General features: G+C 38.9%; 49 protein-coding genes and 1 tRNA gene (2 of these 50 cut by a window edge). 29 read left to right on the top strand and 21 right to left on the bottom strand.

The window, feature by feature from the left end:
• From lpdA to DBX24_RS07730, 3 genes are all read right to left on the bottom strand, one after another.
• Positions 1-945: the 5' portion of a dihydrolipoyl dehydrogenase gene (gene lpdA, locus DBX24_RS07740; protein WP_160224490.1), read on the bottom strand. It extends 456 nt beyond the left edge of the window; 945 of the gene's 1,401 nt are visible here — the first part of the coding sequence; it begins with the start codon at positions 943-945; the stop codon falls past the left edge of the window.
• Between the two features lie 93 nt (positions 946-1,038).
• Entirely contained in the window at positions 1,039-2,121 is a 1,083-nt protein-coding gene (locus DBX24_RS07735; protein WP_160224725.1) for a glycosyltransferase, read from the bottom strand.
• Positions 2,122-2,125: 4 nt separating this feature from the next.
• Positions 2,126-2,350: a putative signal transducing protein gene (locus tag DBX24_RS07730; RefSeq protein WP_120489718.1), complete on the bottom strand. Its 225-nt coding sequence runs from the start codon at positions 2,348-2,350 to the stop codon at positions 2,126-2,128.
• A gap of 103 nt (positions 2,351-2,453) precedes the next feature.
• On the opposite strand from DBX24_RS07730, the gene DBX24_RS07725 reads away from it, so the two are divergent.
• The 9 genes from DBX24_RS07725 to DBX24_RS07685 all read left to right on the top strand — a co-directional run bounded on the left by DBX24_RS07725 (position 2,454) and on the right by DBX24_RS07685 (position 11,513).
• Positions 2,454-2,981 (top strand): C40 family peptidase, encoded by a 528-nt coding sequence (locus DBX24_RS07725; RefSeq protein WP_160224489.1) that lies wholly within the window; start codon positions 2,454-2,456, stop codon positions 2,979-2,981.
• Between the two features lie 52 nt (positions 2,982-3,033).
• On the top strand, positions 3,034-3,846 hold the full coding sequence (locus tag DBX24_RS07720; protein WP_160224488.1) for a 2,3,4,5-tetrahydropyridine-2,6-dicarboxylate N-succinyltransferase: 813 nt from the start codon (positions 3,034-3,036) through the stop codon (positions 3,844-3,846).
• A 232-nt stretch (positions 3,847-4,078) separates the two neighbouring features.
• On the top strand, positions 4,079-5,248 hold the full coding sequence (locus tag DBX24_RS07715) for a glycosyltransferase family 87 protein (protein ID WP_160224487.1): 1,170 nt from the start codon (positions 4,079-4,081) through the stop codon (positions 5,246-5,248).
• Positions 5,248-6,186 (top strand): glycosyltransferase family 2 protein, encoded by a 939-nt coding sequence (locus DBX24_RS07710; protein WP_160224486.1) that lies wholly within the window; start codon positions 5,248-5,250, stop codon positions 6,184-6,186. The genes DBX24_RS07715 and DBX24_RS07710 overlap by 1 nt, the downstream gene beginning before the upstream one ends.
• 318 nt (positions 6,187-6,504) lie before the next feature.
• Positions 6,505-7,203 carry a hypothetical protein gene (locus DBX24_RS07705; RefSeq protein ID WP_120489211.1) on the top strand — a complete coding sequence of 233 codons (699 nt, stop codon included), beginning with the start codon at positions 6,505-6,507 and terminating at the stop codon, positions 7,201-7,203.
• A gap of 102 nt (positions 7,204-7,305) precedes the next feature.
• Positions 7,306-8,094 carry a polysaccharide deacetylase family protein gene (locus tag DBX24_RS07700; RefSeq protein ID WP_120489212.1) on the top strand — a complete coding sequence of 263 codons (789 nt, stop codon included), beginning with the start codon at positions 7,306-7,308 and terminating at the stop codon, positions 8,092-8,094.
• A gap of 239 nt (positions 8,095-8,333) precedes the next feature.
• Positions 8,334-9,425 carry a glycosyltransferase family 4 protein gene (locus DBX24_RS07695; protein WP_160224485.1) on the top strand — a complete coding sequence of 364 codons (1,092 nt, stop codon included), beginning with the start codon at positions 8,334-8,336 and terminating at the stop codon, positions 9,423-9,425.
• A gap of 35 nt (positions 9,426-9,460) precedes the next feature.
• On the top strand, positions 9,461-10,498 hold the full coding sequence (locus DBX24_RS07690; RefSeq protein WP_260392807.1) for a WaaS/CpsH family glycosyltransferase: 1,038 nt from the start codon (positions 9,461-9,463) through the stop codon (positions 10,496-10,498).
• Positions 10,482-11,513, top strand: a complete 1,032-nt coding sequence (locus DBX24_RS07685; protein WP_245957190.1) for a glycosyltransferase — start codon at positions 10,482-10,484, stop codon at positions 11,511-11,513. The genes DBX24_RS07690 and DBX24_RS07685 overlap by 17 nt, the downstream gene beginning before the upstream one ends.
• Before the next feature lie 119 nt (positions 11,514-11,632).
• Here DBX24_RS07685 and DBX24_RS07680 read toward each other — a convergent pair whose 3' ends face one another.
• The 7 genes from DBX24_RS07680 to DBX24_RS07655 form a co-directional block, all read right to left on the bottom strand.
• Positions 11,633-12,238, bottom strand: coding sequence for an LURP-one-related/scramblase family protein (locus DBX24_RS07680; RefSeq protein ID WP_120489214.1), 606 nt, complete (start codon positions 12,236-12,238; stop codon positions 11,633-11,635).
• 49 nt (positions 12,239-12,287) lie between these two features.
• On the bottom strand, positions 12,288-12,974 hold the full coding sequence (locus tag DBX24_RS07675) for a leucine-rich repeat domain-containing protein (protein ID WP_160224484.1): 687 nt from the start codon (positions 12,972-12,974) through the stop codon (positions 12,288-12,290).
• 53 nt (positions 12,975-13,027) lie between these two features.
• Positions 13,028-14,479 carry a RagB/SusD family nutrient uptake outer membrane protein gene (locus DBX24_RS07670; protein ID WP_160224483.1) on the bottom strand — a complete coding sequence of 484 codons (1,452 nt, stop codon included), beginning with the start codon at positions 14,477-14,479 and terminating at the stop codon, positions 13,028-13,030.
• 17 nt (positions 14,480-14,496) lie between these two features.
• Positions 14,497-14,667, bottom strand: coding sequence for a hypothetical protein (locus DBX24_RS09445; protein ID WP_260392806.1), 171 nt, complete (start codon positions 14,665-14,667; stop codon positions 14,497-14,499).
• A complete protein-coding gene (locus DBX24_RS07665) occupies positions 14,660-17,290 on the bottom strand; it encodes a SusC/RagA family TonB-linked outer membrane protein (RefSeq protein ID WP_260392805.1) in 2,631 nt (876 codons plus the stop codon). Before DBX24_RS07665 ends, DBX24_RS09445 begins: the two co-directional genes overlap by 8 nt.
• Positions 17,291-17,736: 446 nt before the next feature.
• Complete coding sequence (gene tyrS / locus DBX24_RS07660; RefSeq protein ID WP_160224482.1) at positions 17,737-19,029, bottom strand: tyrosine--tRNA ligase; 1,293 nt, start codon at positions 19,027-19,029, stop codon at positions 17,737-17,739.
• A gap of 132 nt (positions 19,030-19,161) precedes the next feature.
• A complete protein-coding gene (locus tag DBX24_RS07655) occupies positions 19,162-19,878 on the bottom strand; it encodes a DUF4294 domain-containing protein (protein ID WP_160224481.1) in 717 nt (238 codons plus the stop codon).
• A 49-nt stretch (positions 19,879-19,927) separates the two neighbouring features.
• Between DBX24_RS07655 and DBX24_RS07650 the strand changes: the two genes are divergently transcribed.
• The 3 genes from DBX24_RS07650 to DBX24_RS07640 all read left to right on the top strand — a co-directional run bounded on the left by DBX24_RS07650 (position 19,928) and on the right by DBX24_RS07640 (position 23,208).
• Positions 19,928-21,004 (top strand): M42 family metallopeptidase, encoded by a 1,077-nt coding sequence (locus DBX24_RS07650; RefSeq protein WP_120489219.1) that lies wholly within the window; start codon positions 19,928-19,930, stop codon positions 21,002-21,004.
• Between the two features lie 63 nt (positions 21,005-21,067).
• Positions 21,068-21,622 (top strand): hypothetical protein, encoded by a 555-nt coding sequence (locus tag DBX24_RS07645; RefSeq protein WP_160224480.1) that lies wholly within the window; start codon positions 21,068-21,070, stop codon positions 21,620-21,622.
• Positions 21,623-21,816: 194 nt separating this feature from the next.
• Complete coding sequence (locus DBX24_RS07640; protein ID WP_120489221.1) at positions 21,817-23,208, top strand: type III PLP-dependent enzyme domain-containing protein; 1,392 nt, start codon at positions 21,817-21,819, stop codon at positions 23,206-23,208.
• 26 nt (positions 23,209-23,234) lie between these two features.
• Here DBX24_RS07640 and DBX24_RS07635 read toward each other — a convergent pair whose 3' ends face one another.
• The 3 genes from DBX24_RS07635 to DBX24_RS07625 all read right to left on the bottom strand — a co-directional run bounded on the left by DBX24_RS07635 (position 23,235) and on the right by DBX24_RS07625 (position 25,486).
• Entirely contained in the window at positions 23,235-23,651 is a 417-nt protein-coding gene (locus DBX24_RS07635) for an NUDIX domain-containing protein (protein ID WP_120489222.1), read from the bottom strand.
• A gap of 39 nt (positions 23,652-23,690) precedes the next feature.
• Positions 23,691-25,217: a phosphoethanolamine transferase family protein gene (locus DBX24_RS07630; protein WP_260392804.1), complete on the bottom strand. Its 1,527-nt coding sequence runs from the start codon at positions 25,215-25,217 to the stop codon at positions 23,691-23,693.
• Positions 25,218-25,339: 122 nt separating this feature from the next.
• Positions 25,340-25,486: a hypothetical protein gene (locus tag DBX24_RS07625; protein ID WP_160224479.1), complete on the bottom strand. Its 147-nt coding sequence runs from the start codon at positions 25,484-25,486 to the stop codon at positions 25,340-25,342.
• Between the two features lie 228 nt (positions 25,487-25,714).
• On the opposite strand from DBX24_RS07625, the gene DBX24_RS07620 reads away from it, so the two are divergent.
• The 10 genes from DBX24_RS07620 to DBX24_RS07575 all read left to right on the top strand — a co-directional run bounded on the left by DBX24_RS07620 (position 25,715) and on the right by DBX24_RS07575 (position 40,255).
• On the top strand, positions 25,715-26,353 hold the full coding sequence (locus DBX24_RS07620; RefSeq protein WP_160224478.1) for a DUF47 domain-containing protein: 639 nt from the start codon (positions 25,715-25,717) through the stop codon (positions 26,351-26,353).
• A 3-nt stretch (positions 26,354-26,356) separates the two neighbouring features.
• Positions 26,357-27,490 (top strand): inorganic phosphate transporter, encoded by a 1,134-nt coding sequence (locus tag DBX24_RS07615; RefSeq protein ID WP_160224477.1) that lies wholly within the window; start codon positions 26,357-26,359, stop codon positions 27,488-27,490.
• A 97-nt stretch (positions 27,491-27,587) separates the two neighbouring features.
• Positions 27,588-30,062 (top strand): FtsK/SpoIIIE family DNA translocase, encoded by a 2,475-nt coding sequence (locus tag DBX24_RS07610; RefSeq protein WP_160224476.1) that lies wholly within the window; start codon positions 27,588-27,590, stop codon positions 30,060-30,062.
• Positions 30,063-30,080: 18 nt separating this feature from the next.
• The gene (lolA1, locus tag DBX24_RS07605) at positions 30,081-30,716 is read left to right on the top strand and encodes an outer membrane lipoprotein periplasmic chaperone LolA1 (protein WP_160224475.1); all 636 of its coding nucleotides are present in this window, start codon (positions 30,081-30,083) and stop codon (positions 30,714-30,716) included.
• A gap of 20 nt (positions 30,717-30,736) precedes the next feature.
• Entirely contained in the window at positions 30,737-32,194 is a 1,458-nt protein-coding gene (locus DBX24_RS07600) for an LptF/LptG family permease (RefSeq protein WP_160224474.1), read from the top strand.
• Positions 32,195-32,637: 443 nt separating this feature from the next.
• On the top strand, positions 32,638-34,977 hold the full coding sequence (locus DBX24_RS07595; RefSeq protein WP_160224473.1) for an ATP-dependent helicase: 2,340 nt from the start codon (positions 32,638-32,640) through the stop codon (positions 34,975-34,977).
• A 28-nt stretch (positions 34,978-35,005) separates the two neighbouring features.
• A complete protein-coding gene (locus DBX24_RS07590; RefSeq protein WP_221411191.1) occupies positions 35,006-35,389 on the top strand; it encodes a hypothetical protein in 384 nt (127 codons plus the stop codon).
• A gap of 196 nt (positions 35,390-35,585) precedes the next feature.
• Positions 35,586-37,655: a TonB-dependent receptor gene (locus DBX24_RS07585; protein ID WP_120489231.1), complete on the top strand. Its 2,070-nt coding sequence runs from the start codon at positions 35,586-35,588 to the stop codon at positions 37,653-37,655.
• A 19-nt stretch (positions 37,656-37,674) separates the two neighbouring features.
• Entirely contained in the window at positions 37,675-38,685 is a 1,011-nt protein-coding gene (locus DBX24_RS07580; RefSeq protein WP_160224471.1) for a hypothetical protein, read from the top strand.
• Between the two features lie 217 nt (positions 38,686-38,902).
• A complete protein-coding gene (locus DBX24_RS07575; protein ID WP_160224470.1) occupies positions 38,903-40,255 on the top strand; it encodes a DEAD/DEAH box helicase in 1,353 nt (450 codons plus the stop codon).
• Between the two features lie 40 nt (positions 40,256-40,295).
• Here the strand turns inward: DBX24_RS07575 and DBX24_RS07570 are convergent, their stop codons facing one another.
• On the bottom strand, positions 40,296-41,162 hold the full coding sequence (locus tag DBX24_RS07570; RefSeq protein WP_120489234.1) for a sigma-70 family RNA polymerase sigma factor: 867 nt from the start codon (positions 41,160-41,162) through the stop codon (positions 40,296-40,298).
• A gap of 139 nt (positions 41,163-41,301) precedes the next feature.
• Positions 41,302-42,912, bottom strand: coding sequence for a gliding motility lipoprotein GldJ (gene gldJ, locus DBX24_RS07565; protein ID WP_120489235.1), 1,611 nt, complete (start codon positions 42,910-42,912; stop codon positions 41,302-41,304).
• Between the two features lie 373 nt (positions 42,913-43,285).
• Here gldJ and porU point away from each other — a divergent pair, with 373 nt between their 5' ends.
• Both porU and porV read left to right on the top strand, forming a co-directional pair.
• Positions 43,286-47,194, top strand: coding sequence for a type IX secretion system sortase PorU (porU, locus tag DBX24_RS07560; protein WP_160224469.1), 3,909 nt, complete (start codon positions 43,286-43,288; stop codon positions 47,192-47,194).
• Positions 47,195-47,224: 30 nt separating this feature from the next.
• Positions 47,225-48,346, top strand: a complete 1,122-nt coding sequence (gene porV / locus DBX24_RS07555; protein WP_160224468.1) for a type IX secretion system outer membrane channel protein PorV — start codon at positions 47,225-47,227, stop codon at positions 48,344-48,346.
• A 312-nt stretch (positions 48,347-48,658) separates the two neighbouring features.
• Here porV and DBX24_RS07550 read toward each other — a convergent pair whose 3' ends face one another.
• The 4 genes from DBX24_RS07550 to DBX24_RS07535 all read right to left on the bottom strand — a co-directional run bounded on the left by DBX24_RS07550 (position 48,659) and on the right by DBX24_RS07535 (position 52,872).
• Complete coding sequence (locus tag DBX24_RS07550) at positions 48,659-49,387, bottom strand: lysophospholipid acyltransferase family protein (RefSeq protein WP_160224467.1); 729 nt, start codon at positions 49,385-49,387, stop codon at positions 48,659-48,661.
• A 55-nt stretch (positions 49,388-49,442) separates the two neighbouring features.
• Positions 49,443-51,602: a polyribonucleotide nucleotidyltransferase gene (locus DBX24_RS07545; RefSeq protein WP_160224466.1), complete on the bottom strand. Its 2,160-nt coding sequence runs from the start codon at positions 51,600-51,602 to the stop codon at positions 49,443-49,445.
• 206 nt (positions 51,603-51,808) lie between these two features.
• Positions 51,809-52,228 (bottom strand): phosphohydrolase, encoded by a 420-nt coding sequence (locus tag DBX24_RS07540; protein WP_160224465.1) that lies wholly within the window; start codon positions 52,226-52,228, stop codon positions 51,809-51,811.
• 404 nt (positions 52,229-52,632) lie between these two features.
• Complete coding sequence (locus DBX24_RS07535; protein WP_120489242.1) at positions 52,633-52,872, bottom strand: DUF6088 family protein; 240 nt, start codon at positions 52,870-52,872, stop codon at positions 52,633-52,635.
• Between the two features lie 671 nt (positions 52,873-53,543).
• Here DBX24_RS07535 and DBX24_RS07530 point away from each other — a divergent pair.
• The 5 genes from DBX24_RS07530 (at position 53,544) to DBX24_RS07510 (ending at position 56,264) form a co-directional block, all read left to right on the top strand.
• Positions 53,544-53,972 carry a hypothetical protein gene (locus tag DBX24_RS07530; protein WP_160224464.1) on the top strand — a complete coding sequence of 143 codons (429 nt, stop codon included), beginning with the start codon at positions 53,544-53,546 and terminating at the stop codon, positions 53,970-53,972.
• A gap of 275 nt (positions 53,973-54,247) precedes the next feature.
• The gene (locus DBX24_RS07525) at positions 54,248-54,688 is read left to right on the top strand and encodes a hypothetical protein (RefSeq protein ID WP_160224463.1); all 441 of its coding nucleotides are present in this window, start codon (positions 54,248-54,250) and stop codon (positions 54,686-54,688) included.
• Positions 54,689-54,972: 284 nt separating this feature from the next.
• The gene (locus DBX24_RS07520; RefSeq protein ID WP_160224462.1) at positions 54,973-55,380 is read left to right on the top strand and encodes a hypothetical protein; all 408 of its coding nucleotides are present in this window, start codon (positions 54,973-54,975) and stop codon (positions 55,378-55,380) included.
• Positions 55,381-55,538: 158 nt separating this feature from the next.
• Positions 55,539-55,730, top strand: a complete 192-nt coding sequence (locus tag DBX24_RS07515; RefSeq protein ID WP_160224461.1) for a hypothetical protein — start codon at positions 55,539-55,541, stop codon at positions 55,728-55,730.
• Between the two features lie 138 nt (positions 55,731-55,868).
• Positions 55,869-56,264 carry a hypothetical protein gene (locus DBX24_RS07510; RefSeq protein ID WP_160224460.1) on the top strand — a complete coding sequence of 132 codons (396 nt, stop codon included), beginning with the start codon at positions 55,869-55,871 and terminating at the stop codon, positions 56,262-56,264.
• A 185-nt stretch (positions 56,265-56,449) separates the two neighbouring features.
• Here DBX24_RS07510 and DBX24_RS07505 read toward each other — a convergent pair.
• Positions 56,450-56,521 (bottom strand) — tRNA-Arg (locus DBX24_RS07505).
• Between the two features lie 22 nt (positions 56,522-56,543).
• Positions 56,544-57,671 carry the 3' portion of a TonB-dependent receptor gene (locus DBX24_RS07500; RefSeq protein ID WP_160224459.1) on the bottom strand. The gene runs 627 nt beyond the window's last position, so the window shows 1,128 of its 1,755 coding nt (coding positions 628-1,755); the start codon falls outside the window, past its right edge; the stop codon is at positions 56,544-56,546.

The raw sequence follows: 57,671 nt of genomic DNA, 5'->3' as shown, positions 1-57,671 counted from the left end.
TTTCACCACATCTCCTATTGCATAGATATTGGATACATTCGTCTGTAAATGGTCATTTACCTTTACTCTACCCCTCTCATCAAGCTCTACACCTGCATTTTCCAAGCCGAGGCCATCAGTATAAGGTCTCCTCCCCACAGATACCAGGCAATAATCTCCCTCAAAACTCACCTCTCCTTTCTTATTGGTTGCAGTGATTTTTACAGAGTCTCCATTTCTCTCCACAGCAGAAACTGCAGTAGAAAGCTCAAATTTCATTCCCTGCTTCTTCAATACTTTTTGAAGTTCTTTAGACAATGAGCCGTCCATACCTGGGATAATCTTATCCAAATACTCTATTACAGTAACCTCTGCTCCAAGCCTTAAATACACAGAACCAAGCTCTAAACCGATAACTCCCCCACCAATAACAAGGAGTTTTTTAGGTACTTTCTGTAGATTTAACGCCTCTGTGGAAGTAATAATCCTCTCCTTATCAATATTGATAAACGGCAATGATGACGGCTTAGACCCCGTAGCAATGATGATATACTTAGATTCAATGGTTTCGGTAGAACCGTCATTTTTAGTAATCTTTACCTTAGTAGCAGATTCAAAACTCCCCACCCCTTGGAAAACGGTTACCTTATTTTTATCCATAAGGTAATTAATTCCCTTGGTAGTAGTCTCTACCACTTCATTTTTACGAGCAATCATTCTCGGCAAATCTACCTTGGGTTCATTAATTAGAATCCCCAAATTTGCAAACTCGTGTTTAGCTTTTTCAAAATGTTCTGAACTGTCTAACAAAGCCTTAGATGGAATACAACCTACATTAAGGCAAGTACCTCCCAAAGTAGGATATTTCTCTATAATAGCAGTTTTAAAACCTAATTGTGCAGCACGAATCGCTGCTACATAACCACCCGGACCTGAACCAATAATGGTAACATCAAACTGTGACATTTTATTTATACTTTAATTTTTAAATTTCAATTGGGGCTAAGGTACAACTTTTAAACGAATCACAAGATTCTAATGCGAAAAAACTTAATAATATCATAAATTACCAAGTACCTCTTCATACTTACCGAGAATTATCTCTTTGGAAAATCGCATTCTGATGGATGCTTTAATCTTCTCTTTATCATAAATATCCTTTAGAACCTGCTTAATTCTCTCTGCAAATCTCTCATAATCTTCTATGCGATGTATCTCTCCATTTACCCCTGGCTGAATAATCTCTCGGATACCACCAGGACAGTCATTGGCAAGAGAATAAACCCCACAAGCTCCCGCTTCTAACAGTACATTCGGAAAACCTTCATATCGTGAGGAGAGGATAAACAAATCAGCATATTTAAAATACTGATAAGGGTTTGGCTGCCTTCCGTGGAAGAATACATTAGAAAGCCCAAGATGCTCCTTAAGCTGAGAAAGCTGCTCACGCTCCCTTCCATCGCCTAAAATATGCAGTCTGATAGGCTCATCACGGAGAAAAGAAAATATTCTAAGTAAATTATCAAAACCTTTGCGAGAAGAAAGGTTCCCAATAGCTAAAACATCTTTTACATCAAATTCTTCAGAGGCTAAAGCCTGCGGTTGGGAGGATATACTGAGCTGTTGGTCTATAAAATCAAAATCTACAGGATTATTAATCTTTACCATCTTCTCTTGCTTCACACCAAAATTCTCTTGAAGATCAGCTTGCATATCATCGCTCTGGCAGATAATCTTATGATAATTATTATAAAAACGATAGAACAGGCGAATCTCCTTTCGTTTCACATGTTCAGAGACTACATTAGTTTCCCTTGCTATGAATTTTACCTTAGGAAAGAGCCTAATAAAAAGGGAAAGATAAGCATTTACTTCTCCAAAGCCTGAGAATACAATATCGGGTTTTCGCTTCATTAATTCCCTAAGAATAAATGGAATGGAGTATCGTATTCGCTGAACACCTAGGTCTATCACCTCCACATCATCTCGTAATAATTGAAGATAACTACCTTCTTTACGAAGAAGCATTAGCTTAGGTACGAATTTATCTCTTGGAAGATGATTCGCAATAGTAGTAACAATCCTCTCTGCCCCACCTGTTTCCAAGTCAGGAAGTATAAATATAATATCTTTCTTCATCAATAGACTATCTCGCCTCTTTAATATAAGAGTCAATAACTTCAAAAGCCTTTTTTTCATCTAAAATACTCACCAAGACCCTTAGAGTATTTGCTGTAGGTGTTGTAGTAAAAGACAAGTACTTATCTTCAATAAAACATTCAATGCCAGCATTCTCTAATCTCGCTTTAATAAGCTGTACTTCGGCTGTACTTTCAGACTCAAAGACTGAAACTCTCGTTTTCCTTTCCATAATAGAAGATTTTTTATAATGTGCTAAGATAAGCATTCTAATAGAAAAAACGATTTGTAATCAATTTATTTTTCCCTAAATTTGAAGCCTTCAAACACTTATAATGAAACAACTTATCCTCACACTAAGCATCCTGATGCTTGTAACAAGCTGTTCGACGACTAAATCAGCCCGCGCAAGCTATAAACCACGCTATCAGTCAAGCACAACGAGAAATCTAACTTCTAAATTCAGTGGAAAGACTGAGAAACATATCAGGAAAGTTCTGAAAGACGCAGAAAAGTACTTAGGAACGCCGTACAGATTCGGTGGCACAACATCCTCAGGGTTTGATTGCTCAGGATTTACGCTCACGGTCTTTGCCGAGAATGATTATACCCTCCCCAGACGCTCCTCTGACCAATCCGAAATAGGGAGTTCTATCTCCGTCAATCATATCAAGCCTGGCGATTTATTATTCTTTGCCACCAGTGGAGGGAGTAGAGTTTCTCATGTAGGCATTGCTCATTCCATTGATGAAAGTGGGGAAATCAGGTTTATCCACGCATCCACCTCCAAAGGTGTCATCATCTCCTCTCTCAGTGAAAAGTACTGGAATAAAGCTTTCTTACACGCCAAGAGGATATTCTAAAACAAAGAAAATCAAACTAAAAAGAAAATACAATATAATAAAGTATAAATATATGACACTTCAAAAGAAGATAGAAGAAATTTGGGAAAACCGAGAGTTACTACAACAAGAAGAGAGCAAAGCAGCCATCCGAGAGGTCATAGCACTCCTCGATAGAGGCGAAATACGCGTCGCAGAGCCTGCATCAGAAGGTTGGAAGGTTAATGAATGGGTTAAAAAGGCTGTAATACTCTATTTCCCTATTCAACAAATGCAAACGATAGAAGTAGGATGCTTCGAGTTCCACGACAAAATCCCTCTAAAAACCGATTATGCTAATCAGGGTGTTAGAGTAGTCCCTCACGCTATTGCAAGACAGGGCGCATACCTTGCACCAGGCGTTATAATGATGCCATCATATGTAAATATCGGTGCTTATGTAGATTCTGGGACTATGGTAGATACTTGGGCAACTGTAGGAAGTTGCGCACAGATTGGTAAAAATGTCCATCTAAGCGGAGGTGTCGGTATCGGTGGTGTATTAGAGCCTCTCCAAGCTGCACCAGTGATTATAGAAGATGATGTATTCATCGGCTCTCGTTGCATTGTCGTAGAAGGCGTTATAGTAGAGCGCGAAGCTGTGTTAGGAGCCAATGTAGTACTTACATCATCCACCAAGATAATTGATGTAACAAGCGAAGAACCTGTAGAACTCAAAGGAAGAGTGCCATCACGCTCCGTAGTGATTCCAGGAAGCTATACAAAGAGTTTTCCAGCAGGAGAATATCAAGTACCTTGCGCTCTGATTATAGGAAAACGAAAAGAATCCACCGATAAAAAAACCTCCTTAAATGATGCTCTCCGAGAAAACAGTGTATCAGTCTAAGAAAAAGATATAAGGTTTAATCTAACAAGGTTAAACCTTATCTTATACATTAAAAACCTCACTCCAAAGACTAAAACAGAAAACTCTAAGAGCAAATAACAACATCCAAAGAGCAAAATAGAAGCACTGAAGAACAAACAATAAAATCCATAAATCAAAAATCAAAATCCAAAGAGTGAAAAACAAAATCCAACAAGCATAATAGATAATCCAAAGACTAAAACAGAATATAATGAAAGAGAAATACTCTAAAAATATTATAATAGCCTCTACCGTATGGATATCACTTACGCTCGCAAGTATCATCCAGAATATCCTTATTAAGAGTCAGTTTAACAATTACCTTATCTTCAAAGGCGTATTCTGGCATACCCTATCCGAGACTGGACTATACAAAGAATATCCCTCAGAGTACTTTGATGTTAATCATTACGGCATATTCTTTTCGTTGATTATCGCTCCATTTGCTTTATTACAGGATAAAATTGGCGCATCACTCTGGATTATCACAAATTCATTCCTACTCCTTTGGGCAATAATGAAGCTCCCACTCACAAAACAACAAATCTTTGGTATAATACTCATATCCACGCATGATTTGTATACTGCCGTATGTATGCAACAGTTTAACCCGAGTATTATTAGCTTGCTCATTGCTACATTTATCTTTATCGAAAAGGGGAAAAGCCATTGGGCAACCTTATTTATCGTTATCGGAACACTTACAAAGCTCTACGGAATTGTAGGATTAGCATTCTTTTTCTTTGCAAAGGATAAACTTCGCTTTATCTACTCTCTCATCATCTGGTTTATCTTACTCTTCTGCTTACCAATGCTTATCTCCTCACCAGAATTCGTCATTGAGCAATATAAAGGCTGGTTCTTAGTATTGCAAGAGAAAAACCAGCAGAATACAGATATTAGCTTTAACTTGCAGAACTTATCCCTACTCGGTTTCCTCCAGCGAACAGGTATATACAATAACAACGGGCTCGTTATCCTCTCTGGAATTATATTATTCCTCCTTCCCTATCTTAGATATAAGCAATTCAGTAGCTTAAAGTTTAGACTAATGGTCTTATCATCCATTAGCCTCTTCCTTTGTCTCTTCAGCACAGGAACGGAGAACAGCACCTATATTATCGCCTATGTAGGTATTGGCTTATGGCACACCGTCTCTCCATCAAAATATAAAATCTGGAACTTAATCCTCCTTATCCTGACAATACTAGCCTCTCTCTCTCCTACCGACCTCTTCAAACCGATTAAGGAGAACTATATCATTCACTATTCATTAAGAGCCATACCTCCTACACTCGTCTGGCTTACTCTTATATACGAAATGCTTACCCTAAACTATAAAGACGAGGAAATAAAATATAACCTAAAAACCATAGAATAATGCAAAAGAAACATATACAAATCATTATTCCTTGCTATAATGAAAGAGATAACATCAAAGTTCTCTATCAAGCCATTAAAACTGTATTTAATGAGAGCGAGCTAAAAGAAAAATACACTCATTCATTCATTTTCGTAGATGATGGAAGCTCCGATGGAAGTAAAACTCTCCTTCAAGAGCTTTCATCAGAGCATACCAACATCCACTTTCTCTCTTTCTCTCGCAATTTTGGGCATCAGCTGGCTGTAAAAGCAGGTCTTGACTATGCAACAGGCGACGCAGTCATCTCAATGGATGCCGATATGCAGCATCCTCCCCATCTCATCCCTACACTACTCCAAAAATGGGAAGAAGGAAACCAAGTAGTCGCTACACTACGCTCCTACCCTGCCGAAATATCAAAAAAGAAAGATAAAACATCAAAATATTTCTATAAACTCCTTAATCTTATCTCAGATGTAGAGATAAAAGAAGGCTCAGCAGACTTCCGACTCCTCGATAAATCCGTCGTAAGTATCATAAAATCAATGAAAGAAAGCGAACCATTCCTTCGGGGCATTGTACCTTGGGTAGGCTTTAATCAAATCTATATTCCCTACACTGCACAAGCCCGCCACTCTGGAGAAACAAAATATACATTAAAGAAAATGCTCAATCTTGCTCTCGCAGGAGCTACCGCATTCAGTGTAAAACCTCTATACTTCGCTGTATATCTCGGGTTTATCTTCTCACTACTCTCCCTACTCTATATACCTTATGTACTTTACGCTTTTCTAAGTGGCACCGAGATTTCAGGATGGGCATCACTGATTATGACAGTCGTTTTCTTCGGTGGAATACAGCTCTCTATACTTGGAATACTCGGGATATACCTCGCAAAAGTCTTTAAACAAACCAAAATACGCCCAGAATACATTATACAAGAGCATAATCTATAGTAAATACCGTACTATAGTATCAAACCATACAAGCCTCGTATTCAAATAGAAAAATAAAATATCAAACTACTAAAAAATGATATTAAACAAAACAAATTTATTATCGCTTTATACAAAACCCTTAATAAAGTAATAATAGAATCGCCCGAATTAGAATAATTATTCATTAAAAAACTCACCCCATCGAAGAGAGAAAATAAAAATATTAAAAAAAATCTTCATCAATTATTTGGAGTATAAATAAATAATATTAATTTTACCAAAAATTTTATCACATCATAAAAATCTTATTGTTTAATATAAAAAAATTAAAAAGTTATGTCTTACAAACTCAATTTAAGAAAAGAAAACTACGCTGCACTAGCAGATTTTATCGTAGTAAGTTTCGAGCGAGACCTCGCAGATTTCACCACTGCCTTTAAAACAATGGACGCAAGCTATCTGGCAAACTTTAAGCAGGCTATAGATGAAGTCCGCAAGGTTACATCAATCAGCGCAACCCGTATCCAGCAAAAGGAAACCACTAAACAGCTCTACCAAGAGGCTACAAAACTCAAAGATTTGCTCCTATTTCTTAAAAAATATGCCGATAGAGCCAAAATAGAGTCCTCAATGCTTACAAAAATTAGTAAACAACTCCGCGCAAAGAATATAGAACGCTCCGTATTGACTCTTAGAGAGTTTCTCCCTCATTTCGTAGCCAATAAAGATAAGCTCACAGATATGCCTGATGGCTTTCTAGACAAGCTAAACCTCTCAATAACAGAACTGGAAAGGCTCAATGTCCTCCAAAACTCATTAATGAACAAATCTAAGAATACAACTCACCAGGCAATGCCTGTATTTAAAAATCTCTATAATTATATAAGCGAAGTTGCTGATGCAGGAAAAATTATTTACAAAGGAACTCATAAAAAAGACGAATACACTATCTCTAAGATACTTATAAAAATGAATGCAGCCGATAGAAAGCGAGATAAATCCAGCATATCAAAAGATTTTCCGCCTCTACTATAGCATCTACTGTCCATAATAAATGCTCTGCACATTTATCTGTAAAATCTGTGCAGAGCAATATTGTATTTAAACTATAAAACTATTTATCAACCTTTTAAACCAATGATTTACCTCTCTTTTGATATCGAAGAATTTGATATGCCAAAAGAATATGGCTACGAAATAGACTTTGACCGACAAATATCAACCTCCCGAAAAGGCTTAATTGCCATTCTCGACCTTTTACAAAAGCACAAAGCAAAAGCAACATTCTTCTCTACCGTTGTATTTGCACAAAACTGCCCTGATCTTATTAACAGACTGCTTGCAGAAGGGCACGAGCTCGCTTCACATACCTATTATCACACTGATTTTGAAATCCCTCACCTCGAGCTTTCAAAAAAGACCCTCGAACAAGACTTCCACACCCCCATACTCGGGCTCCGTATGCCCAGAATGCGAGATATCCCTGCCGAAGAAGTTAAAAAAGCAGGATATTTCTATAACTCTTCAGTGAACCCTACCATCCTGCCTGGTAGATACAACAAAAGTCATATCCCTAAGAGGTTCTATAAAGAAAAAGACCTCTGGCAAATACCTACAGCCGTTAGCCTTCTCAGATTCCCTCTATTCTGGCTATCATTCCATAATTTCCCTCTCATAATCTACAATATCCTCCTTTCTCAGTGTATAAAAAGCACAGGATATGCCACCCTCTACTTCCATCCTTGGGAGTTCACCAACTTACACCATAAAGAATTCAACTTCCCACACTATGTCAAAAGAAATACAGGCGATAAAATGATTGCAAAATTTGAAAAACTCCTTATACACATTAATAAAAAAGGATGGAAAACAGCACTCTATCGAGATTTAATTAAAAACGAATCCTCAAAGCATAATATCCATTAAGCGAAACATACTATCTATTGAGTGAAGTTAAAAATCCAACAAACAAACTAAAAATCCTATCATATAAAATATAAACCACAAAGAGTATAATAGAAAACCCATAAAACGAAAAATAAAACCCTAAGAGAGAACTATAAAATCTTATAGATATAATAAAAATTCTAAGAAGTAAAATAAAATATCCAATAAGTGAAATAAAAAATCCAACAAAACACACATAATATAAACATAGAAAAACAATGAAAATAGCTTACGATGCAAAGAGATTCTTCCATAACACATCAGGTCTTGGCAATTATTCTCGGGATCTAATTCGTATAATGGCTCAGAACTACCCTGAAAATAAATATGTACTTCTCGCAAAAGATAAAAACAAACGCGGAGCAGATATTCTATCTCTCGATTCAGTAAGTTTCACTCCTATATCAAAAGGTCTCTTCAGTCGACAGCTCAATATGGGCATTGATGCACAAAATCTAAATGCCGATATATTCCACGGACTCTCTGGAGAACTTCCCCTGCGCTGGAACCAGAAAAAAATTAAAAAGATAGTTACTATCCACGACTTAATATTCGTTCGCTATCCAGCCCTCTACTCTTTCTTTGATAGAAAAATCCATTTCCAAAAGTTTAAATATGCTGCCAAAACGGCAGACCTCATTATCGCTATCTCAGAGCAGACACAAAAAGATATTATAGACTTCTTAAAGGTACCAGAGGATAAAATCCGAGTTGTGTATCAAGGTTGTCATCAAGCATTCAAGGAAAAACTTCCATCAGAATATTTAGCAAAGATAAAGGAGAAATTTTCCCTTCCAGAAAAGTTTTTACTAAATGTAGGGACAATTGAAGAGAGGAAAAACCTTCTTTCCGTCGTACAAGCACTCCACAAAACCGAGATACCACTCGTTGCGGTCGGACGACCTACCTCCTATTTCAAAAAAGTACAGCACGAAGCCCAAAGATTAAATATCAAACTCCTCCACTTACAACACATCACGATGAAAGAGTTAGCGGCAGTCTATCAGCTATCAAACCTATTCATTTATCCAAGCCTCTTTGAGGGCTTTGGCATACCTATTATCGAGGCTCTATACTCAAATATCCCCGTCATTACAAGCAATACAAGTAGTCTTCCAGAAGCTGGAGGGGAATATTCTACATACATTAATCCTCTCGATATAGAAGATATACGATCTAAAATTCTCTTTCTCTGGAATGATTCAGACTATCGAAAGATTAAAATAGAAAAAAACCTTGATTTTGTACAAAAATTTAATGATGACCAAATCTCCAGAGACCTAATATCAGTTTACCAAGAGCTTGTATAATTTATTCTATCTTTGCAATTACTCACACTAACACTATGAATGAAAAAAAAGAAAATATAAATACTCAACCCAGCTCTCATACCAAAACATCTGCTCTGTACAGTCCAAAAGGAAAGTTATTATTCGTAGCGCCTGACTATTACAGTTTTAATGAAGTTGTGCATACTGGGCTTATTAATTACTCAAACTACGAAGTACTTCACTTAAACTCAACAAAAAAGTATAAATACAAAAACTTCGGAGAGAGAGTCTATAATTTCTTCTCTAAATTATTCTTGGGTGTAAATATAAAACACAAGAAGACCAAAGACTATATAAAAAATACCATTGCAAATCAAACTTTTGATGTATTACTCATCAATAGACCAGACACAGTTCACCCATCTGATTTAGAATACATACTCTCCCGATGTGCATATTCTATTGCGATTTTTTGGGACAGTATAGAAAAAATTCCAAGTCAGGAAAAATACATCACAAAATTCGACAGATGCTGCAGCTTCGATAGCTCTGATTGCGAGAAATATAACCTCAAAAAGATAACGAACTTTTACTTTGCAGAAGATAACAGTATCGGTTCTCAAAATATGGTTTGCTACCTTGCAACCTATGATAAAAGAATTAGCGATACCTTAGCCATATTTGATTACTTTAGAAAGAAAGACATATCATCAAAAGGAAAAATCTATACTCACGACAGAGGTTTAATAAAGGAAAACATCCTGCCTCCGTTAGAGATAATTGATCACATTATCCCCTTTTACGAATCGTATAAATACTATTTAGACAGCAAGATTATTTTAGACATTGCTCATAACAATCAAGTCGGGCTATCATTCCGCCCATACGAAGCCTTAGGATTGAAGAAAAAACTCATAACGACGAATAAAAATATTATAAACTACGATTTTTATCATCCTAAAAATATTTTCATAATTGAAGACATTAATAATATAAACATTGATGATTCATTCTTCTATGAAGATTATGTGGAGATAGATAAGGATATCAAAAAGAAATACCATATTAAAAACTGGATTAAAAATATTTTATCCAATGATGAAAAGCACTAAGATATACTTTGTATGCCCCAAAAATAAGTTTGCAAGTGGCGGTATAAAGCAAATTTATAGACAGGTAGAAATACTGCAAAAGAACGGCTACCAAGCATTTGTTCTTCATAAAAAGAAAACAAAAGAAAAGTGGTTTCAATCAAGTGCAGTTATAAAGAGTAGTCCATTTTTATTCAAACTACTAAAATACTTTTTAAGTGGAAAAAAACTTAGTTTTTCAAAAAAAATAAAACTATCTCTGCTCAAAAGACAGAGTGAAACAATAGGTAAGAATGATATATTGGTCTTCCCAGAAATCTATGGAAATGCTATTTACTCTGTAGAGCCAGAAGTAAGGAAAATTATCTTTAATCAAAACTGCTATTATACTTTCAATACATCATCTATAAACAGGAATAATACCTGTGCTCAGGAGAGCATTCAGACAATTATCACAGTATCTGAAGACTCCAAAAACTACTTAGAATACGCCTTTCCAAAATCCGAAATCCATAGGATTAGACTGGGGATTAATCATCATATATTCAACTATTCTGATAAAAAGGAAAAGCAAATCTGCTTTATGCCGAGGAAACTTAGCGAAGATGTAACTCAAGTCATCAATATTTTAAGGCAAAGAGCAGCATCCAAAGGCTGGAAGCTGGTGAGCATAGACAATAAGTCTGAAAAAGAAGTAGCAGAAATAATGAAACAAAGTCTGATATTTTTGAGCTTCAACCATAGAGAAGGCTTCGGGCTACCACCTGCCGAAGCTATGGCGTGCGGATGCTTTGTTATCGGTTATCAAGGGCAGGGAGGTAAGGAATATTTAAAAGCGGAATTCAGCTACCCAATAGCCGAAGGAGATATTATCAGCTTTACAAAAAATATAGAAAGGCTAATGCATAAGTACGAAAGCGACCCTCAATCTATCCTAGAAAAGGGTAAAATGGCATCTGACTTTATCCTCGAAACTTACAGCCTAAAAAATGAAGAAGCTGATATTCTCAAAATCTGGGAGAAAATTCTGCAATAATTTTTTAAAGATAAAATGCCCTGTTAAATATATTTAACACCCCCATACTCAAATATAAAAAAAACAGAGACCTTAGTATCAGGTCTCTGTTTTTCTCTTTCAAAGAATGATAGTAATGATTACCCTCTTGATTTTTCAAGAAGCACCATCATTAGAAAAGATAGCACGATAAGGCTTTCATCTTCATCGGAAATATCTACTAATCTATCGAGCTGGAATCGTCTTCCAATAAAGGATGGCATTTTCTTAAGCCTGAATACTTCTTTCCCAGAGAGGTCTCGAGCCGTATACGAAGGGTTTAGAAAATATCCTGTGAACATTCCAATAATCGGAATCTCTCCTACAATACTATCCCAGACCTTCACCCAACCGTTATCCTCTGTTATTATGAATTTTTCCTGGTCATTCTCATCTACTATTTGGTAAGTAGCTTTCCAGAGAGATTTCACACCTTTTCTCACGAGCCTTCCATATTTTTTATTATCTGGCAGTCCCATAATATCATAGCAGGCATTGAAATCCATCCATCGGTCAGCCTTTATTCTAAAAAGCTCCGTGGTCTTTTTCTGATCACTGAAAATAACAACATCTTCTTTCAGTTTAAACATTTTCTGTCTCACATAAGCTACATAATTACCGTCTTTATCGGTAATGTTAAAGTCACTCGCAAGGGTCGTAAGCTTAAATTTAAAATTAAGCGGATAATTTAGGTTTTTTAAAATCATAATATAATTTTTTATTAGTTCAATATTGGATGATTAGTATTCCTACTCCCTAATGATAAATAGCTGTAGAAGGGAGTTTTTGTTTAAGCCAAGCTAATTCTGCTGTAGAAATTTCAACTCCATTAATGCTTAATGACAATAACTGAGGCAATTCTGCAAGTGGAGAAATATCTTCTATCGGGTTATCACTCAGGTTGAGCCAAAGAAGATTTTTAAGACCCGACAGAGGAGAAATATCCTTAATATGATTAGAATTGAGATCCAAATTTGTGATTTCTGAAAGTTCTGAAAGAGCTTCAAGGCTTTCTATCTGGTTAGAAGCAAGCTCTACTTCACTAAGCTCCTTCATCTGCGAAAGCGCTTTTATATCTCGTATTTTATTCTCTGAAAGGTTGAGCTCCCACATCCCTGTTACAGGTGAAAGGTAGTCTATATTTTCTATAGTATTTCCCAATAAATCTATCCACACAAGGCTTTTATGATACTTAAAATCGGGGATTTCTGATATTCTATTTTCTGGAAACTCACAATAATATTTAAGGCGAACCAATTGAAAGACTTCCTGTAAATCTTCTTCGGACTGAAAGCTCTCAGACGCATTTTCTATGATGAAACTATCATTAAACCCTTTCTTCACCTCATTTGGAAAGTAGATATGAGCCGTGAATATCTTCTTCCATATCGTTGGGAGATTCTTCCACCAGTTCCATTGCTCTTGTGTTTGTGTCGTGCTCATTTTACTTTTTACTTATTGAAAAGCTGCCTCGCGAGCACGAGACAGCTTTATTATTACTTCTTCCTTCTATCGTTTATATTATTTGGAATATTATCATTTGCATTAATTTCTGACTGTGGAATATCCAGATAGAATTTCTTATCATTCGGTTGAAGTGTGAGTGCCGTAGGATGGTTAGCATCTCTTGTAATCCCTCTTTGGAGTCGTTTAGCATCATACCACTCTACTCCCATCTCTGCATAGAGCTCTTTTCTTCTTTCTAAAAGAATCTCTTCTAAGAGTGCTGCTCCCGTATTGGAAGATTGTACTGCATTCGGGTATCTGTTTTTCTGCAATTGGAAAAGGAGTGCATGAGCTGTAGACTCATTTCCTAAATTATACTCTGCCTCTGCTTCTATGAGTATCATTTCTGCTGTACGGATAAGGGTTACATCTACAGCATCTGAGTAAGTAAACTTACTGGTTCTCTGTTTTGTAGTTCCATAGAAATTGTAATCATAGAAAAGTTTCCTAACATCTCCATCTGCAAATTGAGCCACAAAACTCTCATTTGCCCAAGCTGTATCGTACCAAGGGCTTGCAAGGAAGCTACTCGGAGCCGTTTTCCAAGTAACGGTTTGGTCAGGTTTCTGTATAATCCCTAAAATCCATTCTTTATTCTCAGTAGCAGAGTCAAAACCTAATGCATACGCATCCGCATCCAAAGCAGTGACTATATTAGAATTATAGGCGAGCTTAGCATAGTCTCTTGCCTTAGTCCAATAAGCAGCATTTTTAGTATTTCCTGCCATTACTTGGTATATTCTTGCAGCAATGGCATAAGCTACTTGCTTATTAAAGTAGGATTTATCTATTCTGTCATAGCTACCGTAGTCAATAGCTTTCTCTATATCAGAAACGATAAAGTCATACATTTCCTTTTGGCTACTCATCGGTAAGCCTTGGGTAGTATTCGCTTCTTTATAAATAGGAGGAGCAAAGAGGGAAGTATCGTAGGAATAAGTAGTCTGAAACTCCATACTCAGCTCAAAATAGAAAAGAGCCCGCATAGCTAATGCCTGAGCAAGAAGAGGTTTCTTCTCAACTTCTGTTATTGTTGTACTTTTAGAAATACCATTTACAAGAGCATTAGTCTGATTAATCAATTGATAAAAATAATCCCAGGTAAAAGTAGGGCGAGCATTAATAGCATCTATACCCGTATAATTATAATCTCGGGTAAAGAAGTCTGTACTGTTTAGAATAAAGTCATTCCCCTTTACTGTTCTCGCATAATAAACAGACGCTAGATTGGTATATGCCAAGTAGTAAGCATCATCATAGAAACTCGCTCTCATCAGCCTTAAAGTTCCAGTAATATGTGCCATAGCATTTTCCACTGTACTATATACAGTTTCCTCGATAACGGCATCTCTTGGCTGTGGTTCATTAAGATATTCTTCTCTACACGATTGCAGAGTCATCGCCACTGCTAATAGTCCTATAATATATTTCGTTATTTTCATTTCGATTAAATTTTAAATTAAAAACCAAGTGTAAATCCTGCAGAAATCGTCTTGAAAGACGGGGTTCTATCGTCGGTAGTACCAGAAACTCCCTGCTCTGGGTCTATACCTTTATGACTTTGCCAAGTCCAAAGGTTATCTGCCTGTACAAAGAATCTAAGGCTTTTTGCACCTATACCTTCAAGCATTTTTAATATCCTCTGACTGCTGTCTAACAGCTGCTAAACCAGACATTAACCCCGCATAAGTATAGTCATAAATATAACTACCAAAGCTAAAATTAAACAGGATATTCAAGTCTAAATTTTTATACTTAAAATAGTTGGTAAAACCACCCGTGAAGTCTGGTAGAGAAGACCCTTTATAGATTCTGTTCTCTTTCTTATTTGCTTCGTTGTAATCGGTAGTGGTTACTCTGTTACCGTTTGCATCATTAATATACCACTGAGCAAGACCTGTATCAGGATTTACACCTGCCCATTCTGGAAGGAAGAAATCGTATAAAGAGCGACCTTCTTCCCATCTCTTAGTTCCCGTTAGCAATTCTTTTTGTGGGAATTTTGTGATTTTATTTTTAACGAATGAAATATTAAAGTTTGAGTTCCAAGTAAAATTATCAGATTTCACATTTACCGTATTGAGGTTTGCTTCCCAGCCATAGTTTTTTAAACTTGCAATATTGGTTACTATGGATTTATTCCCTGTAGAGCCTGGTAACGGTTTCGCGTAAATCAAATCTACGGAGCTCTTTTCGAAGTATTCTACGCTACCATTTATCCTTCTTTTCAGAACAGCAAAATCAAGTCCTGCATTTACAGTTGCTGTTTTTTCCCAACGCAAATCTCTATCAGACACTCCTCCTAAAACTACCCCTGGATTTTCTCCCTGGTTATATCCTGCATTATAGAGTGTGATGTATGGGAAGTAAGAATCTGTCTGATTATTCCCCAATTCTCCATAAGATGCTCTCAGCTTAAGATTATTGATATTCTTAGAGTCTTTCAGGAAGTTTTCTTTGGAAATTACCCAAGATAAACCACCAGAATAGAACAAGCCCCATCGGGTATCTTTACTGAAACGGGTAGAACCATCGGTACGGAAAGAGCCTTCGAGGAAATACTTACCTCCATAGTTATAAGAGAGCCTTCCCAAATACGAAACCAATCTTTCACGATAGAAATTCCCTGTAATAGATTTCTTCACACTTGCACCATCGAGTACATCTACACCTGTTAAGAAACCAGTGGCTGTAGCAGAGAATGGCTCATAAGTATATTGATATACCTCGAATATCCCTTGCCCATTGAGGTTATGTTCTCCAAAAGATTGATTATAGTTCAAACTGTTGGTAAAGTTAATCGTCTGATTGATATTTCTCACCTGGGTAATACTTCCTTTACTTGTTGCAGCTACATATCCATATCGGTTGTTGCTGTAGCTGTAAGAGTCATAGATATAAAACTCATAACCGAGTTGAGATTTAAAGGTAAGATAAGGAGCAAGTGTAGCTTCCATATACCCATTTACGAGGGTATTGTACCTTCTTATAAGGGTTTTATCATATTTAAGATCTCCCAATATATTATCATTATTTCCTACAGTTGATGGTCTTTTAGAATTAATGCCTGTACCATTACCATAGTCAAGAATAGGATGTCCCTGTGCATCTCTTAGAGGCTGCCCATTTGCATCCATTTTATAGATTGGGTAGATGTTTGGCATTCTGTAAATCCAAGCCATACCACCTTCATATCCTGATTGAGTAGGAATATTTTCATTGGAAGCATTAAATGCGGTTCTGAGCCCTGCATTAAGCCAAGGTTTCAATTTGGAGTCCATATTCATCCTTACGCCTACTCTTTCAAAGTTTGATGACCTCACCATACCGTCCATTTTCAGGTAATCTGTTGCAAAGAAGTATCGTGTATTGGCACTACCACCACTCACATCAAAACGATGCTCCTGTTTAAATGCTGCTTTATTAAGTACAGCATCTTCCCAATTGGTATCCCATCGAAGACCTGCTCCATTTACCACATTACCATTTTCATCTATCGGTCGAGCTACATTATAAGGGTTATAGCCAAGAGTGGTTATTAAATTATCAGATGCGTACTGACCCGCCGCAGCACTGTTTCCTATGGTAAGATTACCCTGTGCATCATAAGTATAGAGCTGGCTGTTTCTAAGCGCCTGCCAAGTGTATTTCATAAAGTCTTCTGCACCGAGGAGCTTATGAAGTTTCACCCCCGGTGAGGATACCCCTACCAATGAAGTGAGATTAAACGAAGGTTTTGCATTGAGCCTCCCGTTTTTAGTTGTGATTACAATTACCCCATTCGCCGCTCTCGAACCATAAAGTGCAGATGATGCCGCATCTTTCAGCACTGTCATCGATTCTATCTGGTCTTGCGGTATGCTGCTCAGGTTACCGTTAAACGGCACTCCATCTAATATAATCAGCGGATAAGTACTCGCAGACATAGAGCCTACCCCGCGAATGTAGATAGATGGCGATGAACCTGGCTGACCGGAGGTATTATAAATATTAACCCCCGCTGTAGAGCCCTGCAATGCTGTACCAATATTGGTTGCTTGTTGCGTCTTAAGGGTCTTACTATCAACGGAGGATACTGCACCTACTATCGCTTCTTTCTTTTGTTTACCGTACGCTACTACTACTACTTCATCTATGCTCGTCACTTTCGTAGAGTCGGTTTTCTTCGTCTGTGCCATAATCATCGTCTGTCCTAAGAAAAACCAAACACCGGCACTCAATACTTTTATTCTCATATCTTTTTTATGTATCATACCTATAATTATAATATGGGTTTTGAATTCCCAAATATGTAAAAAAATATTGATAGCTCAAATTTTTAGCCTAAGTTTTTCCCATTTCATTTTAGGTTTAAATATAAAAACCTACAAATCAAATTAATAAAATTAATGCAATAAAACCTGATTAGCCCATATTTTTATTAAAAACCAATGAACCACCTATAAAATATACTATTTTAAATTTATTCAACAGTATTTATTTCCTACTCCAACTTCATTTTCAATAAATCTACACTAAAAACTATCGATTTATTTCTCCTTTTTCTATTTTAGCCATCAGTGAAGCAAAAAGTTGGAAACCCCATAGGAAATATAAACCTACCGATATAGTAAAAAAATAGAAAAACTCCTTCCCAAAACTTCCCTGAATAAGGAAAAATATTAAGAAGGAGTTTGATAACTATTAATTAAAATCGTAATTAGATTATTCTAATGATAAAATAATTTTTCTTTCCTTTTTGGAGGAGGAGATAGCTTCCCGCAATGAAATCCTCCTCTCGAGCTACAAATGAATCTGCCACCTTCTCTTTATTTACCGAGATGGAATTGCCTTTCAGCTCTCTTTGCGCTTCGCTTTTGGATTTGAGGAAGCCTGTTTTTTCGGAGAGCAGCTCTACGATGCCAGTGCCCAAGACCTCTTCGCGGCGGATTTCTTTCTGAGGTACGCCCTCGAAGATTTCAAGGAAAGTTCGTGGCGCCAATGTTTTTATTTCCTGAGAGGCAGCCCCTCCGAAGAGGATTTCTGATGCTTTTACGGCATTCTCCCAATCCGCTCGAGAATGCACAAGAGTGGTGATTTCCTGTGCGAGCTTTTTCTGTAAAACCCTGAGGTGCGGCGCCTGAGAATGCTCCTCTACGAGAGCAGAAATCTCATCTTTCGAGAGCATTGTAAAGATTTTAATGTAGCGCTCGGCATCGGCATCTGAGGTATTGAGCCAATACTGATAGAACTTATAGGGTGAGGTTTTCTCAGGGTCTAACCAGATATTCCCTCCCTCGCTTTTTCCGAACTTGGTGCCGTCTGCCTTCGTGATAAGCGGGCAGGTCATTGCATACGCCTTACCGCCAGAGATACGCCTAATCATCTCCGTACCCGTAGTGATATTCCCCCATTGGTCAGAGCCGCCCATCTGGAGCGTACACTGCTTTTCTTTGTAGAGATGGAGGAAATCATAGCCCTGAATCAATTGATAAGAAAACTCGGTGAAGGACATTCCATCGGTGTTTTCATTGGGGTCAAATCGTTTCTTTACGGAGTCTTTTGCCATCATATAATTTACAGTAATGTGCTTGCCCACATCACGGATGAAAGAGAGAAAGGAGAAGCCTTTCATCCAATCGTAATTATTAACGAGCTCGGCAGCATTAGGAGCATCACTATCAAAATCGAGAAACTTTGAGAGTTGTTTTTTAATGCCCATAATGTATTGTGCGAGCATTTCCTCAGTCAGGAGATTTCTCTCAGCCGACTTACCAGAGGGGTCGCCAATCATCCCCGTAGCACCACCCACAAGGGCATACGGCTTATGTCCGCAGTTCTGGAAGTGTTTTAGCATCATTATCCCAACCAAATGCCCAATATGCAATGAATCCGCAGTAGGGTCAAATCCTATATATGCCGAACGAAGCCCTTCCATAAGGTGTTCTTCAGTTTCAGGCATTATATCCTGAATCATCCCTCGCCAGCGCAGTTCTTCTACAAAGTTTTTCATTATATAATCCTATTTATTTTCAAAAATTAAGGGAACAAATGTAAGGATTAGCACAGACTTCGCAAAAATAAAAACCCCAGCAATAGGAAAGCCTACTGCTGGGAAAAATACAATTATATGGAAAATCGAAAACTAATTACCTCTTGCAATTTTAAAGTCCTGATAACCTTCGTAGGGCGTTAAATAACCGAAATTCCAACTGCTTTGGAGGAGGTTTTCTAAAAACTCATCTGCCCTGAATCTGTGCGGGTCATACGGCTCTTTTATGTATACATCTACTGCATTTCCTTTTACATTCCACCAGAAAGCGCTCCAGCCTCCTCTAAGCTCCTTTATAATTTCATATACGGTTTTTCCGGTTGCCCTGTGCATTAGCTTGGCAAAAATCTGCCCTTCGGAAGTGGTGAGTTCTCTTAGCTTGGTCTCGTACTGAGAAGCGAGCTCATTTTGCTTATTTCTTATATACTGCCTGCGTTCGCGACCTTTGTATTGTTCTAATTTGTGTTCTAAATCACGATATTGGTCAAGCGCTTCTAGAAAGAGTGGATACACCCTACTGAGTTTTTTATTGATAAAGAAATAATAATTTTTGTCGAGCTGATTATTAAATCTAGGCTTATTGAGAAGGACTAATTCATCTAAAACCACGACCGTTTCTCCATCTATTTCATAAATTTTAGCCTTTTGAGCTTCATCATAATAATAGCGGTTACCGTGCTCATCTACTTTTATCTTATCCTGTGGATACTGGCTTAGAGACTTCACCGTTACCGCTGTATTATCAACCTGAGAATAAGCCCAAATACTTATAAAAAGGAAGAAAATGCTCGTATATTTATTAATATTCATTACTTTTACGCCTTGAATTTTCCAACGACACAAAAACCATTCCTTTCTTATGAATACAAATGAAAAATCATTAGAATTTCTAAAAAACTATCTGAACACTGCCTCTCCTACAGGCTACGAACGCAATGGACAAAAAGTATGGATGGACTACATAAAACCCTATGTAGATACCATAGAAGTAGATCACTACGGTACCTGCTACGGGATTATAAACCCAAATGCAGACTTCAAAGTAGTGATAGAAGCACACGCAGATGAAATCTCTTGGTATGTGAATTATATCACAGATGATGGACTTATCTATGTAATACGAAACGGGGGCTCCGACCAAGCCATTGCTCCCTCCAAAGTGGTAAATATACACGGAGAAAAAGGAATCGTAAAAGGCGTTTTCGGCTGGCCAGCCATACACACACGAATAGGAAGCAAAGACGAACCCACCCCAAAAATTGAAAATATCTTTATAGACTGCGGTGCTTCTTCCAAAGAAGAAGTAGAAAGCCTCGGAATCTATGTGGGCTGTATGATAACCTACCCAGATGAGTTCTTTGAAATGAACGATAAATACTTCGTATGCCGTGCGCTGGACAACCGAATCGGTGGTTTTATGATAGCCGAAGTAGCCCGCCTGCTAAAAGAGAACAAAAAGAAACTCCCTTTCGGACTCTACATTACCAATTCCGTACAAGAAGAAGTGGGGCTATACGGTGCAGATATGATTGCCGACACCATAAAACCCAATATCGCCATCGTAACCGATGTAACCCACGATACTACCACACCGATGATTGACAAGAAAAAAGAAGGCGACCAAAAATGTGGCAACGGTCCTGTGGTATTCTTTGCGCCAAGTGTGCATCACAACATTCGGGAGCTGATTATAAACACCGCTAAGGAGAAAAACATTCCCTACCAAAGAGCCGCTGCAAGCCGCTCCACAGGTACAGACACCGATGCCTTTGCACACTCCAACGGCGGCGTACCCAGTGCCCTCATCTCACTCCCCCTAAGGTATATGCACACCACAGTAGAAATGGTCTCTAAAGAAGATGTTCAGAATGTAATCCAACTCATCTACGAAACCCTCCTTAAAATAAAACCCAAAATGAATTTAAAATACCATTAAAGGGGGGAGACATTGCCTCCTTTATTACTTAGAGGCTTTGCCTCTTTTTTTTAATAAATCACTATGAAAAAAATAGTATTCGCACCGAAGAAAAATCGCCAGATATGGATAGCATTTCTACTTGCCAATGCGGTGTATTTATTGATGATTGTAGTGAGCATCCCTCATCTGCAAATGCTTTCGCAGGGCTTGCCTATATTAGATATGAGACCAAAAGGCTATACACTAAACGAAGTACAAGCGCTATACACCGCCTTAGGAAGCGAGGGGTGCAGCTATTACCTCTTCCCTCAGCTCTTTCTCGATGCGTTTTACCCAGTGCTTTTTGCCTTAGCCTATACTTGGATTATCAGCAGGCTGTTGCAACAGCTCTCCGCAGAAAGCAAATGGCTAAAAATCCTAAGCTATCTACCGCTGCTCACCAGCTTTTTTGATTATTCTGAAAACCTCTGCACCTTTATCGGACTTAAAAGCTACGACGAACTCTCCCCAATGGTGGTTCAATTCGGGAGTATTTTCACGATGATGAAAAATATTTTTGGGATGATGACTTTCAGTGCGGTGATACTCCTCTTTATAGTCTGGATAATACGGAAACGACGCCTTTACTCCACTTAATTATTAAATAAAAAAGAGGCGATGCCTCCTAATAAAAGAAACGATACCTCTAAAAAAAAGGCAATGCCTCCTCCGCTGGGCGTGCTTTTATTTATAAAATGAAAAAAGAGGCAGTACCTCCCTCCTTGCTATCAATTTTTTTAGCAAATTTGCAGCCGATATTAAATGACCGACTTAATTACCTTAATTAGAAAATGAAAATAAAGTATTCTGAGCTTATCGACCAAACGCTCTACTTCCCTACAGAGGAGTTTAATGTAGAGGAAAACAACCTGAAATTTCACAACATCCCACTAATGGAGCTGGTGGAAAAGTTTGGTACGCCACTGAAGTTTAACTATATCCCCAAAATATCGCTGAACATACAGAAGACAAAAACTTGGTTTAAGGAAGCCTTCGAGCGAAATGAATACACAAAAAGCTACCGATACTGCTATTGTACCAAATCCAGCCACTTCAAATTTGTATTAGATGAAGCCTTGAAGAATGATATTTCTATTGAAACCTCATCGGCGTATGATATGGACATCGTGAAATCTCTGTATGAAGAAGGGAAGTTTGATAAAAATATGGAGGTTATCTGCAACGGATTTAAAACCGATGACTACCTCAATAAAATTGCCGATGCCATCAATCAGGGGTTTGAAAACATTATCCCAATCTTGGACAACTACCGAGAGCTGGAAAAGCTCACCGAAAGCATAGACACTACTTTTGATATCGGGATTCGTATCGCCTCTGAGGAAGAACCAAAATTTGAGTTCTATACCTCTCGATTGGGGATTGGTTACAAAGACATCATCCCCTACTACAGCCAAAAAATAGCCGACCACCCAAGTGCAAGGCTTAAAATGTTACATTTCTTCATCAATACGGGGATTAAAGACACGGCTTACTATTGGAACGAGCTCTACAAATGCCTGAGAGTCTACGCAAGGCTCAAAAAAGTAGCACCAGAAGTAGATTCCCTAAACATCGGAGGTGGGCTACCGATAAAAACATCGCTGAACTTTGACTACGATTATCAGTATATGATTAATGAAATCGTGTTTCAAATCAAAAAATTCTGCGAAGAAGAAGGCGTAGAAGAACCGAACATCTATACCGAATTCGGGAGCTTTACTGTAGGCGAAAGCGGGGGGCACCTCTATAAAATCATCGCTCAGAAAAGACAAAACGACAGGGAAAAGTGGAATATGATAGACTCCTCATTTATGACCACCCTACCCGATACTTGGGCCATCTCTCGGCACTTCATTATGCTCCCCCTGAACCGCTGGGAAGATACTTATGAAAGGGTATTCCTCGGTGGGCTTACCTGCGATTCGGATGATTATTATAACTCTGAACAGCACATTAACGCCATCTACCTCCCAACTTATAACGATACCAAGCCACTCTACATCGGGTTTTTCCATACGGGAGCGTACCAAGAGACGATTAGCGGCTATGGTGGAGTGCATCACTGCCTGATGCCTCAGCCCAAGCACATCCTTATAGATACCGATGAGGAGGGGAACTTTACCTATACCGTCTTCCGTGAAGAGCAAAAACCCGAAGAAGTTCTCAAACTTTTAGGATACTAAAACCAAAGCCGAGACCTTTCTCGGCTTTAGTATTCCCTCTCACTTACGAGTTTTTCATATACAATTTTATCAATCGGTAGGTCAAAAGGATTTCCATCGGCTATTGGGTGCCATACGACCTGCTCTATACACGGATCCATTACGAGCAAATCTTCATCGTTTTCCAGTTCTACTTTGTAATAAATGGTAAGGAGCTGCTCATTATCCTTAAACCTGGATACCAGAAAATCCTCCTGAGTATAGAAATGCTCTGCTGATTTTATGCTGAGATTAAGCTCTTCGGCGAGCTCTCTTTGGAGGCATTCGAGGGTACCTTCGCCAAATTCAAGTCCCCCACCTGGGAGTTTTGTAAGGTATTTACCTGCATATTCTTCATTTAAGATAAGGATTTTCTCGTCCTTTATACAGAGGGCATAGACTCGTATATTAAAACTATCTATCATTATTTAAAAATTTAGAGCAAATATACTAAGTTCAAGTTTCTATTTCAGGTTTTTGTAGTCTATGGTTTGGAGGTCGAGTTTGAGGTATTTACCTGCATTATTTATGGTTTTAGGATTTTTAACGCCCATAAGCTCGAGAACTTTTGGATAGACTACCGAAGTAGGGGTAGTTTCGGAGATGATTTCTCCTCTATTCTTTGTATGAACGGAAGCAGAGTACCAAATAAAGAGCGGCACTTGTACGGCTTCTTTATAATCACCGTGTTTATAGGTATCTTTTTCTTTAATCTGTCCGTGGTCGGAGAGATAAACGAGACTTGCATTTTGGTCTTTCAGCAGGTGGAAGATTTGCCCGATAATCTTATCGGTGTATCGTATGGAGTTGTCATAGCATTCATCTATTCCGCCTTGCCATACGGCTTCTTTTGGAGGATATTTATCACAGCAATAGGGGTGGCTCCCATTAATGTGGAGCACGATGAGTTTCTTTCTGTTTGCTCCTTGTTTTAAGATTTGTTTTAGAAGGGGGAGTAGGGCTTCATCATAGCCATTAATGTACTTCTTTTCCTTAGCAAAGCTGGCAATAGCAGTAATGCCCTGCGCCCCTCCCTGCGTGCTGTACCAGTAGGTAGCATAGCCGAGGTGGTTGGCTACATTCAGGATGTTATCGCTGAGCTGTTTCACCTCTCTTCCGTAGTGCTGTATATTGATATTACTAAGGGCGATAGGTACGGCGAGGTTCGTAATAGCCGCAGGTGCATACGCGTTTTGGTAGAGGAGCATATTGGCTTTCTCGGCGAGCTCGGCGGGGGTAGTATCTTTTTCGTAGCCGTAGAGCGACATATTCTGCCTCCTTTGCGACTCTCCTACGAGGACTACGATGGTCTCCACAGGCTCGGTATCTGTACGGCTAAGCTGATAATCTACCGTGGCATTTTTCACCTCTTCCAGTTCTTTTCTCAGGTTATTCGCTCTTAGAAAATCGGACAGATGATAGAAGGTATTTTTAATCATCACTCCCCCTCCCTTATTCTTAATATAGGTATGCTTGAGGGAATAAGCATAAGGCATCACGAGCCAGAGCAGGGAGAAGAACACAGCATATTTTCTGAATTTCGGTGAGAGGTTTTCCTTATCCTTTACCCCACTGCGGAAGAGCATCAGTAGGATGATGTAAAAAACCAAACTCGCTGAGATAGGATAGATTAAGGTGCGTACCATACTCAAACTTTCGGAGACATTGGTCTCTAAGATACTGATGGTCATCCCCACATTAAACCCCTGCTTATAGATAAAGAAGCACGATGCCGAGAGCATAAAATTAAGGCTGAGAAAAAGCAAAAGCACATAGCTCAACCCCCTTAAAACCTTAGTCTTGCTCAGTAAAAAAATACAGAACGAGAGGAAGGATAAAAACATTAGCTCATATTCTACTACCGATCTCAGGGCGCCTGTGGGCGGGGTATTGGGGTTCTCAAAATCCAGTAAATAAGGATAAGACGAAAGAAATCCTACGATGTATAAAACACTGGCTATAATGGCTAAAGCAATCGTTTTCCTGGTCATTTATCTTTTATTTTAATAGGTTTAATGCCGTTTTCTCGGGTAGAAGAATGGAAAACTTCCCCCTCAAACTGCGGGCAAAGATAATCATTTTAGCCATAGACTAAGGCGGAGAAAGGTTTTATTTAAAATCTCTTCCGCAGGTCTTGCGCAGTTCTGAAATGCTCATCGGAAGGCTTCCGTAGGTCTTGCGCAAACTGAAACGCATCTCGGAAGTACTTCCGTGCAATGGCGCAAACTGCGCAAGACCAAAGAACAAATGATTCCATCATTTTATTGAATATTTCGCAAAAAAGAAGACGAAAATATATCAAATCCTAAAATAAACAATTTCTGAGAACCTGCGAAAAGCGATAAACCCAATAAGAACTGTTTTTCAGCGGGATTGATACTTTAAACCCGCTTTAAATAAAGAGATGTTAGTAAAAATTAATCCCCATTTTTTCTGTATACGAAACTTATTTTACATATTTGTAGCCGAATTTTAATAAAAACAAATAATGGGACTAAGTAATATTTTCAAGGCTTTCCAACCCAAAGACAAGGTGTTCTTCGTACTTTTTGATAAAGTAGCCCAAAACCTCGTAGAGATGTCTAAATTCTTCCACGAAGGGATATTGGAATTTGACCAAAATAATGAGATTTTCCTCCAAAAAATCAGCGATTTTGAACATAAAAATGACGACCTCACGCATCAGATTTTCGTAGAGCTCGGGCAGAATTTCATCACACCGTTTGACAGGGAAGATATCTCTATGCTCAGCAATAGTATGGACGATATTGCCGACTATATGTATGCCTCCGCGAAGTACCTCTTCCTCTACAAAACCCCTGAGACGAAGGAATACGCGGAGTTTTCTTTGCTGATATACAAGGCGTGCCTGGAAATTCAGAACGCGGTAAAAAACCTTAAAGACTTCAAAAACCCCGCAGGAGTAAAGGAGTCTTGCATCAAAATAAACTCCTACGAGAACCTTGCCGATGATGTGCTGAGCAAAGCATTGGTAAACCTCTTTGAAACCAACGACCCTATACGGGTGATAAAAGTAAATTCGGTGCTGGACTACTTAGAAGGCGTAACCGACAAGGCGGAAGATGTAGCCAATATTTTGGAGAATATCATCATTAAATACGCATAGGAAATGGATTTACCCGTATTACTGGTCGTCATCATCGTTCTCGCCCTGTTGTTTGATTACATCAATGGCTTCCACGATGCAGCAAACTCAATCGCCACGGTGGTTTCTACCAAAGTTCTCTCGCCTTTCCAAGCCGTAGTATGGGCAGCACTTTGGAACTTCGCCGCCTTTTTCATCGCCTACTACATCATCGGTGAGTTTAAAATCGGAAATACGATTGCCAAGACGGTAAACGAAAATTTCATCACCCTTGAAGTGATTTTCAGTGGGCTTATCGCCGCGATATTCTGGAACTTGCTCACCTGGTGGTTTGGGATTCCTTCCTCTTCTTCGCACACGCTTATCGGTGGTTTTCTCGGTGCCGCACTTATGCACGCCTTTATTTTGGACTACAACGAGATAGTACAGGCACAGCCAGACCTTAACCTGTGGGACAGCATCTCTGCTACGATGGACAAAGTGAGCCAGCAGAGCGTAGTGAAGTACAGCAAAGTAATCCCAATCTTTCTGTTTATCTTTATGGCTCCCGTGCTGGGTGCTTTTATCTCGATTATCATTACTTCTATTATCATTTATATTTCAAAAAATTCAAACCCACACAAGGCGGAGAAAATTTTCAAAAAATGCCAGCTGGCTTCCTCTGCGCTGCTCAGCTTAGGGCACGGGCTAAACGACGCCCAAAAGGTAATGGGGATTATAGGTGCAGCGGTCATCTACCACCATTTGAACATTAATGATGTAGCCTATATCGATGCTCCCGACAGGTTTAAATACTTCGCCGAGCACTACACTTGGGTACCGATTACATCGTTTATCGCAATAGGACTCGGAACGATGAGCGGCGGATGGAAAATCGTAAAAACAATGGGTACGAAAATCACAAAAGTAACCCCGTTAGAGGGTGTAAGCTCCGAAACGGCGGGGTCTATCACCCTGTTCTTAACCGACCATTTTGGTATTCCAGTTTCTACTACGCATACTATCACTGGGTCTATTATAGGGGTGGGGCTCACTAAGAGGGTCTCCGCAGTGCAGTGGGGAATTACCGTAAGCCTCCTCTGGGCGTGGATTATGACGATACCCGTAAGCGCATTTATCGCTGGGCTTACCTACCTTCTCGGAAGAATGATTTTCTAAAACAATAGAACAAAGTCTCAAAGGCAAATAAGGATAAGAATTTCTCTTGTCCTTATTTTATTGCAACTAATTTTTATCTAAATTTGCCCATCAGATTATGGACAAAAACACGCAGAAAAACCAAACCAACACCTCAAAACAAGGTAAATTGCTCTCTAAACCAAGGATATTTTTTGGGATATCTTTTATCATATTTTCATTAATACTTGCGCTCTCTTTCATCTCTTATCTTAAAAACTGGAAAGCCGACCAAAGCCAAGCGGGTACTATGCTGGACAAGTCCATACAATCCTCCAACCTCTTTGGCAAAATGGGCGATTGGCTGGGGAATTTCTTCATCTTTCAAAGCATAGGAATTGCTGCCTTTATCATCGCTTTTCTGTTCTTCGTATTCGGGCTGATTATCCTCAAAAAGAAATACTTCAAACCTTGGAAAACCCTCGGGCATTCATTATTTTTCATCTGCTGGCTACCGATATTCACTGGAGCGATAAGCAAAGGACAAGGCGCAATAAGCGGCGTTTATGGCTATCAGATAATGGAATACCTCAATGCAATTATTGGGACTTTCGGGCTGTGGGTGGTGATTAGCAGTAGTATTTTGCTTTACTTTATTTTAGAATTTAACCTCCGCCCAGAAGCAATAAAAGCGAGATTTCATTCCATTAAAGACAAAGCGCAAAGCCTCCTCCCCTCCTTTGATGACGATGAAACCGAAGCAGAACCAATGGAGAACACAACCGATGACGATTTTGATAATATTACCGTAAGCAGCTCCACAGAGATTGAAATCAACACTCCACCAGAGATAAGTATAAGCCCTGAAATCAAGAGTGTAAAAGATTCACCTGCACCATTAGAAGAGAAAGCGAAGGACTCTACAGAGATAACTTTCAATTCGGAAGAGCTGATTCCAACTGCTCCTGCAAAGCCTCTGCCCTCACCTCACCCCCCCAAAAGCGAGCAGAATGATTTAGACTTTGAAATAGAAATAGCAAAACCCAAAGACGAAGACCTCACCGATATACAGCAGAAATCTAAACAATTAGTAGAAGAATACGGACTTTATGACCATAAATTAGAACTCCCAAACTTCCAATTTCCGAGCATTGATTTCTTGAAAAATTATGGTAATGAGGAAATCTCCATCAACAAAGAGGAGTTGGAAGAGAATAAAAACCGAATTGTAGGTCTCCTCCGAAACTTCAACATCGGGATTGCCCAGATAAAAGCAACGATTGGCCCTACCGTTACCCTCTACGAAATCGTTCCCGAAGCGGGCATCCGAGTATCTACCATTAAGAGATTACAAGATGATATCGCTTTAAATCTCTCGGCAGCAGGAATTCGTATCATAGCACCAATGCCTGGTAAAGGGACTATCGGGATAGAAGTTCCGAGACAAAAAACCTCTATGGTCTCTATGCGCAGTGTAATCGCCTCATCAAAGTTTGAAAACACTGATATGGAACTGCCTATCGTCTTTGGGAAAACCATTTCCAATGAAATCTTTATGGCAGACCTCGCCAAGATGCCACACCTCCTAATGGCAGGAGCTACTGGACAAGGAAAATCCGTAGGGATTAATGCCATACTCACCTCTCTGCTCTACAAAAAACATCCGAGCGAGCTTAAATTCGTAATGGTAGACCCAAAAAAAGTAGAACTCACCCTTTATTCCAAAATTGAAAGACACTATTTGGCAAAGCTCCCAGATGCAGAGGAAGCCATCATCACCGATACCAATAAAGTAATTAATACCCTCAACTCTCTCTGTATTGAGATGGATACTCGGTATGAGCTACTGAAATCCGCTTTCTGCCGAAATATAAAAGAGTATAATAAGAAATTCTCCGAACGCCAGCTGAACCCAGAGAACGGGCACAGATACCTGCCGTATATCGTCTTGGTAGTAGATGAATTTGCAGACCTTATAATGACCGCAGGAAAAGAAGTGGAGCACCCCATAGCCAGACTTGCGCAGCTCGCCAGAGCAGTGGGCATACACCTCATCGTAGCAACGCAAAGACCGTCAGTAAATGTTATCACAGGGATGATAAAAGCTAACTTCCCTGCTCGTGTGGCATTCAGGGTGATTTCAAGTGTGGATTCCCGAACGATTCTGGATTCGCCAGGGGCTGAGCAACTCGTAGGTAAAGGAGATATGCTCTTCTTCAATGGTAGCGAAATCCTAAGATTGCAATGCGCCTTTGTAGATACTCCAGAGGTAGAAAAAATTGCAGACTTCATCGGTGAGCAAAAAGGCTATCCCTCAGCATTCCTCCTTCCAGAATATACTTCTGAGGAAAATGGAAGCTCAGCAGGAGGCTTTGACCCAAATGAAAAAGATGCAATGTTTGAAGAAGCAGCAAGAATCATTGTCTCTACTCAGCAAGGCTCTACTTCTATGCTCCAAAGGCAACTGAAACTCGGGTACAACAGAGCAGGGCGGATTATGGATCAGCTGGAAGCATCAGGTATCGTAGGGAGCTTCAACGGTGCAAAGCCACGCGAAGTGCTCATCACCGATTTAAATACTCTGGAACAACATTTGGAGCAATTCAGAAAATAATTAAACAATTAAAACAAAATGAAAAAACTACTCAGACTTATCTGCATTATTACAAGTACTGCTTTCATCTATGCTCAGAAAGCAGATGCTAAATCTACCCAAATATTAGATGCCGTAGCTAAAAAATACAATGCAAATAAAAATACTTTCTTTAAATTCAGCTATGGGAGTGGGCAAAAAGGAAAAATAACCAAAACCGAAACAGGAACTTTCTACACTACCCCAACCCAACATAGGCTCAAAATAATGGGTATAGAGCAGATTTTTGACGGTAATAAAGTCTATAACATCAGCAGTGAAGACCAGGAAGTAACCATTGCAAAAGCCAATGGTAGCGAGATGATGTTCTCCCCTACCAACTACCTGAACTCCTATAAAAAGGAATATAACACTACCTACGCAGGCAAAAAGACCATAGAAGGTAAAAGCACCGAGCAGATAAAGCTAACACCGATTAAAAGCAATGGAATAAAGGAAGTGAATATCTATATAGATACCAAACAGAATCAAATTCTGAGGATAGACCAGACCTCTACCGATAATTCTTTTGCAAGGATTAGCATCCAAGAGTATAAGGCGAACCAAAACCTGAGCGCCGATACTTTCACCTTTAAAAAAGCAAATTACAAAAACTATATCATTACTGAGCTCTAAGGCTCCTCTTTCTGCCCTCTATGAAGATTCTCGATAGGTATATCATCAAGACTTTTTTCGGTCCTTTCCTTTTTATATTTAGCATTCTGGCATTCCTCTTCGTAGTGAATATCCTCTGGATACAGCTCAGCGAAATCGTGGGCAAAGGGCTTACCTATTTCGAAATTATGAAGTTTATGCTCTACGCTGGGGCTACCGTAGTGGCGATGGTGCTTCCGCTCACCATTCTTCTGGCGTCTATTATGGCATTTGGAGAGTTTGGTGAGCGCTACGAACTCGCTGCAATGAAGGCTGCGGGAATCTCTCTTGCACGGATTATGGCACCACTCTTCATCGTTAGCCTCATCCTTTCCGTCATATTATTTCTCTTTCAGAATAATATAAGCCCCTACTCTCAGCGCAAGGCCAAGAATATGATGTATAATATTACGACAGCTCGCCCTGCACTCAACTTTATCCCTGGGCATTTCATCAATCAAATCCCTGGGTATTCAATGAAGTTTGATAAAATCTATGGCGAAAACGGCGAGTATATCGAGGGAATTTTCATTCATAAAACCGCTGGGATGTATGACGACCAGCAGTCCATCATCGCTAAAAAAGGAGAGATTGTAAAGGCTAAGGAGAATAAAAATTACCTCAAACTCACCCTCTACAATGGGTATATCTTTGAAGATAAATTCAGAAATAAAACCGATTCCGAAAGGCTAAAACAGCCCAACCAGTCGATTAAGTTTGATACAATGGTATCCTATTTAGACATTACCGAGCTGGTAGATCAGGCTATGGAAAGGGAGCAGATTACCGAAGATTACAGGTTTAATTCCTACTTGGGCATTGATACCCTCATCGATAAAGGCAAGAAAAACGATGCCTCCACCTTTAAGGATTTGGGCACTACCCTCACCTCAAATGCAAATAACTATATAGAATACCTCGATAAAAAGGATTTTAAGGGCAAGAAAATAGAACCTCAATACAAGATAGATACCCTAAAAAAGGAGAAAAAAATAGAGGCGCTCCACGCAGCATATGACAAGATAAAATACCTGAAAGCTGAGCTTGCATTTAAGGAAGAACTCGCTATGGATGCAGTAAAAGAGCGAAATAAAATGATTCTCTACCAGCAGAGGATTCTCGCCTACTCCTGTACCTGTATTATTTTGTTTATGATTGGTGCCAGCCTCGGTTCTATCATTAGGAAAGGGGGGATGGGGCTCCCTGTCGTCATCTCCATTATCATTTACCTCATTCTACACACACTGAATATCTCCGTAGAAAACCTCACTTGGAAAGGTGAGCTAGACCCTTATGCTGCCGCGTGGATTCCTAATATCGTACTCTTTGGGTTCAGCATCTGGCTTTCCTACAAAGCACTGACGGACTCCCAAGTCTTCGATATCGAGAAGTACAAAGCCCTTATAAAACCCCTCATCAACCGCTTCTCAAAACCCAAAGAACACCGCCGATACCAATAGTTGGCTTCTAGCTTTTGGCTTCTGGCTATTAGCCAGCTACCCTTAGCAGGGCAGGCACAGCTACCAGCTGACACCGTAGCCGGTGAGGCAACCACAACTACCAGCTGACGGACTTAGCCACAGCGTGGCAGGCAATTCTATCCTATTCCCCTATGGGAATTTTAACATTTGGTACTAAGCTGCCCCGTCGTCATATGACGAGCCTTTCGCAAGGCAGGCAATTACCCCGTCGGCATATGACGACGCCTCCGAAAAGTAGTTATTTGTCCTGTCGGGGTATCCCGAACCCTTAGTAGGGTAGGCTTTTACCAATTAAAAAGACTGTCTTTATTGTAAGCTTTAGGCAGTAAGCCGTAAGCTGTTGGCTTTTAGTTAGTCTACTTATGGACTATTGCTTACTGCTTACCTCTGTAATATATTTGCAAATTAAAATTTCTTAGCAGATGGAAGACTACTTGAGAGGGCTTAATAAAAATCAATACGAAGCTGTAACTACCCTTAGTGGACCTCTAATGGTGCTGGCAGGGGCGGGGTCTGGGAAGACTCGTGTGCTCACAATGCGCATTGCCCACCTCATCACCAATGGGGTAGATCCTTTCAATATACTGGCGCTTACCTTTACCAATAAAGCTGCTCGAGAGATGAAAGATCGAATTGCCAAAGTAGTAGGCATTAGCGATGCTAAAAGCATTTGGATGGGAACCTTCCACTCAGTATTTGCAAGGATACTTAGAATAGAGGCTCATCACCTCGGCTTTCCATCCAACTTTACCATCTACGATACTCAGGACTCTCTCAATGTACTGAAAAAAGTCATCAAAGAAATGAATATAGATCCCGATTTCTATAAACCAAAGAAAGTACAGTCCAGAATATCCACCTATAAAAACAACCTCATTACAGTAAGGGCTTATTTCAATAATTCTGAGCTGATGGAAGCCGATGCACAAGCCAATATGAAACATATCGGTGAGATATATAAAAGGTATGTAGAGGCTTGTTTCAGAAATGGTGCTATGGACTTTGATGACCTCCTGCTCAGGACAAATGAATTGCTTACGAGGTTTCCCGAAGTACTCGCAAAGTATCAGGACAGGTTTCGATACATTCTCGTAGATGAGTACCAGGATACAAACCACTCGCAATACCTCATCGTAAAAGCTCTTGCCTCGAAGTTTGAAAACCTCTGCGTGGTGGGCGATGATGCCCAATCTATCTACTCCTTTCGAGGAGCAAATATTCAAAACATCCTCAACTTTAAAAAAGACTATCCCGATGCAATAACAGTATCTCTGGAGCAGAACTACCGATCTACACAAAATATAGTAGGAGCAGCAAATGCTATTATTTCCAAGAATATAGAGCAGTTCCCAAAAAATGTTTTTAGTGACAATGAAGTTGGTGATAAAATAAAAATATACCGCGCCCTCTCCGATGCTGATGAGGCAAACTTCGTAGCAACCAATATCTGGAACCTTCACAACCAAGAACAGAGACAGTATGGAGATTTCGCCATACTCTATAGAACCAACTCCCAAACCCGCGCTCTCGAAGATGCCCTGAGGAAGAAGAATATTCCCTATCGGGTATATGGCGGACTGTCTTTCTATCAAAGAAAAGAGGTGAAGGATTTAATAGCCTACCTCCGCCTTTTGGTGAATGAAAATGATAATGAGGCACTGCTAAGAATCATCAACTACCCAGGCAGAGGCATCGGAGAGACTACTCAGAATAAGCTCATCGTCTTTGCAGATTCTATTAATCAACCGCTCTCTCAAGTGCTGAACAAGCTCTCTCATTATGCTCCACAGCTCAAAATAAACAATACTACGCTAAATAAACTGGGAGATTTTTGGTCAATGATTCAAGCATTCCGAGTAATGCTAAAAACCGAAAATGCCTACACCGTAGCTATGGAAGTTGCCAAACGAAGCGGGCTCATCAAAACCCTGAAGGAAGACCAAACGCCAGAAGGCATCTCTCGAGTAGAAAATATCCAAGAGATAATGAATTCAATGCAAGGCTTCATAGACGAACAGCTTCAGTTAGAAGACGGCGATGCCTCGCTCTCCAATTTCTTGGAAAATATAGCCCTCTCTACCGATCAAGATAAAAAAGAAGACGATGATGAGGATAAAGTTTCCCTAATGACCATCCACCTCTCTAAAGGGTTGGAATTTCCTGTTGTGCATCTCGTAGGTTTAGAAGAAAATCTCTTTCCGAGTTTTCTCAGTACCTCTACACGGGAGGAATTAGAAGAAGAGCGCCGCCTATTCTATGTAGCCCTCACCAGAGCCGAGAAGCAGGCATTCTTCACCTACGCTATATCTCGTTTCCAGTGGGGAAAAATTACTGATTGCGAACCAAGCCGATTCATAAGCGAGGTAGATACTCGGTTTATAGACTTCATAAACCCCACTGTCGAGAGGAAAGTCATCAACCGCTCTGGCTTAAAATCTGATATTTTTGATGATACTCCACCCACTCCAAAAAGTTTTAAAAAGATTGAACCTAAGAAACCTCTTAACCTTAAAAAAGAAAGTCCTATGCCTGCGCCTAAGCGACTAAATCCTATTGCCAAAGCACAAATCAATAACCCATCAGGAGGCTCTACTCAAAATATTGAGGTAGGAGACCGAGTAAGGCACGACAGATTTGGCATAGGCGAAGTTCTCCTCCTTGACGGTACAGACCCTCAAAATATAAAAGCCAAAATCCTCTTCGAAGGAAATGATGAGAAAAACCTCCTCCTAAAATTTGCAAAACTTATAAAAATTAGCTAATAGCCAAAAGCCTACTGCTTACCACCTATTGACACTTAACAAAAAAATAAATACTTTTGCAGTCGTGTTATTCCCGAGAGAGCATATAAAACAAGTACAGAAGATACTGGCAATACTATTGCTAAGTATCTTTACATTTGCGAATTATGGAATAAACTATACTGATTTACATCATCATCACGAGGAGGAATTAGAGTATAAGTACGATCACCACAAAGGTGCATTTCAGGCAAAGGAAGACTGTATTATCTGTAATTTCCACTTCCTGCAATATACACCTTTACTCGCGGAGTATATTAACATAAAAAATCATACAGAGCACAAGTTTATTCCTGTGCCTGAATACTATTGTTCAAACTATTTCTCAGAATTTCAGTTTCTGATTCAGCAAAGGGGGCCTCCCATTGCATAAAATCTTTTGCACAACTATTCAATGCTTTAATATAATAAGCCTAAGTTGTGTTATTCCTTATTTTCAAAGTCTTACAATAATTATTAACCAGTAAATGACTTCCATTCTACGGCTAAAAGTTTCCCTATACAGAGGATAACTAAGAGCCTACAGCACTGTGAGCACTATCATTTCTCTCAGATGGAAGCTATATCTAATGAAAAACAATAAAGTCTTATTAGCAGGACTATTCCTTTGTAGTGGAATAGCTTATGCCCAGATTAAAACGAGGAATATCGATTCCATAACTATAAAAAAATCGCTTATTTTCCACAGACCCCACATCTATTCAGAGCTAAGTAAGAAAGATTTAGAGAAAAGCAGCGGTGATAACCTTGCTAATGCTCTGAAAAGTATCTCTGGCATTACAATGCTCCAAAACGGAGGTAATATTTCAAAACCTGTTATACAAGGATTAACCAATCAACGCATTGCGATAATGAATAATGATGTAAAAATTGAAAGCCAGCAGTGGGGGAATGACCATTCACCCGAGATAGACCCGTTCCTCGCCCATCATATAGAGGTCGTCAAGGGTGCAGAAGCCGTAAAATACGGTGCTAATGCCCTTGGTGGCGTAGTGCTCCTTAGAAGCGAAGCTTTACCTTACGATGGTAAGGCTATCGGTGGCAAGGCTCAGCTTACAGGCGAGTCCAACGGAGAAAAATGGGCGGGCAACCTGATGCTACAAGGGAATTTCAATAAGAAAAACCCTATTGCTTGGCGTATTCAGTCGAGTGGTAAGAGGGCGGGCAACTATCAAACTCCAGATTACTATGTAGAGAATACTGGAATTCGAGAGCTCAATTATTCTGCAAACATCGGATATCAGTTACCACACGAGAAATTCGAGATTTTCCACAGTTTCTTCTCTACTAAGCTCGGGATTTTCCAAGGTTCAAGAATTGGAAGTATGAGTGACTGGGATATCAGGTTAGAATACGGCAGACCACTCGATAAAGGAAGCTTTTCCTACGATATTAACCTCCCTAAACAAGAAGTAAAACACCAGATTACCAAGCTAAAAATAGAAAGCGACAGAAATTTTGGCAAGTTCAGCTTCATTTATGCCTATCAAAGAAACCATAGGCAGGAATACGACCTTCGGATAGGGCCCTTCGCCTCCAAACCTACCTTTGATGTCCAGCTAAGCACACATACAGCATCATTAGATTTTGAAAAGGAGCATAATGAATACTTCAAAAACTATATAGGCGTTACGGGCTCTAGGCAGGACAACTATAACATCCCTGGCAATGGTACCAACTCCATCTTGCCCAACTTCATCTCCAATAATTTTGGAGTTTACCTCTCCGAAAAGTTCAAGAAAGGCTCTTGGATATTAGATGCAGGCATTCGATATGACTATAAAACCTTTAATGCTGCCGGCTACAACCGCTATGGAGCTTACTACTCTGGTGAGCGAACTTTTAGCAATCTCAGTTATAACTTTGGAGTGAATAAAAGTTTCAGTCGCAGCCTCTCAATAACCTCAAACATCGGTTTAGCATGGCGCGCACCCGAAGCGATAGAGCTCTTCAGCAACGGAGTACATCACGGGAGTGCTTTCTATCTCTTAGGAGATGAAAAACTCAACCTTGAAAAAGGCATAAAATGGAGTTCTAAAATAGAATATGCTAACGAGAGGCTCTTTATTTCAGCAGATATCTTCCTACAAAAGATTAAAGGCTTTATCTACGAAATGCCCACAAAAGAACTCAAAGAAACTTGGAGCGGATACTTCCCTGTCTTTGCCTACAAGCAGTCTGATGCCCTTTTCAAGGGTGCAGACCTCAGTATAAAGCTCAAAGCGCTCTCTTGGTTAGAATATTCGGCAAAAGCCTCTGCTGTATATGCTGACAACCTTTCGGAGGACTATTATTTTCCCTCCATTTCACCAGAGAATCTCTCTCAGTCCTTAAATTTCAACTTATCGAAACTCACAGGACTAAGTGGTGCCTATATCAGTATAGAACATCTCTGGGCAAATAAACAAAAGAGGTTCAGTAAAGAGGCTGATCTCATCCCAGACTCTCCACCAGCATACCATTTACTCAACCTTTCGCTAGGCACAAATATCAGTATCAATACAAAAAATGATATGAGTATGTCCCTTACTGCAACCAATCTCCTGAATCATCTGTATAAGGATTATACGGACAATTTCAGATATTTTGTGCACGGCGTTGGCAGAAATATTCAGTTTCGAATTAATTATAATTTCTAAAATTTTAAACTATTATACAATGAAAAAAAACATTCAAAAAATCATCACATTCGCCCTCTCGGCGATCATCGCATTCAGCCTTATCTCTTGCAACAGAGACAATGAGCAGCCCGCTCCTCCTACAAACGAGCACGAAGAAAAAGGGCACGATAGCTGGGCAAAAGTAGAAATCATCGTACACGAAGGGCATCTTCATGGGAAGCTTTTTCACGGAAATGGACTTTTAATAGATGTCCCTATTCTTCCTAAAAAGCAATTCATTACCTATGAAATTGATAAAAACGGATACATCAAAACTACCCGTGAGGATATGAGGGTTACCCGCGACGGAAAAGATAAAAACGGAAAAGATAAATACAAATTCTACCGAGTAAAAAAAGACGATAACGCTCCAATAGTCGTTACCACAGGTGAACCGGACCTCAATGGTGAGCCAAGAGCAACCCGATACGCTATGGAAATCATCTATTACAACAGTAAAGGAGAGCGTATGAACAGCCAATTCCTCACCCCCGAGATGCTAGACATCCACCAACACTTTTTTACGGTTAAGCAATACTCTAATTGGGTTACTGGTGAGAACTTTGGTGATGGTAAAAAGTTTATTACAGACCTTTACAGCTACACCTATCGAGATACAGATCCAGAAAATGGAATGTTTAATGTTACAAAAGGTACTAAACTCACCAATGATCCTATAGGACTCAAAGGTTACTTCTTCTTCAAGAAAAATCTGGCTAAATTCAATATGACAGTACAACTCCGTCATCTTTATGTATCCAAATACAATCAGGATGGGACAACCTCTCCAGCCAATGAGCCCCATAAAAGGCTGCTAACTTCTGGAACTACTGATTTTCTTAAAGATATCCCTTTCATTGTAGTTGGATATAACGATGGTGAAGATCAATTCTTCAAAAGCCTAGCTAAATATTACAATATAACTCCTCAAAAGGTTGTGGAATATATCTTGGAAGCCGATCAAGCAGGAGAAACAGAAGGAGATCCTATCAACAGTTTCTATATGTAAACCTTTCATATTATTAACTATCAAAGGAAAACTGCAATGAAATTTATCATTGCAGTTTTTTATTTGTTTCACATAGCACAAAAGCATTTACTCCATTACTATAAAATAATACACACATCAGATACCCCCAATTTATCTACTTATCTCTTCCATAAATAACTTCCCCAGCACAACTAAAAAGGAAAAAACTATCTTTGCCCATATTTTTTTATTAGAAATGGTTATAACTTTTGCAGATTTCAATCTTTCAGATAAAATCTTAGACGCGCTTGCCGATCTCAACCTCTTTGAACCCACTTTAATCCAGCAGAAAACCTTCAGCCCCATACTTTCAGGGAGGGATGTGATGGGGATAGCCCAAACAGGCACTGGGAAAACCCTCGCCTACCTACTTCCAGTCCTCAAAAACTGGTCGTACAGCAAAAGTGGCAATCCAACGGTACTCATCCTCGTCCCGACCCGCGAGCTCGTCGTTCAGATCACCGAAATCCTCGATCGGCTCACCCAAAACCTCAGCACGAGGGTCATCGGCGTTTATGGGGGGAAGAATATCAATACTCAGAAGCTCCTTTTTAATGATGGATGCGACATCCTCGTCGGCACGCCAGGCAGAGTGATGGATCTGGCAATCGATAACGCCATTTCGCTCAAGGAAATCAAAAAACTTATCATCGATGAGTTCGATGAAATGCTCAATCTCGGCTTCCGACCACAGCTTACCCACATTTTTGAGATGATGAGGGCGAGAAGGCAGAACATCCTCTTCTCCGCGACTATGACCGAAGCCGTCGATGAAATGCTCCACGAGTATTTTGCCTCTCCCGTAGAGATTTCGCTGGCAAAATCAGGCACTCCGATTGAGAAAATCGAGCAAACGGGCATCAAAGTAGAGAACTTTAATACCAAAATCAACCTTCTGGAATACCTCCTCAGCACAAATCCAGAGATGAGCAAGGTTCTCATTTTCAATAACAATAAGAAAAATGCCGACTACCTCTTCACAAAGCTCAGCGAACGCTTTCCAAACACCTTTGATGTCATCCATTCCAATAAATCCCAGAATTATCGCCTCCGTGCAATGAAAAAATTTGAAGATGAAGAAATCCGAGGGCTTATTACAACCGATATAATGGCTCGCGGGCTCGATATATCAGACATCACCGATGTTATCAACTTCGAAGTCCCTGAAATCCCCGAGCAATACATCCACAGAATCGGTCGTACAGGTCGCGCCGATAAAAATGGAAGGGCTCTCACATTCATTACACAGAAAGAAGAGCTTCCCCTTCTCAGCATCGAGCTCTTGATGGATAAAGAACTCACCCTCCTCCCCTTCCCTGAAGATTTTGTAGCTATAAATCCTAAAAAAATAGCCTCCGAGAAAGAAGAGGTGAAGATGAAAAACCCTGTAAAACTCAAAATCAACGAAGGTGGAGGAGCCTTCCACGAAAAGAAAGCAAAAAACAAGAAAATCAACCTTGGAGGACCAAGCAAAAGAAAACCTCCAAAGAAATATGGAGCCAACAGAGCTCAGCAGAAAGCAAAATCCATCTCAAAGCGCAAGAAATAACACAAAAAAAAACAGCTGATAGTTCAGCTGTTTTCCTTTTCTATTTCCCGAGATAAGACTTCAGTATCTTACTCCTCGAATTATGTTTCAATCTCTTGATTGCTTTCTCCTTAATCTGTCTTACCCTCTCCCTCGTAAGGTCAAAAGTCTCTCCGATTTCCTCTAATGTCATCGGGTTTTTACCATTAAGCCCGAAATAGAGTCTTACCAAATCTGCCTCTCTTGGTGTTAAGGTTTGAAGCGCTCTCTCTATCTCTATTTGAAGGGATTCGAGCATCAAATCCTTATCAGGACTTGGCGACTCACCTGAGCGGAGCACATCATACAAATTAGAATCTTCCCCCTCCACAAGCGGAGCATCCATCGAAAGGTGTCTTCCACTGTTCTTCATCGATTCTTTAATATCATCTTCGCTCATATCGAGTACTTCTGCCAATTCCTCTGGCGAAGGCGGTCTTTCGTTCTCTTGTTCAAGTAGCGCATACGCCTTATTAATCTTATTAATAGAACCTATCTTATTCAGCGGAAGCCTTACAATCCTTGATTGCTCTGCCAATGCCTGCAAAATGGACTGACGAATCCACCAAACAGCATAAGAGATAAATTTAAATCCTCTGGTTTCATCATATCTTTTAGCCGCTTTCATCAAACCGAGATTCCCCTCATTAATAAGGTCTGGAAGAGAAAGTCCCTGATTTTGGTACTGCTTGGAAACAGAAACTACGAAACGCAAATTGGCTTTAATCAATTTTTCCAAAGCTACTCTATCTCCTGCACGGATTTTCTGAGCGAGTTCTACCTCTTCATCTGCAGTAATTAGCTCTACTTTACCAATCTCTTGGAGGTACTTATCAAGCGATGCTGTTTCCCTGTTGGTAACCTGTTTTGTAATTTTTAGTTGTCTCATCTTATATTTGGATAACCCTTTTTATGGACTACAATTACTTATACGAAAAAGCCTGAGAAAAGGTTACAAAAACTTTAATAAAAATAAGTCTTCCAAAAATTTGGAAGACTTATTCAATGTACTATGATGAAAATATAAATTATCTTTTTGTTCGTGGCTTATCAGAGTTCTTAGCATCTTGTGCCACACGGAAACCAATCCAGCCATAGCCTTTGGTTTCTTTTCGGAATCTTCTTTGTCCTGGGTCTAACCAATAAGCAGTATCTTTCCAAGAGCCTCCTTTTACTACACGAATTTCATCACTAATCTGAGATGTTCTCTTCACGCGATCTTTCTCCATAATAACATTTCCATTAGCGTCTATATGGAATCTTTTTCTTGGGGAGTTATACATATTATAACCCGCAGATACACTGTCTGCCCCTCTACCATAGCCTGCTTCTAAGGAAGACATAAAATCTCCATCTCTGAAGTTTCTATAATCCGCAACGGTTTGTCTCTCATACTGACCTGGAAGTCCTTTATAAATTAGCCTACCATCGGCTAAGGTATCATAAGCAATCTTATCCTGTAAAACGATTCGGCTTGTACCATCAGGATTTTTTACTACCTGCTTTGGAGCATTACCTCGGAAGTAGTTGAAGTCATTAGCCTCATCATCTATAATAGGTCTGTATACATCGGCAGTCCATTCTGCGACATTCCCATACATACCATAGATTCCTAAATCATTAGATTGATAATGTCTTACATCAGAAGTAATGGCAGAACCATCATTTTTCCAACCAGAAACTCCAGAGTAATCTCCTCTACCGTATTTAAAATTCTCGAGGAACATTCCTCTATTCCTGCCTTTTGCTCCTCTCAGATCCTCAATCTTGGCTCTTTTACCTAAGTAAAGGTTATATTCCCTGTCTTTCTGAAGTCCTAATGCTGCAAATTCCCATTCTACCTCAGTAGGAAGTCTGAATTTTTCTACAACACCAGCAGCTGCATTTCTATTAGCAGCAAGTAATCTTTGGCTGTTGGTATTGATTCCCGTAGTCTTCTGCAATCTTTGGGTATTGAGGTACGCCTGCATCTCTGGATCATTTGCCTTATACTTATCCAATGTAAATGCAGAAACTCCCATATTATTACTCTCATTAGAATAGAGATCCTTGGAAATAACTCCTTGGTTCATCAGCTCTTTCTCATTAGCTCTATCAGTAAGCCAATCACAATACCTTGATGCCTGAAGCCAAGAAACCCCTACAACAGGGTAATAATCATACTCAGGAGATCTGAAATAGGTCTCTGCAAGCTCGTTTCTGGAAAGCTGGTTTACCCAAACCGTAGTATCTGGAAGTGCTCCATTATAAATATCTCTAAAGCCAGGGTCAGCGGGTGGGAATACATATTTAAGCCAAGTAACATAAGAACGATAATCGTAATTTGTAGTCTCGGTCTCACCAATAAAGAAAGAACTTACCTGCATTCTTCTTGGAGTATTGTTCCAATCGTGCATTACATCGTCTTTAACGGCTCCCATAGTAAAGGTTCCCCCCTCTACATAGATCATTCCTGGCCAGCCTTTTTGCTTTTGTTGTTTGCCAGAGAAGAACCAACCTTCCTTTTCGTTTGGTTTCCAGCCCGACTGGCTTGTGAATTTTTTAGTACCTCCCCCTTTTTTAGTGCTATTGCCTCCACAACTTACAAGAAGTAAGGCAGAACCAAGTACCAAAAAAGAAATATTTTTTATTCTTTTCATAATCTTTGATATTATACAAAAATTTCAGGTCACAAAGAAAATATAATTGAATGAATTATTCAAATAATGTCCATATTTTTTGTGTTCTCTATAGGATTTCTTTTGATTTAAAAATAATGAAGAGTCTAAAGATTTTTGGGATTTAATTCTCCTTAATATGTTTTATTTTTTCTACTTAGCCTCTTGATTTTTCCCACTGTATATTTCTTTTCTTCTGCAGATTTTCAAATTTTTCGTAATACTACTTTCAATTAAACCCAAGTAGATAGTATCTCTCCAAAAAATACATTAGCTAAACGAGGGGAAATTATTTTTATTGTACCATATCATTTTTTTATTTTTTTCGTTTATTTTGTAGCTTGAAAATTTCAGTATGAAAAAAACTACGATCTGTATATCTTTATTATTTGGTTTTTCAGCGTATCTGCACGGACAGAAAGTAAATCTGAACTGGCAGGGAACCGAGACTGTAGATTATGGATTTACAAAAATGACCTACCCTAAATTTAGCAATAAAGGCTACTCTGTAGAAGGTGGAAGTGTTTATGTGAGTCTGAGAAACAGCTCAAATGGAAAAGGTGTAAAAATTGACAACCTGCAATGGAAAACCATAAGCAGAAAAGACATTTTAGATATTCCTGATGATATTTTGGGCAGTGAAGCAACAGAAGGAGTAAGTTACTACACTGATCCAAAGACAGGGCAGGAGTTTTATGATGCAAAAATATCGGCATTTAAGAAAGAAGGCGGTGTTTTATACCAGCTTCAATCCTTTGAAATAGTAGATGATGTACGTACTGGAGCATTGGCAGGAAAATCATTAGCACAAAAACTTGGAACTACCGAAAACCCTCTAAATAATGGAACTTTCTACAAAATAAAAGTAGATAAATCTGGACTTTTCAAAATTGATAAAAAATTCCTCTCAGATAACGGAATTAATGTTGGGAACATCAATCCAAAACACTTTAAAATTTATGGAAATGGTGGGATAATGCTCCCAGAACACAACGAAGATGAACGATTTTCTTCACTTCAAGAACTCGCAATACAGGTAATAGGAGAAGATGATGGTGTTTGGAACGATGGAGACTATGCTCTGTTTTATGCTCAAGGCACCGATGGATATAATCTGTACGGGACATTTGGAAATGGAAATAAAAGGAAAGACAGCAGAACCGACCGCTCCGCACACACCAAAAATATTTATGACGACTACTCCTACTACTTCATTAATTTTGATAATGGAGTTGAAGGAAAGAGAATCCAAAATAGTGATATAGCTATTAGTGGAACTACTTTTACCCGCTTTGATGATTATCAGTTCGTAGATAATGACAAGTATAACCTGATGAAAGTAGGACGGGTTTGGGTAGATGACCATTTCAGTACAAAAAAATCCATTACCTTTAATCTGCGCTCAACAATACAGCCAAGTGATGAGATTACCTACAGGACTTCTGTAGTCAATTATAATGGAGGAAGAAATTCCTTTAAAATAGATATTAATAATACCAATGAGAGGAGCTCTGGCTCACTTCCTGAAAGAGAGTTTTACAAAAAAACAGATGAAAGAACCATAAAAAACCTCTCTGGAAATAGCATCACAATAAATATTACTCCAAATATCTCTGCCAATCCGAATGGATTGCTTTACTTTGACTATGCAGAAGTAACCTATAAAGAAGGCTTAAAATTCAATGGCTCACAGATGAATTTCAGGGTTTTTGATATAGATGAAAAGACGAATGATAACTATGGTTTCTCTATCTCCGATGCTTCTCAGATAGAACAGGTTTGGGATGTTTCTGATATTACCAATGCAAAAAGAAAGATAAATAAATCTGGAAATAATACAACTTTCTCCTTCGGATATAATGCAGGAAATCCGTTTTTCAATAACGAATTTATAGCATTTAAAAGCGATTCGGCATATACGCCTTCATTTGTTGGAAGAATTGCCAATCAAGATTTGCACTCGCTTCAAAACATAGATTACCTCATCATTACCAGAGCAGATATGATGGCTCAAGGAGAGAGAATCGCTCAATATTATAGAGACAAAAAAGGCTTTAGCACCCAAGTAGTAGATATCGAGAAAATCTACAATGAATTTAGCAGCGGAAAGGTAGATATAACTGCCGTGAGGGACTTTATTACAAGGCTCCATAAGGAAAGAGGGGGCGTGAAATATGTACTCATCATTGGAGATACCAGCTACGACTATAAAAACAAAACTAAAGGTAATGATAATATAATCCCAAGCTATCAGAGCGAAATCAGCAGTAATTACAGTTCATCTTTCGTTACCGATGATTATTTCGTGATGACCGCTCCACAAGGTAAAAATACCTCCATAACCAATAACATCCCCGAAATTCCTATCGGAAGGTTAATTGCCTCTAATGTATCCGAAGCAAAACTCTTGGTAGATAAAACCTTGGCTTATTATAATGCACTACCAGGTCAGTCCTCCCCCTTTGGAGATTGGAAAATGAAACTCGACTTTATAGTAGATGATAATAACGAAGGAGGTCCTGCCTTCCACGAAATCGTAGATGAATCCATAAAAACCAATTTTGAAACCAGTACCGAAAGAAAAGAATACAATGTAAGAAAGTTGTATATAGATGCTTTTCAAGCGGAAACAGTAGCAGGAGGACAGAGATATCCACAAGTAAATCAAGCAATAGCTAATGATGTAGGACATAGCCTCTATCTCTTCTACTTTGGGCATGGAGGTATTAACGGCTGGGCACAGGAGAGAATCTTAACCTCTGATGAAGTAAAAAACTTTAATAACTACTCGTCTATTTACAGCCGATTCCCTTTCATCTCTACCATTACCTGTGAATTTACACTCTGGGACGAACCTCTGGTAAATTCTGTAGGTGAGCAAATCATCAAGCATCCTAATGGTGGTGCTGCCAATATGATTACTTCCAGCCGAGCAATTGGTGTACATTATGGTTCTGAATTAACCAAGATATTCACCAATCATATCTTCAAAATAACGAATAATAACTTCGATACTCTTGGAGATGCTTTCCTCGCTGCAAGAAAGGAAAAAGGAGTAAGCTACGACCATTTAAAAGTAAATCTACTCGGAGACCCTGCAATGACGCTTAGCCGACCAAAACAAAAGCTGAGCATAGACAATATAGAAACCCCAGAAAATGGAAAAATCAGAGCATTGGATTTCGTGAAAATCTCCGGTAGAGTGCTTGATGATTCGGGGAATACAGATGCCAACTTCAATGGAAAAGTAAGCATCAGCATATTTGATAAAAAGGTAACCAAAGAAACCAAAAATAATGATGGTAACCTCGGTGTAATGCAATATACTGAGGAAAATCCAGCCATAGTAAAAACCTCTGGAAAAGTAGCTAATGGGCTCTATACCGCCGAATTTTATATGCCAAAAGATATTAACTACACCTTAGGTGAAGGCAGAATTTTAGCCTATGCAGACAACTTCGAATCTGCAAAAGGCAATGCGTATGATGTATATGAGAATAAAGCCTACCCAATAGGAGAAATCAACCCGAACCCAATCAATGACTCTACTCCACCAGCCGTAAAACTGTATATGAACAATACCAACTTTGCTGACGGGGGAATTACCCATCAGAACCCTACCCTACTCGCCTGCATTACCGATAATATAGGCATCAACTCCGCAGGTAGCGGTATTGGGCACGACATCAGTCTTGTGCTCGATGGGCAGGTAGTCAATACCGTAGTACTAAACGATTTCTACACTGCGGGCGAAGGCAATGGCTGTATCAATCCTTCTCTTGCCGACTATCAGAAGGGCAGTATCTCCTACCCTCTTCGCAATCTAAAACCTGGTGCTCATCAGCTTACATTCAAGGTCTGGGATATAAACAATAATTCCACTACTACCTCGTTAAACTTCGTAGTAAAAGATGATGCAGAGGCTAATTTGACCATCAATAGACCTCTCAACTGGCCAAATCCTTTTACGGATAAAACCTATATACAATTTGAACACAATTGCGATGACATCCTCGATGTCAATGTTCAGATATACACTATTACAGGGAAGCTGGTCAGAACATTTTCTACTACAATAAGTGCCGAACCATTCAGAGAAGGCTTCCGAACGCCTAAACAGGCAATAGAATGGGACGGAACGGATGATTTCGGAGATACTGTAGCCAAGGGAACTTACATCTTTAAAGTCCTAGCTAAAAGTAAAAATCAAGATAAATGTAAAGGAACAGCATCTGCCATAGAAAAGATGGTACTGCTGAAATAAAACAGATTATAATAATTAAAATATTCGTTTATGAACTTAAAATCAAAATTATTTGTAGGACTTGGGCTTGGGCTTAGCCTTTCGGCAGCAGCTCAAGAAGTAAAACCCGTACTTACAGGGGCTCCTTTCCTCAGAATAACTCCAGATGCAAGAGCAGCAGGTATGGGGGACCAAGGGGTAGCAACCTCTACAGATGCATTCTCTCAGTTTTGGAATGCCGCTAAGTACCCATTCAGTAAAACTACCTCTGCTGTAGCAGTAAACTATACGCCTTATCTCAGCAAACTTACAAGCGATGTATTCCTCCTCTATGCTTCTTATCATCAGTTTCTGGGGCAGGAAGAGCGATCTACCATCTCTGCAAGTATCAATTATTTTAATATGGGAGAGGTGGAACTCAATCAACTGTCAGGCACACAAATCGTAACTACAGGTAAGGTAAAGCCTAATGAATTTTCTGTAGATGTAGCCTATGGGCTGAAACTCTCAGATGTATACTCTATGGCAGTTACAGGTAGATACATCCGCTCGGATTTCGGTACCTTTGGAGACAACAGCACTATAAAACCTGCCAATACTTTCGCAGTAGATGTTTCAGGTTTCTATCAGTCTGAAAAGCACTCCAGCTTTGGAGACTACGAAGGTACAGCAAGAGCGGGCTGGGCTATTCAGAACCTTGGACCAAAATTGGACTATTCAGGAGATGAAAACTCTCGTTCCTATCTGCCAACTACACTCAGATTAGGTGCTGGCTATGATTTATATCTCGATGATATGAATAAAGTAGGGCTTTCCCTTGAAGCATCAAAACTCCTCGTTCCAGGCTCTCAGCTAAATAATTCCGATCCTGCCAACCCTAAATACGAAGTTCCTAATGTAGGTGTAGTAGAGGGTATAGGTAAATCTTTCAGCAATAAAAAAAGCGTAATGCTAAGCGGTGCTGTGGAGTACTCCTATGATGATGCTTTTGCTGTGCGTGGTGGTTACTTCCACGAGAGCGATGAGCAGGGTGGCAGACGCTTCGCTACCGTAGGGGTGGGCTTTAAATATCAGTCTTTCAATACTTCAAAGACAAATACTGCTCTTGACAATACCCTCCGTTTCGGTCTTACCTGGAATATTGGTGGTGAGTCTTCCAACGCCAATAATTAGATAGCAGTAGGCAGTAAGCAATAGGCTATACGCAAAAAAAATCGCTTCAAATTCTGGTTTGAAGCGATTTTTTTTGATAAAATTCTAATCGCCATCTCATTAAATATGTCATCTTAGTAACCTTACTAATATTTTCATGCAAACCATAAAAAAAATAACATTAAAATAACTTACTGTTTATCAAATTATCAAAATCAGGATCTAAAATTACCGTACCAATGAGCTCCTCTAAACTATACAATAGGCAACTGTAACCCAGCACCCACTGGCGTGGAAGGCACTTATTACAAACTATTTGTAGACTGCTAAAAGCTAGATGCTATCTTCACAGAGCGTAGATTTTATAAGGTGGTAGGCTTTAGATTTAAGAGCTTGGAGGTCTTCGTTGGGTTCCAAAATATCATTAAAGAAAACCTTTACCCGCCCCATATACCCTTGAGAATGGTCAAAAGGAAACATCTCTTTTAAGCCAGAGAATGTAAAGACCGCAATGGGAAACTGGTGAGTAGTAGCAAGGGAGAAGGCTCCGTCTTTAAAGCTATCCAGCACAATGCGGGTATCATCTGGTACGCCACCTTCGGGGAAGATAACAATGCTGTCGCCCTCCTTCATCCGCTCTGCACATTTACGATAGACATCAGCACGGCTCCTTGCAGAGCTACGGTCTACTAACACACAAATCCGCTTGTATATCGTCCCAAAAACAGGGATTTTCTCTAGTTCCTTCTTCCCTACAAAACATATAGGGTGGTGAGGAAAGAGCAGGCAAACGAGCATAATATCCATAATAGAGGTATGATTGGCAATGATGATATACTGCCTATTTCTCTCAATTTTCTTCTGTGTCTTTGCAATAAAACTGTACCTGAACCCCATACCGTAGAACAGCCCAAAGCACCATATTCGCACAAAAAAGTAGGCATATTTGTAGTGTTTTTTACTGAAAGAAAGAAAATACACAGGCAGGAAGCAGAAAGCTGTAAGCAAACTTCCGAGGATGAGGAGCCAGCCACGCCAGAGATAGTTCAGGATTTTGGTCATTGATTCAATCTAAAAGAAATGAGAAAAAGGCTACCGAGTTCGGCAGCCTGTGTTATTATGATTGAGCGTTTTGCTCGGCTTTGGGTTTATTCTCTTTTTGAGGTCTTGGCAGGAGGACTTTTCGGGAGAGTTTCATCTTCCTACGGTTATCGTAGCCCATAAACTTCACTTCTACCTCATCGCCTTCTTTGTAAGGGACTTTATCGGTACGCTTCCAGTCTATTTCGGAGATGTGGAGAAGCCCTTCGGTACCTTTCGCAAGCTGTATAAACGCTCCGAAATCCATAATCTTCACTACTTTTCCTTTATAAACCTCGCCTACTACAGGTACAAAAGCAATTTCATTAATCATCGCTACAGCTTGATTGATTTTCTCTCTGTCGGTACCTGCAATTTCTATATAACCGATTTCATCTCTTTCTTCAATAGAGATAACGGTATCCGTATCTTTCTGCATTTGTTGGATAATCTTACCACCAGGACCTATTACTGCTCCGATGAAGTCTTTCGGGATTTCCATTAGAACCATCTTCGGTGCGTGAGGTTTCACATCTGGTCTCGGTGTAGAAAGGGTTTCGGTAATCTTACCGAGAATGTGCAGCCTTCCCTCTTTTGCTTGGAGGAGTGCTTTCTCCATAATATCCATAGAAAGCCCCTGGATTTTAATATCCATCTGGCAAGCGGTAATACCATCAGCGGTACCTGTTACCTTAAAGTCCATATCTCCGAGGTGATCTTCATCTCCCAAGATATCGGAGAGAACCGTCCACTTTCCTGTTTTTTCATCGGTAATAAGTCCCATTGCGATACCTGATACAGGTTTTGTAATCTGTACCCCTGCATCCATTAGTGCTAATGTACCTGCACAAACCGTAGCCATAGATGATGAACCGTTGGATTCCAAAATATCGGAAACCACTCTGATGGTGTAAGGATTATCTTCTGGAATTACGGCTTGTAATGCTCTCTGAGCGAGGTTACCATGCCCCACTTCTCTCCTTGAAGTACCTCTTAGCGGGCGTGCCTCTCCTGTGGAGAACGGAGGAAAGTTATAGTGGAGGAAGAATTTCTCATCGTGCTGGGTAATCACACTGTCGATAAGATTGGCATCTTTAATAGACCCGAGCGTAACTGCCGTGAGCGACTGAGTTTCTCCTCTGGTAAATACCGCAGAGCCGTGTGCTCCTGGTAAATAATCTACCTCTGACCATATTGGGCGGATGGTAAATGGGTCTCTTCCGTCTAATCGGATTTGCTCCTCTAATATCATCTGGCGCATTGCTTCCTTCTGCACATCGTGGTAGTAGGTTTCAGCAAATGGCGTTACTCTCTCGAGTTCCTCTTCATCTTCTGCATAAGGAGCGAGGAATTCATCCAATATCGCTTGAAACTTCTCTGCTCTTTCCTCTTTATTGGAAGGGATTTTCGCTATCTGATAAACCTTATCGTAGCATTCTTTCCAAACTTTCTCGCGGATTTCCTCATCGTGCTCCTCGTGGCAGTATTCTCTCTTGGGAAGAGACTTCCCTACCCTCTCAGCGAGCCTTTCCTGAGCCTGTATCTGTACTTTTATTTCCTCGTGTGCAAATTGGATGGCTTCAAGCATTTCCTGCTCGGAGATTTCCTTCATCTCACCTTCCACCATTACGATAGAGTCTTTCGTAGCGCCTACCATAATGTCTATATCTGCTTTGAGGAGGTTTTCATAGCTTGGATTGATGGACAGCTTGCCGTCTATTCTCACAACTCTTACCTCAGACATAGGTCCATTAAAAGGGATATCTGTAATGGCGATTGCAGCCGATGCCGCAAGACCTGCCAATGCTTCTGGCATTACTTCTTTGTCGTAGGAAATGAGGGAAATCATCACCTGAACCTCTGCGTGGAAGTCATCTGGGAAAAGCGGGCGGAGTACCCTGTCTACCAAACGCATTGTAAGGACTTCGTCATCCGATGGTTTGGTTTCTCTTCTGAAGAAGTTCCCTGGAATTCTTCCTCCTGCGTAGAACTTCTCTCTGTAGTCTACCGTTAGCGGTAGGAAGTCCGTACCTGGGTTGGCTTCTTTTGCGGCAACTACGGTTGCGAGGAGCATTGTACCGCCACATTTTACTACTACGGCTCCGTCGGCTTGTTTAGCCAGTTTGCCTGTTTCGATGGTAACTTCCCTGCCATCTTTTAGCAGGATAGTTTCTTTGATTGCTTGTGGTGCATTCATAAAAAAATTAATCTTCTGTGTGTTCCGTATTGAACACGGTTACTATTTAAACTTTTTAAATATTCGCGGGCAAAGGTAATCATTTTTTAATAATCTTCTTATACTTTCATATAAATATTGAATTTGCCTACTCAATTCACCTTTTCAATTTCTGAAAATGAAAAGAAATAGAAAAAGAAGTATAATTTTTCTGGTTCAGTATCCAATTAGGATATACTTTTTAAATATTTATAAGCTCGTAAATATTTATTGAGGCGCTCCCTATCCTTTTCTGTAATCTCTGAAAGCCTGCGAATATCCATATTATCCTGCAAGTCATTCAGCTTTACTTTTATAGCTATTGAATTGGTAATAACTCTTTGTATAAAGCTATCATAGCCCTCTCCCTCGTTTTTTGTAAGACATTTTAAAGCCTCTATAATTCTTTCATCAAAGCCTTCATTTCTGAGCTGCTCAAAAGTCCAATCTGTATCTTCCACAAGATCGTGTAGCATTCCACAAATCTTTTCCTCAGTTGTGGTACCCGCATTCATTACTCTTATAAGATGTAATATATAAGGACTACTTCCTTTATCAACCTGCCCACTATGGGCATTTATTGCTATTTGTATTGCTTTTTCTAACATATTTTTTATCTAAATTTTTATGTAATTCCTCTTTTACAAAAAACCAACCTATAAAACCTCATGTAAAAGGACGATATTTTAATGATAATTTTTGAATGTTAAAAATTCCCTCGTCAGAAAGGGAGTTATAATTTCGATAATTCTTAATACGAATTTATTCATCATTGTCGTTGTATCTGGAATTTTTTAATTTGATTAATAGTATCTAAAATCTGGAGTAAAGGAATGTTTTCCTTAGTAATTATATTTTTTTGCTTAATAAAAGAATTTGTAAATCTTTCTCTTTTAAAAGTAGGACGAATTTCATTTTTTCCAATCTGAATGGTGTTACTGACTTGTGTTGTTAATCCCATCTCACTATAGATACTTAATCCAGTAATAAAGCCTGTATTTTTTTCATTATCTTAAAGTAAACCTTTCACAATCTGCTTTCTTGATGGTTCCAACTTTCCAAATACAGTTTCTTCTGGTTTATAGAATTTTCCTTTAGCAATCTTCTCAAGATTCCCTGAAATTACCATTCTATTCAATGCTTTAATAATAGTTTCTTTACTTTTCACCTTTTGATTGAAATCTTTATAGGTAAAAACATACCCTTTGGGAAGTCTATTAATCTTATTTAATATGCAAACAGATGTTTTCATTATCTTTTATCAGTGTAAATATACAACAAAATGTCCTTTTTTATAAAATAAACTGGATAAGTAATAAGTAAAATTATTTGATTAAATTTACTACTCTTATATTTAGAGAATTGAGCATCTATACTATGGAAATAATTTGAAAAAATAATATCCTAGGCATTATAAATATATATAAATACCGTATCTTTGTAGGAGTAATAAAAAAATCTACTATGAGCAAAGTAAAACCAGGAGCTAGTAATCCCAATTCAGGTTTCCCTTCTAAAACAGGAAACCCATCTGGTAGCAATAGAACGAACAATCCTCCTAAAACGTCCAGTACAAATACTCATTCTAAAGGTAGTGGAAGCACTACTACTAAGAAGTAATTTTGCACTCCCAAAAGATATTTTCGGTATTTTTGCCTCCAAGCAGAGACATGCTTGTTATTTCTACATAATAGCGAGTAAAGAAACAATAATGCTAAATAATACAATTTCAAAGGAATTCCTCCCTAAAATTCTATAAAAGGTTTAATAACAGGTAATTGGACGCTAAATGGTTTTGGAAAAGCCATATTAGGTGGTGCAATAAGTGGAGCTTTATCTGGTGGATTTAATGGATTAGGGGCGAGCTTATTTAGTACAGGAAGGTTCATGTTGAATAGTGGAACATGGGATTTTATGACAAATATGATAACAGGATTTATCCAAGAAGGAAAAATAGATTTGAAGAATATAGGCGCTTCCATAATAGGTTCATTTGTAGGAAATAGAATTCCTGGCTGGAAAAGGATAAAAGGAAAAGGATTTGGTGGATGGATAAAAAATAGTGTAGGGGAAGTATTACATAGTTCTTTGAAATATGGAATAACAGGTGCTATTTCTGGAGGCTTTAATTCTTTATTCAGAGGCGAAAATGTATGGAAAGGCATGAAGCAAGGTTTTGAGAATGGTGTCTACAATGGGGCAGGACAGGCTGTTTTTATGGTTGGAGTATTTGGTGCAACTTACAAGCCAACCGATGAACAATTAAAATATGTAAAAAAAATGTCTGAAAAATATGGCGTAGATTATAAAAATGTAAAATGGAGAAAAGGAGGATTGTATCAACTATTGTAGCCATTATGGAGTGGAGGATTTAATAGAGAAGTCGTATGGGGAAATAATGTAGCTACTTTTAGCAATACTGATGCTAATACACTTGGGCATGAATTTGGCCATATTATACAAGTGAGGCAACAAGGATGGAGCAATTTTCAGGCTAAGGGAATCTGGGAGCAAATATATGTCAATATGATAAAAGGAATTGATCCTTATACAACTCGAAAAGAAGAAGGAAACCAATATAATGAGTATGATGCAGAACAAAAATTAAGAGAAATAAATAAGTAATTATGAAAAATACAATATTATTATTTAGTATAATTTTATTTAATAGCTGCCTCGTTCCTCCCTCCCCAAAAAGAAATTTTTATAAGCTAATAGGGTATAAAAAGGGAAGTTTTAACGACTTCACAGGTTATGTTTATAAAGATAACAAATACATATTGAATCTTTGGGTTTTTTCTACACCAAAGAAAAAGTCAATATATTTGAGTACTAATCTGCCAAGTGAAGACTCAATAAGACTCTTAAAAAATGATTTTCTTCCCATTTATCTCAAGAAAATGGATAAAAAATCAATAGATGAGTTACCATATAGCCTTTACTATAATGATTCTGCATTTGTTTATGAAAAATCTATAGAAATTAAAGATAAAGATTGGTATGGAAAATTCGATACTCTAAAAGCAGAAATTGACAATAAATGGTATAGATTTTCTTTTGAAAAATAAGACATTAAAATAGAGAATTTGTATCAAGTATTGCAGCCATTATAGAGTGGAGGATCTAATAGAGAAGTCGTATGGGGAAATAATGTAGCTACTTTTAGCAATACTGATGCTAATACATTTGGGCATGAATTTGGACATATTATACAAGTAAGACAACAAGGATGGAGCAATTTTCAAGCAAGAGGAATATGGGAGCAGGTTATATATGGACAAAGAGCATATGGTAAAGAAGGAACGAATGAAACAGAGGCTGATAATATGAAAAACTCAATAATAAATAGTTTATGAGATTTAATATAAATAAAATTGGTTCGGTTTTATGTGTCTTTTTATTGACTAGCTGTGTATATACTAAATTTGAGGTGTATAAATCATTTGAAAATATAGAAACTGATACCCGATATTATAAGGTAGAAGAAAAAGATGGAGTTTATAAATGGGTAGAAATAGGTATTCATACTATTTTTGGTGCGGGTAGGAAAGATTATCTGACAGTTTCTTTTAAAGAAGAATTACCAAAAAACATGACTATAAAATCTTCCAATTTTGGAAATATAGATAGTGCATATCGTGAAGATTATAAAGTATTCAGTAAAAGAATAAATATAAAAGATATTAAATCAGATACGGTCTATTTAGAATTTAATGATAATAAACGATATAAATTTTATTATAATTTCGAAGAAAAATAATACCCTTTAAAAGTCTAGCAGTTACTGGCAATCTACACCAATGGAATATTGGAGGTGCCCTCAAATCTACTTTCTGGGGGGCCGTCTCGTTTGGTGTCGGAGAAATATTTAGTGTCGCCAGTGAAGTAGCAAAAGGAATAGAAAAGCTTACAAAAGTTGTGGAAGTTATTAAAAAAGCTGGGGGAGATTTTGGATTAGCATTAGTTCAAGCTGGAACACATGCCGTAAGTCAAGGAATATTGGCTGTAGTGCAGGGAGACAGCTTCTTAAGCGCTGCAGCTGGAGGGTTCTTTGGAAGCTTAGGAGCAAAAGCATGGGGAGGTGCTATGAAGAACCTAGGCTATGAGTAATTTGCACAAAGTACCATTGGAACCGTTGCCTTTGGGGCTTTATCTGGCGGTATAGGTGCAGAACTAAGTGGTGGAAACTTCTGGCAAGGAGCAGTTACAGGAGGGATTGTAGCTGGGCTGAATCATGCGATGCATAAAATGGGAGGAGAAGACCCTATTCCATCAAGTAAAGAACGAACTTGGTATGAAAAGGCACTTAATTTTTTCAGTGGAGGAGCTTTAGTTGAATTTGAAAAGATATATGCCCTTAGAGATTATCATTATATGGATAGGGCATTTATTTTAGGAGGGTACTTTTCCAAACAAGCTAGATATGAGTTTATGTATGAGGGAGGAATGGGAAGAGGTATTAAGATTAATACTTTGAAATATAGAATGGGGAGGAATGGAAAAGCTGTAGAAATAACTTATAGTAACGGTAGCAAAAAAGATATAAATGCTGTTAGGGTAAAACAATGGGTACCAAATAATCATCCTAATGCTCCTGCAGGAACATTACAAAAAGTAAAATTTAAAAGGATCAAAAGGATATAAGGGACCTCTAACAAAAAAAATAACTAAAATATCTAAATAAATAATACCATATCCTAACTTTTGAGATCAATAATAAAAGCTACTCTCTACAGTAGCCTTTTTTGTATTAATAATAAATCAGGAATCTAAAAAGTTCCTGATTTAGTCCCCACTTTTTATAAACACATGATTTATAAAGTAGATTGTGGTCGCAGAAGGATTCGAACCCTCACTGTCGGAGCCGAAATCCGAAGTTCTATCCATTAAACTATGCGACCATTTGCATATTTCCAACTGATTTTAAAAACTGATTTTCAAACCGCCAAGTATTTGTGTTCCTAAGACCTTATACCCTTTGTAAGTTTGATAATTAGCGTTCAATAGGTTGTTTGCGAGGGCAAATATACTGAAATTTTTATGAAGTTTATACTCTGCAGAGAGGTTTATATCGGCATACCCCCCAACCTTGGTGTCTTTATCCTCTTCAAGCACTGGATAAGGAAGAGAAGAAGAAACTAAACTGAAAGAATTGCTGGTTCTATCCGTTACGAAGAAGCCTTTTACCCCTAGTTGGAGTTTCCTGCCCAACATAAAGGAGATCGCCCCTAATTCTGCCTTAACAAGCGGCACATTATAGATATATTCGTGGTTATCAAGGGTATATTTTTGGAAAGAAAGTTCTCCATCTATCACTACATTAGCTATCGGGAAGTAGTGTATGCTGCCTTTTACAAAACTTTGACTGCCATTATCATACAATGCAGAGAAAGTATTTGAAAATTCATAAGGTTGCTCTGGACTTCTGCTATCTGGAAAGCCATTTGCCTTAAAGAAAGCTATATTTCTAAGCTTTAAAAAACCTGCAGAAACATCATATTTAAAGGCTTCGGAGATATCCCCCTTTAATCCAAAGTAGAATCTGTACTTGGTCTGTGTAGGTTTCAGCTCTTGGTCTGGCAGAAGGTAAGGATTCTCACTCAATAGACTGGAATAGGAGTTAATTTTCAATCCACCATCTACCCCACCATAGAATTTAAATGGACTCCCAACCGCAAGGAGGAACTCCACCTCTGGGAACCAATATATCTTAGAGAATTTTTCAGGCTCAGTGATTGCAAGGCTGCTATTCTTGGAACTAAGGAAGGAAAAGCCAGACCCCAAGCGAAGATGTGACTCTCCTTTGAAGAAACTCAGTTTTGGATTGAACTCAAAGTTGAGAAAACTCGAGTTATGCTGACTTCCTACCTCAAAATCGGTGTTCTGATAGAGTAAATTTAGCCCCAAATCTGCATTAAGACGGATATCACTCGATAAATCCAAGTGATGTTTTGATAAATTCGCAATCATTTCCACTGCTGATTCATTCGCCTTGAATTTATCGCTCAAAAAAGAGGATTTCACCCGAACATCATTGAGGATTTCATTGGA

Origin of the sequence: Bergeyella cardium (assembly GCF_009914665.1) — a bacterium.
In the GTDB taxonomy this organism is placed as follows: domain Bacteria; phylum Bacteroidota; class Bacteroidia; order Flavobacteriales; family Weeksellaceae; genus Bergeyella_A; species Bergeyella_A cardium.
The sequence above is the reverse complement of the archived record's forward strand: the minus strand, read 5'-3'. Positions and strand labels throughout refer to the sequence as shown.

Coding starts and splice junctions, on each gene's coding strand:
- DBX24_RS07730 (WP_120489718.1), bottom strand. CDS start 2,350: ATGGAAAGGAAAACGAGAGTTTCAGTCTTTGAGTCTGAAAGTACAGCC.
- DBX24_RS07725 (WP_160224489.1), top strand. CDS start 2,454: ATGAAACAACTTATCCTCACACTAAGCATCCTGATGCTTGTAACAAGC.
- DBX24_RS07720 (WP_160224488.1), top strand. CDS start 3,034: ATGACACTTCAAAAGAAGATAGAAGAAATTTGGGAAAACCGAGAGTTA.
- DBX24_RS07715 (WP_160224487.1), top strand. CDS start 4,079: ATGAAAGAGAAATACTCTAAAAATATTATAATAGCCTCTACCGTATGG.
- DBX24_RS07710 (WP_160224486.1), top strand. CDS start 5,248: ATGCAAAAGAAACATATACAAATCATTATTCCTTGCTATAATGAAAGA.
- DBX24_RS07705 (WP_120489211.1), top strand. CDS start 6,505: ATGTCTTACAAACTCAATTTAAGAAAAGAAAACTACGCTGCACTAGCA.
- DBX24_RS07700 (WP_120489212.1), top strand. CDS start 7,306: ATGATTTACCTCTCTTTTGATATCGAAGAATTTGATATGCCAAAAGAA.
- DBX24_RS07695 (WP_160224485.1), top strand. CDS start 8,334: ATGAAAATAGCTTACGATGCAAAGAGATTCTTCCATAACACATCAGGT.
- DBX24_RS07690 (WP_260392807.1), top strand. CDS start 9,461: ATGAATGAAAAAAAAGAAAATATAAATACTCAACCCAGCTCTCATACC.
- DBX24_RS07685 (WP_245957190.1), top strand. CDS start 10,482: ATGATGAAAAGCACTAAGATATACTTTGTATGCCCCAAAAATAAGTTT.
- DBX24_RS07680 (WP_120489214.1), bottom strand. CDS start 12,238: ATGATTTTAAAAAACCTAAATTATCCGCTTAATTTTAAATTTAAGCTT.
- DBX24_RS07675 (WP_160224484.1), bottom strand. CDS start 12,974: ATGAGCACGACACAAACACAAGAGCAATGGAACTGGTGGAAGAATCTC.
- DBX24_RS07670 (WP_160224483.1), bottom strand. CDS start 14,479: ATGAAAATAACGAAATATATTATAGGACTATTAGCAGTGGCGATGACT.
- DBX24_RS09445 (WP_260392806.1), bottom strand. CDS start 14,667: ATGCTTGAAGGTATAGGTGCAAAAAGCCTTAGATTCTTTGTACAGGCA.
- DBX24_RS07665 (WP_260392805.1), bottom strand. CDS start 17,290: ATGATACATAAAAAAGATATGAGAATAAAAGTATTGAGTGCCGGTGTT.
- tyrS (WP_160224482.1), bottom strand. CDS start 19,029: ATGAAAAACTTTGTAGAAGAACTGCGCTGGCGAGGGATGATTCAGGAT.
- DBX24_RS07655 (WP_160224481.1), bottom strand. CDS start 19,878: ATGAATATTAATAAATATACGAGCATTTTCTTCCTTTTTATAAGTATT.
- DBX24_RS07650 (WP_120489219.1), top strand. CDS start 19,928: ATGAATACAAATGAAAAATCATTAGAATTTCTAAAAAACTATCTGAAC.
- DBX24_RS07645 (WP_160224480.1), top strand. CDS start 21,068: ATGAAAAAAATAGTATTCGCACCGAAGAAAAATCGCCAGATATGGATA.
- DBX24_RS07640 (WP_120489221.1), top strand. CDS start 21,817: ATGAAAATAAAGTATTCTGAGCTTATCGACCAAACGCTCTACTTCCCT.
- DBX24_RS07635 (WP_120489222.1), bottom strand. CDS start 23,651: ATGATAGATAGTTTTAATATACGAGTCTATGCCCTCTGTATAAAGGAC.
- DBX24_RS07630 (WP_260392804.1), bottom strand. CDS start 25,217: ATGACCAGGAAAACGATTGCTTTAGCCATTATAGCCAGTGTTTTATAC.
- DBX24_RS07625 (WP_160224479.1), bottom strand. CDS start 25,486: ATGATGGAATCATTTGTTCTTTGGTCTTGCGCAGTTTGCGCCATTGCA.
- DBX24_RS07620 (WP_160224478.1), top strand. CDS start 25,715: ATGGGACTAAGTAATATTTTCAAGGCTTTCCAACCCAAAGACAAGGTG.
- DBX24_RS07615 (WP_160224477.1), top strand. CDS start 26,357: ATGGATTTACCCGTATTACTGGTCGTCATCATCGTTCTCGCCCTGTTG.
- DBX24_RS07610 (WP_160224476.1), top strand. CDS start 27,588: ATGGACAAAAACACGCAGAAAAACCAAACCAACACCTCAAAACAAGGT.
- lolA1 (WP_160224475.1), top strand. CDS start 30,081: ATGAAAAAACTACTCAGACTTATCTGCATTATTACAAGTACTGCTTTC.
- DBX24_RS07600 (WP_160224474.1), top strand. CDS start 30,737: ATGAAGATTCTCGATAGGTATATCATCAAGACTTTTTTCGGTCCTTTC.
- DBX24_RS07595 (WP_160224473.1), top strand. CDS start 32,638: ATGGAAGACTACTTGAGAGGGCTTAATAAAAATCAATACGAAGCTGTA.
- DBX24_RS07585 (WP_120489231.1), top strand. CDS start 35,586: ATGAAAAACAATAAAGTCTTATTAGCAGGACTATTCCTTTGTAGTGGA.
- DBX24_RS07580 (WP_160224471.1), top strand. CDS start 37,675: ATGAAAAAAAACATTCAAAAAATCATCACATTCGCCCTCTCGGCGATC.
- DBX24_RS07575 (WP_160224470.1), top strand. CDS start 38,903: ATGGTTATAACTTTTGCAGATTTCAATCTTTCAGATAAAATCTTAGAC.
- DBX24_RS07570 (WP_120489234.1), bottom strand. CDS start 41,162: ATGAGACAACTAAAAATTACAAAACAGGTTACCAACAGGGAAACAGCA.
- gldJ (WP_120489235.1), bottom strand. CDS start 42,912: ATGAAAAGAATAAAAAATATTTCTTTTTTGGTACTTGGTTCTGCCTTA.
- porU (WP_160224469.1), top strand. CDS start 43,286: ATGAAAAAAACTACGATCTGTATATCTTTATTATTTGGTTTTTCAGCG.
- porV (WP_160224468.1), top strand. CDS start 47,225: ATGAACTTAAAATCAAAATTATTTGTAGGACTTGGGCTTGGGCTTAGC.
- DBX24_RS07550 (WP_160224467.1), bottom strand. CDS start 49,387: ATGACCAAAATCCTGAACTATCTCTGGCGTGGCTGGCTCCTCATCCTC.
- DBX24_RS07545 (WP_160224466.1), bottom strand. CDS start 51,602: ATGAATGCACCACAAGCAATCAAAGAAACTATCCTGCTAAAAGATGGC.
- DBX24_RS07540 (WP_160224465.1), bottom strand. CDS start 52,228: ATGTTAGAAAAAGCAATACAAATAGCAATAAATGCCCATAGTGGGCAG.
- DBX24_RS07535 (WP_120489242.1), bottom strand. CDS start 52,872: ATGAAAACATCTGTTTGCATATTAAATAAGATTAATAGACTTCCCAAA.
- DBX24_RS07530 (WP_160224464.1), top strand. CDS start 53,544: ATGATAACAGGATTTATCCAAGAAGGAAAAATAGATTTGAAGAATATA.
- DBX24_RS07525 (WP_160224463.1), top strand. CDS start 54,248: ATGAAAAATACAATATTATTATTTAGTATAATTTTATTTAATAGCTGC.
- DBX24_RS07520 (WP_160224462.1), top strand. CDS start 54,973: ATGAGATTTAATATAAATAAAATTGGTTCGGTTTTATGTGTCTTTTTA.
- DBX24_RS07510 (WP_160224460.1), top strand. CDS start 55,869: ATGGGAGGAGAAGACCCTATTCCATCAAGTAAAGAACGAACTTGGTAT.